General features: G+C 62.4%; 61 protein-coding genes (1 of these 61 cut by a window edge). 30 read left to right on the top strand and 31 right to left on the bottom strand.

Translation table 11 applies throughout. The features are described from left to right. Positions 1-259: 259 nt before the first annotated feature. Genes FBY10_RS28065 through FBY10_RS28055 form a run of 3 tightly spaced genes read right to left on the bottom strand, consistent with a single transcriptional unit; the run spans position 260 to position 1,842 of the window. Entirely contained in the window at positions 260-466 is a 207-nt protein-coding gene (locus tag FBY10_RS28065) for a cytochrome C oxidase subunit IV family protein (protein WP_306100955.1), read from the bottom strand. A 43-nt stretch (positions 467-509) separates the two neighbouring features. Further along, complete coding sequence (locus FBY10_RS28060; protein WP_131699946.1) at positions 510-1,082, bottom strand: cytochrome c oxidase subunit 3; 573 nt, start codon at positions 1,080-1,082, stop codon at positions 510-512. Beyond that, positions 1,066-1,842 (bottom strand): CbbQ/NirQ/NorQ/GpvN family protein, encoded by a 777-nt coding sequence (locus tag FBY10_RS28055; RefSeq protein WP_131699945.1) that lies wholly within the window; start codon positions 1,840-1,842, stop codon positions 1,066-1,068. The genes FBY10_RS28060 and FBY10_RS28055 overlap by 17 nt, the downstream gene beginning before the upstream one ends. Before the next feature lie 300 nt (positions 1,843-2,142). Between FBY10_RS28055 and FBY10_RS28050 the strand changes: the two genes are divergently transcribed. From FBY10_RS28050 to FBY10_RS28000, 11 genes are read left to right on the top strand one after another with little or no spacing between them, the layout of a single operon-like run. Next, positions 2,143-3,711: a cytochrome D1 domain-containing protein gene (locus FBY10_RS28050; protein WP_256663602.1), complete on the top strand. Its 1,569-nt coding sequence runs from the start codon at positions 2,143-2,145 to the stop codon at positions 3,709-3,711. 24 nt (positions 3,712-3,735) lie between these two features. Further along, entirely contained in the window at positions 3,736-4,050 is a 315-nt protein-coding gene (locus FBY10_RS28045) for a c-type cytochrome (RefSeq protein ID WP_145338483.1), read from the top strand. A 16-nt stretch (positions 4,051-4,066) separates the two neighbouring features. Further along, positions 4,067-4,384, top strand: a complete 318-nt coding sequence (locus FBY10_RS28040; RefSeq protein ID WP_175539109.1) for a cytochrome c — start codon at positions 4,067-4,069, stop codon at positions 4,382-4,384. Continuing rightward, positions 4,381-5,550: a cytochrome D1 domain-containing protein gene (locus FBY10_RS28035; RefSeq protein WP_145338482.1), complete on the top strand. Its 1,170-nt coding sequence runs from the start codon at positions 4,381-4,383 to the stop codon at positions 5,548-5,550. The genes FBY10_RS28040 and FBY10_RS28035 overlap by 4 nt, the downstream gene beginning before the upstream one ends. A 1-nt stretch (position 5,551) precedes the next feature. Then, the gene (locus tag FBY10_RS28030; RefSeq protein ID WP_145338481.1) at positions 5,552-6,010 is read left to right on the top strand and encodes an Lrp/AsnC family transcriptional regulator; all 459 of its coding nucleotides are present in this window, start codon (positions 5,552-5,554) and stop codon (positions 6,008-6,010) included. Beyond that, positions 6,007-6,522, top strand: a complete 516-nt coding sequence (locus tag FBY10_RS28025; RefSeq protein ID WP_145338480.1) for an Lrp/AsnC family transcriptional regulator — start codon at positions 6,007-6,009, stop codon at positions 6,520-6,522. The genes FBY10_RS28030 and FBY10_RS28025 overlap by 4 nt, the downstream gene beginning before the upstream one ends. Continuing rightward, positions 6,515-6,958, top strand: a complete 444-nt coding sequence (locus tag FBY10_RS28020) for an Lrp/AsnC family transcriptional regulator (protein WP_131699939.1) — start codon at positions 6,515-6,517, stop codon at positions 6,956-6,958. The genes FBY10_RS28025 and FBY10_RS28020 overlap by 8 nt, the downstream gene beginning before the upstream one ends. After that, positions 6,933-7,442 carry an Lrp/AsnC family transcriptional regulator gene (locus FBY10_RS28015; protein ID WP_131699938.1) on the top strand — a complete coding sequence of 170 codons (510 nt, stop codon included), beginning with the start codon at positions 6,933-6,935 and terminating at the stop codon, positions 7,440-7,442. Before FBY10_RS28020 ends, FBY10_RS28015 begins: the two co-directional genes overlap by 26 nt. Positions 7,443-7,445: 3 nt before the next feature. Next, positions 7,446-8,627, top strand: coding sequence for a heme d1 biosynthesis radical SAM protein NirJ (nirJ, locus tag FBY10_RS28010; protein ID WP_145338479.1), 1,182 nt, complete (start codon positions 7,446-7,448; stop codon positions 8,625-8,627). A gap of 44 nt (positions 8,628-8,671) precedes the next feature. Then, positions 8,672-9,511, top strand: a complete 840-nt coding sequence (gene cobA / locus FBY10_RS28005; protein WP_145338478.1) for a uroporphyrinogen-III C-methyltransferase — start codon at positions 8,672-8,674, stop codon at positions 9,509-9,511. Continuing rightward, a complete protein-coding gene (locus tag FBY10_RS28000; RefSeq protein WP_145338477.1) occupies positions 9,508-10,962 on the top strand; it encodes a cytochrome D1 domain-containing protein in 1,455 nt (484 codons plus the stop codon). The genes cobA and FBY10_RS28000 overlap by 4 nt, the downstream gene beginning before the upstream one ends. Before the next feature lie 335 nt (positions 10,963-11,297). Here FBY10_RS28000 and hemN read toward each other — a convergent pair whose 3' ends face one another. The 6 genes from hemN to FBY10_RS27970 form a co-directional block, all read right to left on the bottom strand. Beyond that, positions 11,298-12,683, bottom strand: coding sequence for an oxygen-independent coproporphyrinogen III oxidase (hemN, locus tag FBY10_RS27995; protein WP_145338476.1), 1,386 nt, complete (start codon positions 12,681-12,683; stop codon positions 11,298-11,300). Beyond that, positions 12,670-13,989 (bottom strand): coproporphyrinogen III oxidase, encoded by a 1,320-nt coding sequence (locus FBY10_RS27990; protein ID WP_131699933.1) that lies wholly within the window; start codon positions 13,987-13,989, stop codon positions 12,670-12,672. Before FBY10_RS27990 ends, hemN begins: the two co-directional genes overlap by 14 nt. Before the next feature lie 77 nt (positions 13,990-14,066). Beyond that, on the bottom strand, positions 14,067-14,510 hold the full coding sequence (locus FBY10_RS27985; protein WP_131699932.1) for a hypothetical protein: 444 nt from the start codon (positions 14,508-14,510) through the stop codon (positions 14,067-14,069). A gap of 95 nt (positions 14,511-14,605) precedes the next feature. Beyond that, positions 14,606-15,922, bottom strand: coding sequence for an OprD family outer membrane porin (locus FBY10_RS27980; protein ID WP_145338475.1), 1,317 nt, complete (start codon positions 15,920-15,922; stop codon positions 14,606-14,608). A gap of 181 nt (positions 15,923-16,103) precedes the next feature. Beyond that, positions 16,104-16,649 (bottom strand): putative natural product biosynthesis protein, encoded by a 546-nt coding sequence (locus FBY10_RS27975; protein ID WP_145338474.1) that lies wholly within the window; start codon positions 16,647-16,649, stop codon positions 16,104-16,106. Between the two features lie 62 nt (positions 16,650-16,711). After that, positions 16,712-17,095 (bottom strand): DUF2946 domain-containing protein, encoded by a 384-nt coding sequence (locus FBY10_RS27970; protein ID WP_145338473.1) that lies wholly within the window; start codon positions 17,093-17,095, stop codon positions 16,712-16,714. Between the two features lie 181 nt (positions 17,096-17,276). Here FBY10_RS27970 and FBY10_RS27965 point away from each other — a divergent pair, with 181 nt between their 5' ends. Further along, complete coding sequence (locus FBY10_RS27965; RefSeq protein ID WP_131699929.1) at positions 17,277-17,882, top strand: SCO family protein; 606 nt, start codon at positions 17,277-17,279, stop codon at positions 17,880-17,882. After that, positions 17,882-18,349 (top strand): copper chaperone PCu(A)C, encoded by a 468-nt coding sequence (locus FBY10_RS27960; protein WP_131699928.1) that lies wholly within the window; start codon positions 17,882-17,884, stop codon positions 18,347-18,349. Before FBY10_RS27965 ends, FBY10_RS27960 begins: the two co-directional genes overlap by 1 nt. Positions 18,350-18,354: 5 nt before the next feature. Here the strand turns inward: FBY10_RS27960 and FBY10_RS27955 are convergent, their stop codons facing one another. The 4 genes from FBY10_RS27955 to FBY10_RS27940 form a co-directional block, all read right to left on the bottom strand. Continuing rightward, positions 18,355-19,299: a FecR domain-containing protein gene (locus tag FBY10_RS27955; protein ID WP_145338472.1), complete on the bottom strand. Its 945-nt coding sequence runs from the start codon at positions 19,297-19,299 to the stop codon at positions 18,355-18,357. Continuing rightward, complete coding sequence (locus FBY10_RS27950; protein ID WP_256663601.1) at positions 19,268-21,157, bottom strand: filamentous hemagglutinin N-terminal domain-containing protein; 1,890 nt, start codon at positions 21,155-21,157, stop codon at positions 19,268-19,270. The genes FBY10_RS27955 and FBY10_RS27950 overlap by 32 nt, the downstream gene beginning before the upstream one ends. Before the next feature lie 7 nt (positions 21,158-21,164). Beyond that, entirely contained in the window at positions 21,165-22,748 is a 1,584-nt protein-coding gene (locus FBY10_RS27945) for a ShlB/FhaC/HecB family hemolysin secretion/activation protein (RefSeq protein WP_145338471.1), read from the bottom strand. Between the two features lie 141 nt (positions 22,749-22,889). After that, positions 22,890-23,219, bottom strand: a complete 330-nt coding sequence (locus FBY10_RS27940) for a DHCW motif cupin fold protein (RefSeq protein ID WP_131699925.1) — start codon at positions 23,217-23,219, stop codon at positions 22,890-22,892. Between the two features lie 140 nt (positions 23,220-23,359). On the opposite strand from FBY10_RS27940, the gene FBY10_RS27935 reads away from it, so the two are divergent. Together FBY10_RS27935 and FBY10_RS27930 are read left to right on the top strand one after the other, a co-directional pair. Beyond that, complete coding sequence (locus FBY10_RS27935) at positions 23,360-23,845, top strand: HIT family protein (protein ID WP_145338470.1); 486 nt, start codon at positions 23,360-23,362, stop codon at positions 23,843-23,845. A 157-nt stretch (positions 23,846-24,002) separates the two neighbouring features. Beyond that, on the top strand, positions 24,003-24,824 hold the full coding sequence (locus FBY10_RS27930) for a hypothetical protein (protein ID WP_145338469.1): 822 nt from the start codon (positions 24,003-24,005) through the stop codon (positions 24,822-24,824). On the opposite strand, the gene FBY10_RS27925 is transcribed toward FBY10_RS27930, so the two are convergent. Both FBY10_RS27925 and FBY10_RS27920 read right to left on the bottom strand, forming a co-directional pair. After that, positions 24,781-25,257 (bottom strand): DUF488 family protein, encoded by a 477-nt coding sequence (locus FBY10_RS27925; protein WP_145338468.1) that lies wholly within the window; start codon positions 25,255-25,257, stop codon positions 24,781-24,783. The two genes, FBY10_RS27930 and FBY10_RS27925, sit on opposite strands and share 44 nt — an antisense overlap. Before the next feature lie 150 nt (positions 25,258-25,407). After that, entirely contained in the window at positions 25,408-25,875 is a 468-nt protein-coding gene (locus tag FBY10_RS27920) for a GNAT family N-acetyltransferase (protein ID WP_145338467.1), read from the bottom strand. Positions 25,876-26,277: 402 nt separating this feature from the next. Between FBY10_RS27920 and FBY10_RS27915 the strand changes: the two genes are divergently transcribed. The 3 genes from FBY10_RS27915 (at position 26,278) to FBY10_RS27905 (ending at position 27,795) form a co-directional block, all read left to right on the top strand. After that, positions 26,278-26,571, top strand: a complete 294-nt coding sequence (locus FBY10_RS27915) for a fructose-bisphosphate aldolase (RefSeq protein WP_145338466.1) — start codon at positions 26,278-26,280, stop codon at positions 26,569-26,571. A gap of 288 nt (positions 26,572-26,859) precedes the next feature. Further along, complete coding sequence (locus FBY10_RS27910) at positions 26,860-27,351, top strand: GNAT family N-acetyltransferase (protein WP_131699919.1); 492 nt, start codon at positions 26,860-26,862, stop codon at positions 27,349-27,351. A gap of 18 nt (positions 27,352-27,369) precedes the next feature. Then, positions 27,370-27,795, top strand: a complete 426-nt coding sequence (locus tag FBY10_RS27905) for a GNAT family N-acetyltransferase (RefSeq protein WP_145338465.1) — start codon at positions 27,370-27,372, stop codon at positions 27,793-27,795. A 59-nt stretch (positions 27,796-27,854) separates the two neighbouring features. Here the strand turns inward: FBY10_RS27905 and FBY10_RS27900 are convergent, their stop codons facing one another. Then, entirely contained in the window at positions 27,855-29,060 is a 1,206-nt protein-coding gene (locus FBY10_RS27900; protein ID WP_131699917.1) for a YgcG family protein, read from the bottom strand. Between the two features lie 128 nt (positions 29,061-29,188). Here FBY10_RS27900 and FBY10_RS27895 point away from each other — a divergent pair, with 128 nt between their 5' ends. Continuing rightward, positions 29,189-30,004 carry an alpha/beta fold hydrolase gene (locus tag FBY10_RS27895; RefSeq protein WP_145338464.1) on the top strand — a complete coding sequence of 272 codons (816 nt, stop codon included), beginning with the start codon at positions 29,189-29,191 and terminating at the stop codon, positions 30,002-30,004. Next, on the top strand, positions 29,994-31,136 hold the full coding sequence (locus tag FBY10_RS27890; RefSeq protein ID WP_145338463.1) for a PAS domain-containing sensor histidine kinase: 1,143 nt from the start codon (positions 29,994-29,996) through the stop codon (positions 31,134-31,136). Before FBY10_RS27895 ends, FBY10_RS27890 begins: the two co-directional genes overlap by 11 nt. Here the strand turns inward: FBY10_RS27890 and dapF are convergent. After that, the gene (dapF, locus tag FBY10_RS27885) at positions 31,124-31,927 is read right to left on the bottom strand and encodes a diaminopimelate epimerase (RefSeq protein ID WP_145338462.1); all 804 of its coding nucleotides are present in this window, start codon (positions 31,925-31,927) and stop codon (positions 31,124-31,126) included. The two genes, FBY10_RS27890 and dapF, sit on opposite strands and share 13 nt — an antisense overlap. A 74-nt stretch (positions 31,928-32,001) precedes the next feature. On the opposite strand from dapF, the gene FBY10_RS27880 reads away from it, so the two are divergent. Then, on the top strand, positions 32,002-32,505 hold the full coding sequence (locus FBY10_RS27880; protein WP_145338461.1) for an AAA family ATPase: 504 nt from the start codon (positions 32,002-32,004) through the stop codon (positions 32,503-32,505). On the opposite strand, the gene FBY10_RS27875 is transcribed toward FBY10_RS27880, so the two are convergent. Then, a complete protein-coding gene (locus tag FBY10_RS27875) occupies positions 32,502-34,103 on the bottom strand; it encodes a murein L,D-transpeptidase (RefSeq protein ID WP_145338460.1) in 1,602 nt (533 codons plus the stop codon). The two genes, FBY10_RS27880 and FBY10_RS27875, sit on opposite strands and share 4 nt — an antisense overlap. A 40-nt stretch (positions 34,104-34,143) precedes the next feature. On the opposite strand from FBY10_RS27875, the gene FBY10_RS27870 reads away from it, so the two are divergent. Together FBY10_RS27870 and FBY10_RS27865 are read left to right on the top strand one after the other, a co-directional pair. Continuing rightward, positions 34,144-34,857, top strand: coding sequence for a murein L,D-transpeptidase catalytic domain family protein (locus FBY10_RS27870; protein ID WP_131699911.1), 714 nt, complete (start codon positions 34,144-34,146; stop codon positions 34,855-34,857). A 30-nt stretch (positions 34,858-34,887) separates the two neighbouring features. Continuing rightward, positions 34,888-35,634 (top strand): creatininase family protein, encoded by a 747-nt coding sequence (locus tag FBY10_RS27865; RefSeq protein WP_131699910.1) that lies wholly within the window; start codon positions 34,888-34,890, stop codon positions 35,632-35,634. Between the two features lie 111 nt (positions 35,635-35,745). Here FBY10_RS27865 and FBY10_RS27860 read toward each other — a convergent pair whose 3' ends face one another. Next, positions 35,746-36,078: a hypothetical protein gene (locus tag FBY10_RS27860; protein WP_145338459.1), complete on the bottom strand. Its 333-nt coding sequence runs from the start codon at positions 36,076-36,078 to the stop codon at positions 35,746-35,748. Positions 36,079-36,112: 34 nt separating this feature from the next. Further along, positions 36,113-36,757 (bottom strand): ATPase, encoded by a 645-nt coding sequence (locus tag FBY10_RS27855; RefSeq protein WP_145338458.1) that lies wholly within the window; start codon positions 36,755-36,757, stop codon positions 36,113-36,115. A 130-nt stretch (positions 36,758-36,887) separates the two neighbouring features. Between FBY10_RS27855 and FBY10_RS27850 the strand changes: the two genes are divergently transcribed. After that, positions 36,888-37,160: a hypothetical protein gene (locus tag FBY10_RS27850; protein ID WP_131699907.1), complete on the top strand. Its 273-nt coding sequence runs from the start codon at positions 36,888-36,890 to the stop codon at positions 37,158-37,160. Here the strand turns inward: FBY10_RS27850 and yfcF are convergent. After that, positions 37,135-37,767: a glutathione transferase gene (gene yfcF, locus FBY10_RS27845; protein WP_131699906.1), complete on the bottom strand. Its 633-nt coding sequence runs from the start codon at positions 37,765-37,767 to the stop codon at positions 37,135-37,137. The two genes, FBY10_RS27850 and yfcF, sit on opposite strands and share 26 nt — an antisense overlap. Positions 37,768-37,863: 96 nt before the next feature. Continuing rightward, positions 37,864-38,400 carry a DUF924 family protein gene (locus FBY10_RS27840; protein WP_145338457.1) on the bottom strand — a complete coding sequence of 179 codons (537 nt, stop codon included), beginning with the start codon at positions 38,398-38,400 and terminating at the stop codon, positions 37,864-37,866. Between the two features lie 137 nt (positions 38,401-38,537). On the opposite strand from FBY10_RS27840, the gene FBY10_RS27835 reads away from it, so the two are divergent. Further along, complete coding sequence (locus FBY10_RS27835) at positions 38,538-39,692, top strand: DUF1624 domain-containing protein (protein WP_145338456.1); 1,155 nt, start codon at positions 38,538-38,540, stop codon at positions 39,690-39,692. A 71-nt stretch (positions 39,693-39,763) separates the two neighbouring features. Here FBY10_RS27835 and metE read toward each other — a convergent pair whose 3' ends face one another. Beyond that, positions 39,764-42,052 carry a 5-methyltetrahydropteroyltriglutamate--homocysteine S-methyltransferase gene (gene metE, locus FBY10_RS27830; protein ID WP_145338455.1) on the bottom strand — a complete coding sequence of 763 codons (2,289 nt, stop codon included), beginning with the start codon at positions 42,050-42,052 and terminating at the stop codon, positions 39,764-39,766. A gap of 342 nt (positions 42,053-42,394) precedes the next feature. Between metE and FBY10_RS27825 the strand changes: the two genes are divergently transcribed. Continuing rightward, on the top strand, positions 42,395-42,898 hold the full coding sequence (locus FBY10_RS27825; RefSeq protein WP_145338454.1) for a GNAT family N-acetyltransferase: 504 nt from the start codon (positions 42,395-42,397) through the stop codon (positions 42,896-42,898). Between the two features lie 82 nt (positions 42,899-42,980). Here the strand turns inward: FBY10_RS27825 and FBY10_RS27820 are convergent, their stop codons facing one another. From FBY10_RS27820 to FBY10_RS27790, 7 genes are all read right to left on the bottom strand, one after another. After that, positions 42,981-44,300, bottom strand: coding sequence for an OprD family porin (locus FBY10_RS27820; RefSeq protein ID WP_131699898.1), 1,320 nt, complete (start codon positions 44,298-44,300; stop codon positions 42,981-42,983). Positions 44,301-44,450: 150 nt separating this feature from the next. After that, positions 44,451-45,284 (bottom strand): phosphodiesterase, encoded by an 834-nt coding sequence (locus FBY10_RS27815; RefSeq protein WP_145338453.1) that lies wholly within the window; start codon positions 45,282-45,284, stop codon positions 44,451-44,453. A gap of 10 nt (positions 45,285-45,294) precedes the next feature. Next, positions 45,295-46,326 carry an ABC transporter ATP-binding protein gene (locus FBY10_RS27810; RefSeq protein ID WP_145338452.1) on the bottom strand — a complete coding sequence of 344 codons (1,032 nt, stop codon included), beginning with the start codon at positions 46,324-46,326 and terminating at the stop codon, positions 45,295-45,297. After that, entirely contained in the window at positions 46,323-47,117 is a 795-nt protein-coding gene (locus FBY10_RS27805; RefSeq protein ID WP_065924597.1) for an ABC transporter permease, read from the bottom strand. Before FBY10_RS27805 ends, FBY10_RS27810 begins: the two co-directional genes overlap by 4 nt. Further along, positions 47,114-47,932, bottom strand: a complete 819-nt coding sequence (locus FBY10_RS27800) for an iron ABC transporter permease (protein ID WP_131699896.1) — start codon at positions 47,930-47,932, stop codon at positions 47,114-47,116. Before FBY10_RS27800 ends, FBY10_RS27805 begins: the two co-directional genes overlap by 4 nt. Further along, positions 47,933-48,937 carry an ABC transporter substrate-binding protein gene (locus FBY10_RS27795; RefSeq protein ID WP_131699895.1) on the bottom strand — a complete coding sequence of 335 codons (1,005 nt, stop codon included), beginning with the start codon at positions 48,935-48,937 and terminating at the stop codon, positions 47,933-47,935. Continuing rightward, positions 48,921-49,940, bottom strand: a complete 1,020-nt coding sequence (locus FBY10_RS27790) for a LacI family DNA-binding transcriptional regulator (protein WP_131699894.1) — start codon at positions 49,938-49,940, stop codon at positions 48,921-48,923. The genes FBY10_RS27795 and FBY10_RS27790 overlap by 17 nt, the downstream gene beginning before the upstream one ends. 355 nt (positions 49,941-50,295) lie before the next feature. On the opposite strand from FBY10_RS27790, the gene FBY10_RS27785 reads away from it, so the two are divergent. From FBY10_RS27785 to FBY10_RS27770, 4 genes are all read left to right on the top strand, one after another. After that, positions 50,296-51,393 carry a carboxynorspermidine decarboxylase gene (locus FBY10_RS27785; protein ID WP_145338451.1) on the top strand — a complete coding sequence of 366 codons (1,098 nt, stop codon included), beginning with the start codon at positions 50,296-50,298 and terminating at the stop codon, positions 51,391-51,393. Between the two features lie 28 nt (positions 51,394-51,421). Next, complete coding sequence (locus FBY10_RS27780; RefSeq protein ID WP_032889518.1) at positions 51,422-52,666, top strand: saccharopine dehydrogenase family protein; 1,245 nt, start codon at positions 51,422-51,424, stop codon at positions 52,664-52,666. 326 nt (positions 52,667-52,992) lie between these two features. Next, a complete protein-coding gene (gene mddA, locus FBY10_RS27775) occupies positions 52,993-53,814 on the top strand; it encodes a methanethiol S-methyltransferase (RefSeq protein ID WP_306100944.1) in 822 nt (273 codons plus the stop codon). Positions 53,815-54,177: 363 nt separating this feature from the next. Then, the gene (locus FBY10_RS27770) at positions 54,178-54,417 is read left to right on the top strand and encodes a DUF6124 family protein (protein ID WP_145338450.1); all 240 of its coding nucleotides are present in this window, start codon (positions 54,178-54,180) and stop codon (positions 54,415-54,417) included. Between the two features lie 37 nt (positions 54,418-54,454). Here FBY10_RS27770 and glsB read toward each other — a convergent pair whose 3' ends face one another. Then, positions 54,455-55,025, bottom strand: partial view of a glutaminase B gene (gene glsB, locus FBY10_RS27765; protein ID WP_145338449.1) — the 3' portion only. Its footprint extends 338 nt past the window's final position; 571 of the gene's 909 nt are visible here — the last part of the coding sequence; the start codon falls outside the window, past its right edge — the gene reads right to left on this strand; the stop codon is at positions 54,455-54,457.

Here is a 55,025-nt window from a genome sequence, read left to right as displayed (position 1 = left end):
GCTTGGACGAGGTATGACCCGCGTCCAGGCCTCAAATGTGTAAACGATGTCCCCGGTTTCAGATGTAAACGATGTCTACGGTTCTACACCCCGATGAGGGAGTGTCAGTTGATGGATTTGGTACTGACCCACTGCAATCGGGGGCAAGCCCCCTCCCACATTTACCGAGTACACCAGACCCAACTCCGGTCGGTTCTAAGGCCGCCGCGGCTTGGCTTTTGATCTGGAGTGAGGGCATACCGAGCCTCGTAAGCAGCCGCTACGCAAATAACGGATATGTACTCAGTAAAGCGACCACAACCACCCCCCACCCCAGCATCAAAAATCTCCACAACCATGGCCCACGCCGCAACGCCATAAACCCATCCACAATCACCCACCCCTTGACCACCGCCAGCAACAACACCCCCCACCACAACCCGGATGCCCCCGTCAGCACAGTGCCAACGCTCAGCACCACCAACATCAGCCAACACAGGATCAGCGTCTGGGAACCCGTCATACACACCTCAGCGAATCACATAGACCAGCGGAAACAGCACCACCCACACCAGATCCACCATGTGCCAATACAGCACCCCGGATTCCAACCCGCTCAAGCCCGGCACCCGGTAAGCCCGCTGCCAACAGCGCAACGCCAGCCACCCCAGAATCACCATCCCCAGCAGCACATGCAGGAAATGAAACCCCGTGAGTATCCAGTACAAGGTGAAAAACGTGCTGTGCTCCAGGCCCAGTCCGGCAGCGCCCATGTGGGCGTACTCGGTGAGTTTGATCGCCACATACACCAGCGCCACCAACAATGCCCCCATCAACAAGCAAGCGCCCCGACGCGAATGCCCCAAACGCACCTGCTGCACAGCCAACGCTGCCAACAAGCCTGCGGTCAGCAGGCTCAAGGTCATCGCCAACCCCTTCGAGGTATCCAGCTGTGCGCGCCCGGCGGCAAACAGCTCGGGCTTGAGCACCTGGGTCACGGCAAATGCCAGGATCAGGATCGCAAACACCGACAGTTCAGCGAGGATGAAGAACCACATTGCCAGGTCGCCTGGCAGGCGGCGCGGTTCAGGCAAAGTGCACATCCACCACGTCCATCAGCGCGGCGACGGTCTGCGGGTCGTCGCTCAAGGGTTCGGCCAGACAAGCCAGGCAGGCTTCGCGCGGGCTCATGCCGGCGCCGATCAAACGGGCGGTGAAGATCAGCAGTCGCGTCGAAGCCACCTCCTCTAGGTCATGCTGATCAAGCCGACGCAACGCCTGGCCCAGGCGCACGATCTGGGCGGCCAGCGCTGAATCCACACCGGCCTCACGGGCAACGATCCGCTCCTCGTCGGCCACCGGCGGGTAACCAAAACGCATCGCTACAAAGCGCTGGCGCGTGCTGGGTTTCATGCCCTTGAGCAGGTTCTGGTAGCCGGGGTTGTACGACACCACCAGCATGAACGACGTTGGCGCCTTGAGCACTTCGCCGGTGCGTTCCAGGAACAGTTCGCGGCGTTCATCGGCAATCGGGTGCAGCACCACGGCGGTGTCCTGGCGCGCTTCGACGACTTCGTCGAGGTAGCAGATCCCGCCTTCGCGCACGGCGCGGGTCAGTGGGCCGTCCTGCCACCAGGTGCCGTCGGTGCCGATCAGGTGGCGGCCGAGCAAGTCGGCGGCGCTGAGGTCGTCGTGGCAGGCCACGGTGTACAGCGGCAGGTTCAGGCGGTGCGCCATGTGTTGCACGAAGCGCGTCTTGCCACAGCCCGTGGGGCCTTTGATCAGCACCGGCAGGTGGTGGCGCCAGGCGTGTTCGAACAGCTGCTGTTCGTTGTCCTGCGGTTGGTAGAAGGGCTCGGTCATTACGCGTACTCGCAACGGGTTCGGCCCCCACGCTAAGGGTCCCTGCGACAACCTGGCAAGCAAGCGCAACGGCAAACTTGATCGCCGTCAAGCGAGCATTGCGTCGCTGCAACATAGTCTTGCCTGGCACTAAGAACCTGCGCTCTACCCAGCCTTCGCCGGGCATCGCAAAGGTCTTGCCTGAGGAGATATGGAATGCTGACTCGCAACAGAAAACCCTGGGTCCTGAGTCTTGCCAGCCTGAGCTGCGCCCTGGCCCTCGCATTGCCCATCAACGCCCATGGCGACGCGCCGGCCGGGATGGTGAAAAGCCCCGGCGCGCCGGACATCAGCCAGGCTGAGTTCGACGCCTCCAAGCAGATTTACTTCGAACGCTGCGCTGGCTGCCACGGTGTGTTGCGCAAAGGCGCCACCGGCAAGCCGCTGACACCGGACATCACCCAGGCCCGTGGCCAAGCTTATCTGGAAGCGCTGATCACCTACGGCTCCCCGGCCGGCATGCCCAACTGGGGCACGTCCAACGCGCTGACCAAGGCGCAGATCACCAGCATGGCCACCTTCATCCAGCAAACCGCGCCCACCCCGCCGGAATGGGGCATGGCCGAAACCCTCAAGACCTGGAAAGTGCTGGTCAAGCCCGAAGACCGGCCGAAAAAACAACTGAACACGCTCAACCTGCAAAACCTGTTCTCGGTCACCCTGCGCGACGACGGCAAGATCGCCCTGGTGGACGGCGACACCAAGCAGATCATCAAGCTGATCGACACCGGTTACGCCGTGCATATCTCGCGTATCTCCGCCTCGGGCCGCTACCTGCTGGTGATCGGCCGCGATGCCAAGATCGACATGATCGACCTGTGGCCCCTGGAGCCGACCAAAGTCGCCGAGATCAAGGTGGGCATCGAGGCCCGCTCGGTGGAGACTTCGAAGTTCAAGGGCTATGAAGACAAGTACGCGATTGCCGGTTCCTACTGGCCGCCGCAGTTCACCATCATGGATGGCGAAACCCTGGAACCCAGGCAGATTGTGTCCACGCGGGGCATGACCGTCGATAAGCAGGAATACCACCCCGAACCCCGCGTGGCGGCAATCATCGCCTCCCACGAGTGGCCGGAGTTCATCGTCAATATCAAGGAAACCGGCAAGGTGATGCTGGTCAATTACCAGGACATCAAGAACCTCACCATCACCACCATCGACGCCGCGCCGTTCCTGCATGACGGCGGCTGGGACAGCACCCACCGCTACTTCATGACTGCCGCGAACAACTCCAACAAGGTCGCGGTGATCGACTCCAAGGAGCGCAAGCTCACCGCGTTGGTAGAGGTCGGCAAGACCCCGCACCCTGGCCGTGGCGCCAACTTCAATCACCCAAAATATGGGCCGGTATGGGCCACCAGCCACCTGGGCGACGGCGGTATTTCGGTGATCGGCACCGACCCGGTCAAGCACCCGCAATACGCCTGGAAACAGGTGGAATCCCTCAAGGGCCAGGGCGGCGGTTCGCTGTTTATCAAGACCCACCCCAACTCCCATCACCTGTACGTCGACACCACCCTCAACCCCGACGCCAAGCTCAGCCAGTCGGTGGCGGTGTTCGACATCAACCAGCTGGACAAGGGCTACACCGTGCTGCCGATTGCCGAGTATTCGGGCATCAAGCAAGGCGCGCTGCGGGTGGTGCAACCGGAATACAACAAGGCCGGTGACGAGGTGTGGTTCTCGGTGTGGAACGGCCAGACCGAAGAGTCGGCGCTGGTGGTGATCGATGACAAGACCTTGAAGCTCAAGCAAGTGATCCGCGACAAGCGCCTGATCACGCCGACTGGGAAATTCAACGTCTACAACACCCAACACGACATTTATTGAGCCCCATCAACACGAGGTCACCGAATGAAAAATATTCTCCTCGCACTGCTGGCTTCCGCCGCTGCGCTCAGCCTGCAACCGGTGTTGGCACAAGACGGTCCTGGGTTGTTCAACAGCAAACCCTGTGTGGGCTGCCACATGATTGACGGCAAACTGGTGGGGCCGGCCTTGAAGGACGTCGCGGCCAAGAATGCCGGTGTGAAGGACGCCGCCACCACCCTGGCCGGCCATATCAAGAACGGTACCCAGGGCAACTGGGGGCCGGTCCCGATGCCGCCGAACCAGGTCACCGATGATGAAGCCAAGGTGTTGGCCGATTGGGTCCTGACCTTGAAATAAGCGCAAGGAGCACGCCATGCAAGCATCGATGATCGGTACGGCCATGGCGCTGCTCCTGCTGATTCCCGCGCGGGCAGCGGCCACCCCGGACGCTGCCCGTCTTGAACACCTGTTGACCCAGGATTGCGGGGCCTGTCATGGCCTGCACCTCACCGGCGGCCTGGGCCCGGCGCTCACACCGCAAGCCCTCGCCGACCACAGCCGCGACAGCCTGATCGCCACCGTGACCTACGGCCGCCCTGCCCGCGCCATGCCGGGTTGGGGCCCGCTGCTCAGTGCCGGCGATATTGCCTGGCTGGTCGACCGCCTTTTGCAAGGAAGCCCCCCACCATGATGCGACCCACCTTGTTATCCCTGTGCCTGTTGCTGGGCGCCTGCGCCCAACCCGCGTTGCGCGGCAGCGGCGACCTGGGCCTGGTGATCGAACGCGCCAGCGGCAGCGTGCAGATTATCGAGAGCACCGGCATGACCGAACTGGCCCGTATCGAGGGGCTGGGCGACCTGTCCCACGCCTCGGCGGTGTTTTCCCGCGACCAGCGCTATGCCTATGTGTTTGCCCGCGATGGCGGGCTGACCAAGATCGACCTGCTGCGCCAACGCATCGAGCGGCGCATCGTCCAGGGCGGCAACAGCATCGGCGGCGCCATCAGCCAGGATGGGCGCTTGATCGCCGTGTCCAATTACGTGCCGGGCGGGGTCAAGGTGTTCGATGCCGAGAGCCTGACCCTCATCGCCGACATCCCCGCGACCGCAATGGCCGATGGCAAACGCTCGCGGGTGGTCGGCCTGGTGGATGCGCCTGGGCAGCGCTTCGTGTTCAGCCTGTTCGACACCGGCGAGATCTGGAGCGCCGACTTCAGCCACGGCAACCCGCCGCGCATCACCCGCTTCAAGGACGTCGGCGAGCAACCCTACGACGCGCTGATCACCGCCGACGGCCGCTACTACATGGCCGGGCTGTTCGGTGAAGACGGCATGGCCCAGCTCGACCTGTGGCACCCGGAGCGCGGCGTGGTGCGCGTGCTCAAGGACTATGGGCGCGGCCAGGCCAAGCTGCCCGTGTACAAGATGCCCCACCTGGAAGGCTGGGCCGTCGCCGACGACCAGGCGTTCGTGCCGGCGGTGGGACGCCACCAGGTGCTGGTGATGGACGCACGCACCTGGCGGCAGACGGCGGCGATCCCGGTAGCCGGGCAGCCGATTTTCGTCACTGCACGCCCCGACGGGCGCCAGCTGTGGGTCAACTTCGCCTACCCGGACAACGACCGGGTGCAGGTGCTCGACACCGAAACCCATCAGGTGGTCGCCGACCTGCGCCCCGGCCCCGGTGTGTTGCACATGGAATTCACCGGGCGCGGCGAGCAACTGTGGCTGTCGGTGCGCGACGGCGAACAGTTGCAAGTGTGGGACCCGTACCACCTGACCCTAATGAAAACCTTGCCGGCCCAGAGTCCCAGCGGGATTTTCTTCAGCCTGCGCGCGCAAAAGATGGGGTATTGAAATGGATCTTGATTCGCTCAGCCAGCAATTGATTGAACGCTTCCAGCACGGCATGCCGCTGTGCGCCGAGCCCTACCGCGAAATGGCCCAGGTGCTGGGTTGCAGCACGGCCGAGGTAATGGCCTGCCTGCAACGCCTGGAACTGGCCGGCGCGTTGTCGCGCATCGGCCCGGTGTTCGAACACACCCGCGCCGGCGCCAGCACCCTGGCCGCCCTGGCGGTGCCGATCGAGCGCCTGGAACAGGTGGCCGCGCGGGTCAGCCAGTACCCGGAGGTTAATCACAACTATGCCCGCGAGCATCATTACAACCTGTGGTTCGTGCTCACCGGGCCTCACCGCCAGCACCTGCAGCAGGTCCTCGACGAGCTGGAGAAAGACACCGGCCTCACTCCGCTGGACCTGCCGATGCTCACCGCCTATCGCATCGACCTTGGATTTCCCCTCGGAGAGCGGCCGTGATCGCGCCACTGAACCACGAGCAGATGCTCGATCTGCGCCAGTGCCTGGAGCGCGGTTTGCCCATCGTCGTGCGGCCCTACGACGAGCTCGCCGAGCAGATCGGCGCCCACCACGATCAGGTGCTGCAACAGATGCAGCAATGGCACGACCAGGGTCTGTTCCGCCGCGTGGGCCTGGTGCTCAATCACCGCGCCCTGGGCTATGTGGCCAACGCCATGCTGGTGCTGGATGTGCCGGACGCGCTGGTTGATGAGGTCGGTGCGCGCCTGGGCCGCGCGCCCGGCGTGAACCTGTGTTACCAGCGCCCGCGGCGCCTGCCGCAGTGGCGCTACAACCTGTTCTGCATGGTCCACGGCCGTGAGCGCGCGGTGGTCGAGGCGCAGATCCAGGCGTTGCTGGAACAGCATCTGCTCAGCGACCTGCCCCACCAGCTGCTGTTCAGCACCCGCGCCTTCAAGCAATGCGGCGGGCGTTTCGCGCCGCCACCGTCGCAGGTATGGGCCCATGGATGAGCTGGATCGACAATTGATCAACCGCCTGCAACACGGCCTGCCGCTGGTGCGCCAGCCCTGGCAACAGGTGGCCGAGGAACTGCACAGCCATCCGAGTGAACTGCTCGACCGCTTGTATGCCCTGCTCGAAGACGGCGTGCTTACGCGCTTCGGCCCGATGTTCGACATCGAGCGTCTCGGCGGCGCCTTCACCCTGGCCGCGCTGGCTGTACCGGAGGCGCAGTTTGACGCGGTCGCCGAGCAGCTCAATGCCCTGCCCCAGGTGGCCCACAACTACCGCCGCGAACACCGCTGGAACATGTGGTTCGTGCTGGCCTGCGCCACCGCGCAGGAGCTGGCCGATACCCTGTCGCGCATCGAGGCCCTGACCGGGTTGGCGGTGCTCAATCTGCCGAAGGAGCACACCTACCATGTCGGTCTGTATTTCCCGGTCTGACAACACCCTGGCCCTGCACTTGGTCGCCCTCACCCAAAGCGGCCTGCCGCTGGTGGAGGACCCTTGGGCCTGGCTCGCCGAGCAGTTGGGCATCAGCGTCGAATCGACCCTCGACCTGCTCAAGCGCCTGCAGGCCGAAGGCGCGATCCGGCGTATCGCCGCCGTACCCAACCACTACCGCCTGGGCTATCGGCATAACGGCATGACCGTGTGGGACGTGGCCGATGTGCACATGCCGCGCCTGGGAGAACTGCTCGGTGCCCAGCCGTTTGTCAGCCATTGCTACCGTCGCCCACGGCGCCCGGACTGGCCCTACAACCTGTTCGCCATGGTGCACGGCCGCAGCCGCGAAGAAATCGACAGCTACCGCGAGCACCTGCGTTTCCTGCTGGGGGATGCCTGCCGCGCCGACGAGATGCTGGTGAGCAGCCGCATCCTGAAAAAGACCGGCCTGCGCCTGACGCCGGCGCACTCAAAGGAATAGCCCATGCTGCGAATCAGTCAGTACCTGCGCACCCTCGCCGGTCAATGCCCGCCGCCGCGCACCTCGCCCCCTGGCAGTGAGCGGCCGCCGGTGGTGATCTGGAACCTGCTGCGGCGCTGCAACCTCACCTGCAAACACTGCTACGCCACCAGTGCCGACAGCGTGTTTCGCGATGAACTCGACACCCCGGCAGCGCTGCGGGTGATCGACGATTTGCACGACGCTGGGGTTCGCGTGTTGATCCTCTCCGGGGGCGAGCCGCTGCTGCGCGAAGACCTCTTCGAGCTCAGCGCCTATGCCCGCGATAAAGGTTTTTTCGTCGCACTGTCGACTAACGGCACGCTGATCGATGAGCACAACATCCAACAGATCGCCGACGCGCGCTTCGACTACGTGGGTATCAGCATCGACGGCCTGGAAGCGACCCACGATGCCTTTCGCCAACTGCACGGCAGTTTCCAGCGCTCCATGCACGCCATCCGCCTGTGCCGCGAGGCCGGGATTCGCGTGGGCCTGCGCACCACCCTGACCCAGGACAACCATGGGCAGTTACCGCAACTGCTGACGCTGATGCGCACCTTTGACGTGCAGAAGTTCTACCTGTCGCACCTCAACTACAGCGGGCGCGGCAAGCGCAGCCGCCAACTGGATGCGCACCGGCAGATGAGCCGCGAAGCCATGGCACTGATTTTCCAGCAGGCCTGGCGCGATATTCAAAACGGCGTGGACAGCGACTTCGTCAGCGGCAACAACGACGCCGACGCCGTGCTGTTGCTGCAATGGGTGCACCAGCACCTGCCCGAACATTACCCGCAGCTTGAGCACCTGCTGCATGCCTGGGGCGGCAATGCCTCGGGCAGCGGCATCGCCAACATCGACAACACCGGCGAGGTGCACCCGGACACCTATTGGTGGCAGCAGTCGGTGGGCAATGTGCGCAACACCACCTTCCGCCAGCTCTGGCTGGAGCAGCCCGACCCGTTGCTGCTGCGCCTGCGCGAACACCCGCGCCGCCTCGGCGGGCGGTGCGCCGAGTGCCGCTGGCTGCCGATCTGCAATGGCAATACGCGCACCCGCGCCTGGGCCGATGGCGACCTCTGGGGCCCGGACCCCGGTTGCTACTTCAGCGACGCCGAGATCGCCTGCCAGCCGCCCACCCTGAACCCTTGCTCGACCACCCGGTGACACAACCGGGGGCCGCCTACCTGATGATGAACCAAGGACGTCGCATGCACATTTCAACTGCCCACTCTTCCACTGGCCTGCCGGCCAGTTTGCACAGTCCCTTGCACCCCGGCGAAGTCGCGTTGGTGGGCGCCGGCCCCGGTGACCCGCGCCTGTTAACCCTGCGCGCCTGGAGCCTGCTGATGCAGGCCGACGCGGTGGTGTTCGACCGGCTGATCAGCGCCGAATTGCTCGCGCTGATCCCACTGACCTGCGCCCGCCATTACGTGGGCAAGGCCAGCGGCTGTCATAGCCTGCCCCAGGATGAACTCAACGAACTGCTCGCCGAGCTGGCCGACGAGGGCCAACGGGTGGTGCGCCTCAAGGGCGGCGACCCGTTTATCTTCGGGCGCGGCGCCGAGGAACTGGAGTACCTGCTCGCGCGCGGTATCCCGTGCCAGGTGGTGCCGGGCATCACCGCGGCCTCCGGCTGCAGCGCCTATGCCGGTATCCCGCTGACCCATCGCGACCTAGTCAATTCGTGCCGTTTCGTCACCGGCCACCTGCAGCGCGACGGCGCCTTGAAACTGCCATGGGCCAGCCTGGCCGAGCCGAGCCAGACGCTGGTGTTCTACATGGGCCTGTCGAACCTGGCGCTGATCGCCGAACATCTGGTGGCGGCCGGCTTGCCCGGGGATACACCGGCCGCCCTGATCAGCAATGGTGCGCGCGCCGACCAGCACGTCGCCCGCGGCACCCTGCGCCAGTTGCCCACAATGGCCGCCGACTGCGAACCCGGCGTGCCGACGCTGACGGTGATCGGCCACGTCGTCAGCCTGTTCGCCGGCGCCGCCCTGCACTTCCCGGCCAGCCTGGCACCGGCCCGTGAAGCAGTGGCGGTATGAAACGCCTGCTGCTGGTGCCGCTGCTCTGGGCGACGGCCGCGCACGGTACGCCAGCGCAGGATTACCGCCAGTATTGCGAAAGCTGCCATGGGCTTAATCGCATCGGAGCCACCGGCCCGGCGCTGCTCCCGGAAAGCCTGGGGCGGATCAAGCCGGAAGAAGTGCGCAAGGTCATCGAACACGGCCGGCCCGCCAGCCAGATGGCCGCGTTCGCACCGCAACTGAGTGCCGCGCAGATGGATGGGCTGGCTGAGTTTCTGCAACAGCCGCCGGATTCACCGGCGACGTGGAGCGAGCATGACATCCGCAACAGCCACAGCGTGCTGGCGGACCTGCGCCAATTGCCGAGCACGCCACAGCATCACGCCGACCCGCTCAACCTGTTTGTGGTGGTGGAATCCGGCGACCATCACATGGATATTCTCGACGGCGACACCTTTGCCGTGCTGGACCGTTTCCCCACTCACTTCGCGGTGCACGGCGGGCCAAAATTCTCCCCGGACGGACGCTTTGTGTACTTCGCCTCGCGGGACGGCTGGATCAGCCAATACGACCTGCACAACCTCAAGCTGATCGCCGAGATCCGCGTAGGCCTCAACACCCGCAACCTGGCGGTGAGCAAGGATGGCCGCTGGGTGCTGGCGGGCAATTACCTGCCGGGCAACCTGGTGCTGCTGGATGCGCGCGACCTGTCGCTGGTCAAGACCCTGGACACCGGCTCACGGGTCAGTGCGGTGTACACCGCGCCACCGCGCAACAGCTATATCGTCGCGCTCAAGGATGTGAACGAGGTCTGGGAATTGTCCTATGCAGACGCCCGCCCCAGTTTCGAGCCCCGGCGTATACAGGCCCAGGACGTGCTCGACGACTTCTCGTTCTCGCCCGATTACCGGCAACTGATCGCCACCTCACGCAAGGCCGGCGGCGGCCAGGTGATCGACCTGGACAGCGGCCGCGTGGTCACCGACATCCCGCTCTCCGGCATGCCGCACCTGGGCTCGGGGACGTACTGGCAACGCAACGGGCAATGGGTGTTTGCCACGCCGAATATCAGCAAGGGGCAAATCTCGGTGATCGACCTCAAGACCTGGAGCCTGATCAAACAGATCCCCACCCTCGGGCCGGGCTTTTTCATGCGCAGCCATGTGAACTCGCGCTATGTGTGGAGCGACGTGTTTTTTGGGCCGGACAATGATGCGATTCACCTGATCGACAAGCAGACCCTTGAGATCGCCCACACTCTGAGGCCGGTGCCGGGCAAGACGGCGGCCCATGTGGAATTCACCCGGGACGGGCGGTATGTGTTGCTGAGCATCTGGGCCACGGAGGGGGCGTTGATTGTGTATGACAGCCAGACGCTCGAAGAGGTGAAGCGCATTCCCATGAATAAGCCGTCGGGCAAGTACAACGTGGGCAATAAGGTTGAGTTTGCGGAAGGGACGTCGCATTGAACACTGGTGACAGGCTGGAAGCAGCCAGCTCGTAGAGCGCATGGGCACCGCTGATCCCCTGTGGGAGATGTCGAGCTTTAGCGAGGCTTCGATGGCGGTGGCACAGTTGATAGAGGTGCTGGCTGACATAACGCTATCGGGAGCAAGCCCCCTCCCACATTTGAGCTCGGTTGGCAGGTGGGAAGTTGCCCGGCTGTAGATCTCGTGGGCACCGCTGGTCACCTGTGGGAGATGTCGAGCTTTAGCGAGGCTTCGATGGCGGCGGTACAGTTGATAGAGATATTGGCTGACATACCGCTATCGGGGGCAAGCCCCTCCCACATTTAGCCTGTGTATCAGACGGTGCGGGAGAAATGGCCTTTGTGTGCGCCGCCCAGGTAAGCGTCGAAGGCCATGGCCACGCTGCGTACCATCAGTTGACCTTTGGGCAGCAGTTGCAGCGCGTCGTCCTGGACCAGCAACAGCCCGTCCGCCACTTGCTCGTCCAACTGCGTCAACGCTTGGGCAAAATAGTCGTTGAAACGAATGCCGTGGGCCGCTTCGACCTGGGCGACATCGACGCGGCCGTCGCACATCAGGCCATTGATCACCTCGCGACGCAGTACGTCGTCGGGGTTGAGCCGGTAACCGCGTTGCACCGGCAGCATGCCCGCATCGATGCGCGCATAGTACTGGGACAGCTCCTTGACGCTCTGGCTGTAGCTGTCGCCGACCTTGCCGATGGCCGACACGCCCAGGCCAATCAGGTCGCAATCGGCATGGGTGGAGTAACCCTGAAAGTTGCGTTGCAGGCTGCCATTGACGCGGGCCAGTGCCAGTTCATCGTCGGGCAGGGCGAAATGGTCCATGCCGATGTAGACATACCCGGCCTCGGTAAGACGGCGGATGGTCAGTTCCAGCAGTTCCAGCTTGCGTGCCGGGGGTGGCATGTCTTCGGGGCGGATCATGCGCTGGGCGCGGATCTGGCTTGGCAGGTGCGCGTAGCTGTAGGCGGCCACGCGGTCGGGGCGCAGGGCAATCAGCTTGCTCAGGGTCACGTCGAAGCTGGCCACGGTTTGCAGGGGCAGGCCGTAGATCAGGTCGACACTCACCGATTTGAAGCGGGCCTCGCGGGCCGCCGCCACCAGTTGCAGGATCTGCGCTTCGCTTTGCACGCGATTCACGGCGGCCTGGACGTCGGGGTCGAAGTCCTGCACGCCGAAGCTCAGCCGATTAAAGCCCAGCCGGCGCAGGGTGTTGATGCGTTCGACGCTGATGGTGCGCGGGTCGACCTCGATGGAGAACTCATGGGCGTCGCTGTCATCCAGGCTGAAGTTGTCCGCCAGGCAGGCCATCAGTTCGGCCAGTTGCGCATCGTCAAGATACGTCGGTGTGCCGCCGCCCAGGTGCAATTGGGTCAGGCGTCGCGAGCGCTCGAACAGCGCGCCCTGCATCTGGATCTCGCGCTTGAGGTATGCCACATACTCGACGGCGCGATGGGTCTTGCGGGTGATGATCTTGTGGCAGCCGCAGTAGTAGCAAAGGCTCTGGCAGAACGGAATGTGGATGTACACCGACAACGCCTTGGGCGCGGCGAGTTGGTGACTGGCGCGCACGGCCTGGTGATAGTCGTCCAGGGCAAACGCGCTGTTGAACTGCGGCGCGGTCGGGTATGAGGTGTAGCGCGGCCCCGGGCGGTCGTATTTGTGCACCAGGGCACGGTCGAATTCAAACGCCGTCATGGTCGATCACCTCGTCGTTGGCGCTGACGGGCGTGGCGAGCGCCGCCCGTTCGAACAATGCGCAGATGGCATCCACCTGGGGCAGGCCCGCGGGCAGCAGCCAGATAAACGTAGGCGACAACTCGAGCAGCCCGTCGCGGTGCAAGGCCTCCAGCAGCGGCCAGAGGTTGGCGAAATAACGCCTGAATACCAGGCCGTAACGCCGCTCCACCGCCTGGATATTCAGTTCCAGGTCACAGGCCAGGCGTTCGGCGACATGCAGGCGCACCGGGTCGGCCGCCTCGCGAAACCAGCCTCGGCACGTGGCCGGTTGACCACTGGCCAACTGCTCACGGTAGTGCGGCAGGACCGCCGTGTTCTGCGCGCACAATGTGTCGATCTGGCTGATGGCGCCCAGGCCAAAGCCGATGTGGTCGCAATAACCGTGCAGGGTAAAGCCTTCGCAGTTACGGCTGAGGCGACCGCGCTCCTGGGCCTGTTTGAGGTCATCATCGGCGCGGGCGAACTGCCCCAGGCCGATGTAGTGATACCCCGCGGCGGCCAGGTGTTCAAAGCCGCTGCGGCGCATCGCGCTCTTATCCGCAGCGCTGCAAAACGCCTGGGGTTGCCGGCCCTGGTAGCGCACCGGTGGCTGGGCGTAATCGAACAGTTGCAGGCGGTCGGGCTCCAGGGCAATCAGGCTGGCCAGTTTCAGCTCGAAACTGGCCGGCGTCTGCCAGGCATGGCCGTAGCCGAGGTCGATGTTCACCGAGCGAAAGCCGAAGGTACGCGCCGCATCCACCAGCGACTCGATGGGCGCCGGGTCCTGGTACCGCGCCTGGCACAGCGGGTCATCGCGGCGGGCGTCCGGCACGCCGATGCTGGCGTGGTTGAACCCCTGTTCGCGCAGCAGGCCCAGGGTCGCCCAGTCCATGTGCCAGGGGTCGAGGTCGATACGGTAGTCGCCACGGTCGTGGTCGAAAAAGTTGAAGCGGCTGTGCAGGTGTTCCAGCAACGTGCGCACCTGCTCGATCGTCGGTGTGGTGCCGCGCAGGTGAAAGTGTTCGACCGGTTGGCGCGGGCCGAGCTGGCAGCCGATCAACTGGATTTCCTGGGCGAGACTGTGCAAGTAGTCGGAGCCGCAGTCAGGCGTCGGCCAATGCAGGTTCAACGCCAAGGGCCGCTGACGCTGGCGGCTGTCGCGCAGAGCACGCAGCAGGTCGAGGGAACCGACGCCGGCATGGAAGCGGCGCGTGTCCGTCTGGCAGGCCAGGTCCAACACGCCCTGATCCTGACGAAAGCGGGTGGGATGAAGATGGGTGCGCATGACGGACTCCGGAGCGGGCGGCGGTGGTCCATTATCCGGTGCGACCGTGCCGGGCACCTTGATGTGCATCAAGGTCGTTACCAGCTCAGGTAAAACATGCCCTTGGCCAGCAGCACAATGGCGACCATGTGCGCGAACAGGCTCAGGTGAATGAAACGGCTGTAGCGAGCGCTGACCTTGCCCCAGCGCATCCGCGCCATGGTGACCAGAAAGTGCAGCAGCACACTGCCGGCCAGGATCAACTTGAGGCCCAGCAACGTGCCGAACGAGGACGCCAACGGTGCCGACAACGCCGGCAGGTAACGCAGCCAGACCATGCCGAGCCCGGCGCCGAACAGCACCAGTAACACCCACGGCATCAGCACCCGGGCCCGCCGGGCGACGCCCTGCTCCACCAGCACCATCACCCGAATCGGCAAGTGCTGGTGCAGGTGCCCCAGGATCAGTACTTCGAAGAACACCGTGCCGATAAAAATCAACGCGGCGAACAGATGGGCCAATAACAACAGGAGGTAGAGCATGGGAGCCTCGCAGAGGGACCGGCCGGCGGGAGTCCAGTGTGCGGGCTGGCGCACGGGGCGGCCTTGATGCCGATCAAGCGTTGCTCCTGCCTGGCTTACAGCAACGGCAGGCTGTAGCTGACGATCAGCCGCGTCTCATCCTTGTCGGCGGTGTCATTGCCGCGCAGCACGGCGCTGCGCCAAGTCAGGCCCAGGCCCTTGAACGTGCCCGTGGGGATCACGTAGTCGACACGCAAATCGCGCTCCCACTCGCTGTTGTCGCGGCGCGCCGCACGGATGTTGCTGCCGTGGATATAGGTCACGCTCGACTTCAGGCCCGGAATGCCCAGGCCGGTAAAGTCATAGGTGTAGTTACCCACCGTGGCCTGTTCGCCGGCGTTGACGAACTTCAGCGACTGGGCATTGGTGATCAGGTACAGCGAACGACCCTGGCCCTGGTTGATGTGGGGGAAGTCACTTTCGCCGGTGGTTTTCTGATACCCCAGGCCCACGGAATGCCCGTACACGCCATAGGTCAACATCGCGCTCCACAGGCGGTTGTCGACCTTGCCCGAGTTGACGCCGGGCGCGTAATACCCGGAACTCACATAGCCTTCACCGCGCCCGGCGGCGCTGCCGTTCTTGCCGTCGGCGGTGCTGTAGAAGTAACGCAGATCGGTCTTGAGCTGCCCCACCGGCAACTGCCAGTTGTGCACCAGGCCGACAAAATGTTGTTGGTAGAAATTCTCCAGGGTCGCGTAGTAGTACTGCACTTGCAGTTGCTTGCTGACGGCGTAATCCACCCCGCCGTAGTAGAACTGATTGCTGAACGTGCCCTTGGCCGGGTCGTTGGCACCGGCGATCGACATGCCCTGGCCGTTGCTGGAGTTACGGTCGAGCACCTGCTCCATTTTGCCGGCGATCAGGTTGAAGTCCTTGAGGTCCTTGGAGTCGACCTGATAGCCACGGAACGTCTGCGGCAACAAGCGGCCGTCTTCGGACATCAGCACCGGCATCTTCGGCACCAAGGTGCCGACCTTGAGCTGGGTTTGTGAGATGCGCACCTTGCCGGTGGCGCCGGTCTTGCTGAAGTCATTGGCAGCCTTGCCATCGGACAACGGGAAGACGCTGCCGGGGGTGTTGTCTTCACCGGCCTTGCCGGCGCGCCCAGAGGCGTCCAGGCGCAGGCCATACAGCGCTTGCAGGTCCAGGCCGAAGCCCACCAGGCCATCGGTGAAACCGGACTGGTAGTTGAACATGAAGGCCTGGCCCCACTCCTTGTCCGACGGCGCCCTGGTGTTACGGGTGTCCTGGTTGTAATAGAAATTGCGCAGGTCGAGGGTGGCTTTGCTGTCATCGATAAAACCCGATGCAGCCGCCTGCTGCGCGGCGCCGAGGGAGACGGCGAGCGCCAGGCACGTGGTGTGTTTCATGAAGGCTCCGTGAAGTGATTGAGGCGACCCCGTTACAGCCCAACCCTGTTGTTTGTCGGTCGGGTGGTGCTGCATTCAACGGGTGCGCGCACGGTATAGCCTTGGGCCTTGGGGAAACAGCCGCTGAAACCGTCAATCACTTTTGCGGTTTACGTAACAATCCCGATCCACTGTGCAGCGCTCAAGGCACCGGCAACCAGCCCTGGAATACCCCTGAGGAGGCGAGCGGACACCAGGCAAAATCCCATTCCGTGGCAGGGAGTGCCTGTTGTTCGGCGGCGAGAATGCGCGTGCTCTTCCAATCGAACACCGTCAAGCCTTGCCAGGCCAGGACCACCCCCTGGGCCTGGCTGTCATCCGTACTGATCCAACGCGCCGCCGCGGCGGCCATGAAGGTTTCGATGGGTTCTTCATCAATCCGCCCGCGATACGGCGACGCCAGCAGCCAACGGCACACGTTCAGGTGCCAGGTCCAGTCCTGGGCCGGCTGGTTGCGATAGGCCCAGGTCATGAAGCTGCGAAACAGGTTCAGGCCTTCGGGCGGGTCGAGCTTGAGCAGCGTCGGACAGATATCGAACACGGTGTGCCAATACGGCAACAGACGTGCATCCAGGTGCACAAAACAGCGGGCATTGCTGGGGTAGTCCGGCCGCGCCGGTTCCACGCGCGGGCGACGGGACGCCTGGCTGACCAGGCGGCTGGCGCCTGCAGGCAAGTGATGGTTCATAAAGCGCACTCACAGTCGTGACGATAGAACGCCCCCTGGTCACAGGAGGCCCAAGGCACACGTCAGAATGCGGGAGAGGCGCGGGGGTTGGCCGAGGGCCAGGAATAACGCGGCGGCGCCTTGTTGCGCCGCTCATGGGCCGGGCGTGGGGTTTGCCCCAGGCCCAGCAACCAGGCCAGGCCGATCAGGAACACCAGCGCGACGGTCACCGCGTTGCACACCGGGCAGGCAAAGTAGTTCGAGATGTTACTGGAAGACGGCGCGCCCAGCCCTTTGTCGGAAAGTGGCGCCTGTTTGCCGTCCACCGCGCAGAACGCGCCACCGATCCCATTGAGCTGTTGGCCCATCATCTGGCCATGGCCCAAACCGCACACGAACAGGTTCATCAGCACGCAGAAGTACAGGGTCCAGACGATCAGGGAACGGTCGGGGTGGCTCAATTTCATGGCGGCGACTCTACCACCAGCGCCGCAAAAGGATGAAATTCGGTGTGCCCCTGTGGCAGAACGTCGCAGATTACGCGGGCTGGCCAGGGTTGGTAGACTTGGCGCCCTCCTCGTTTACTCCTATTCAAAGCCTGCCGAGTTGATTTCGCGCAATGCGGGCGTTTCACAGGATGCACCGTTGATGAGTACGTTATTCACCCGCCGCAAGGTCCTGACCGGCATGGGCCTGTTGGGTCTGGGCCTGCTGGCCGGTTGTGACAACAGCCCCAGATTGAACTTCAAGTACGGCAAGGACTTGAGCGACAAGATCATGGGCCGCACCTTCAAGCTCAAGAACACCGAGGGCGACACCGTCACCCTCAGTTCCTACCGTGGCCTGATGCCGGTGGTGTTCTTCGGTTTCACCCAGTGCCCGGCCGTGTGCCCGACCACGCTGGCCCGCGCCGCCCAGGCCAAGAAGCTGATGGGCCGTGACGGCGAGATCATGCAGGTGATCTTTATCACCCTGGACCCGGAACGCGACACGCCGGAGATTCTCGACAAGTACGTCAAGGCCTTCGACCCCAGCTTTGAAGCGCTGTACGGCACCCCGGAAGAAATCGCCGTGGCCGCCAAGGAGTTCGGGATCTTTTATGAAAAGATCCCCGCCGGCGACACCTACACCCTGTCCCACACGGCCACCAGTTTTGTCTTCGACACTCGTGGCAACCTGCGCCTGGGTTTGCAGGCATCCCTTACCGCTAAAGAGTGCGCAGAAGACCTGCTCACCGTCATGGAGGTCTGCTAATGACTGCCGTTCAATACCTCAAGCGCTTCACCTTTGGCCTGGCCCTGCTGGGCCTCGCCGCCCACGCCAGTGCCCAGGTGCAAGTGACCGACGCCTGGGTGCGCGCCTCGGTGCCGGGCCAACCGTCCAGCGGCGCGTTCATGACCGTGACCGCCGACAGCGACAGCAAGCTGCTCAGCGTGGCCTCACCGGTGGCCAAGGACGTCCAGATCCATGAGATGAGCATGAAGGACGACGTGATGCGCATGGGCCCGGTGGACTCGGTGGCCCTGCCGGCGGGCAAGGCGGTCAAGCTTGACCCGGACGGTTACCACGTGATGCTGATGGGCCTGACCGGTCAGATCAAGGAAGGCGACCAGGTGCCGCTGACCCTGACGGTGCAGGACGCCAAGGGCGAGAAGCAGACCGTTGAGGTCCAGGCCAAGGCGCGTGGGCTGGACGGCATGGACCATAGCAAGATGCATTGATGGGCTCAGCGCACCTCGCAATCAACGGTACCCGCTCGGCTGGCGCTGGCCGGAGAGCCCGGCGGCCCAAAAGATTGGTTGAATACGGTCGGTGGGACGAACGAAATGCCGGGGTTCTTCGGCACCGCCACAGGAGGTGTGGTGAAGCTCGGCGTGAATCCGAACTGGCCGGCTTTGACATCCAGCGTGCCGCCCCTGTTAGTTAAGTAGATCTGCCCGTCGAGAACCTGCACGTATAAACCTGGCACCTGCATTGGCAGCGAGGGCAGACTGGACGGAGCGGGCACAAACGTCACCGCAAGCGAAGCCCTGCCTTGCGCCGCCCATGACTCCGCCGAAGCCAGGACATTGGCCAGGCGATAGACATAGCGCGCCGAAACCGCAGCGACAAAGGCCGTGTAAGAGGTATCAGCCTGCCCGGCCGATGACGCCAACCCTGCCGCCAGGCTGTTCAGCCGGGACGAAGCACGCGTAGCCAAGACTGCCGCCGGCTGGTAAAACACCACCACGCTGGCCGATTGCAGGCCGATCCGGCCGCCGGGCGTGATCAACGTCGAGCGATCCTGGCTGCGCTTGCCCAGCAACCCGCCATCGGAGCGCAACCCGCCCTGTTTCAGGGTGAACACTGCGGCATCAGCGCCAGGCGTATTCACGTCGTAGGCAAACGCGTCCACGCTGAGCACGGTCCCCGGTTGCAAGGTCAACAGGCTGTCGTCGCCCAGGCGCACTTGCGCGTAGCCCTTACCCTGGGTCGACAAGGTATCGCCGACTTCCACCAGCGACTGCTCGCCCAGCACGCGCATGCTGCCGTCGAGTTTCTTGACGAACAACGGCCCGCTCAGATGAATCACGGTACCGGCCACGGGGGCGGCCTGAACCCAGGTCGCTGCACTCAGCAGTGTCAGCAACAGCAATGCGTTAATTGCAGTACTGCTTTTTAACAGGTTCATGTGTAGTGCCCTGGTCAGTGGAGAGTTCTATCTTGTCTTCCTGCGTTTTAGCCGGTGTTGAAATGCCCGGCTTTTTTCCACCGGAAATACCGGAGGAGGTAGTGTCCATGACTGAGGAGAACGACACGTTCACGGTCTTAATTAACTGATTCATTGCTGTTTGCACCGGCTTGTTCGGCTCACTCGCCGTCGGCGGCGACAGCACCTGGCACAACGCTGAGTTCGGCGCCAACGTACACATATCTGAGCGGGGCGGCACTGCGACAGGCACCGGATTCTCGACCGGCGGCCGGTCGACGTCAGTGATCGTCAAGCGACCGCCAGCAGTTGGCTGCCCCTCGGTAAACACCCTCCCTCTGCCGCTGGCCGTACCCGCACCGTCATGGTTGGCGGCCAGGGTGATATCGCCGCTGAACTGGATCAGCGAATTGACATGGATGTCATTGCCCGCCTGGGCCGTAAGGCCGACACCGGTGTTGGTGTTGTTGACGCCCGTGTAGAACGTGATGTCGTGGGTGGCTTGCAACAACACATTGGAGGTCGCGTTGGACAGCAGGTCGGCATCGATTTCACTGTCTGTTCCCGGCGCATTGGCGAAAGCCGACACATCCCCCAGGGACGCCGAAGGGCCGGACAGGAACGAGGTGACCCGGATATTCGCCGGGTCCAACTGCCAGAAGCCCGCTGTGCCGTTGGCCGCGCGCGTGTCGACCCGTGCACCCGCCACATCGAGGAAATGCCCGGACGTCTCGACCAGGCCGCCCTTGCCCGAGGCCGCCCCGCCGCGGGCCGACAGCGTGCCGTAGACGCGCGCGGTGTCAGTGCCCCACACGATGATCTTGCCGCCGTCGCCACTGGCCAGGGCGTCGGCGGAAATTCGCGCCTCCTGGCTCACGTAACTTTGTTTGGCATTCAGGACGGCCGGGTTCTTGCCCTGGTAGTCACCGCCAATCAGCACCCGGCCACCGCCGCGTTGGCCGCTGGCATCAATGCGCGCATTGCCCATTACGCCGACCTGCTCGCCCAGCACCTGGATGTCGCCGCCGCAATCAACGCCCGTGGCGGTGGTGCTGCTACCGGCTTCGAGCAAGGTGGTGCGGCTGGACTTGAGCATCACCTTGCCGTTGGCGCCGACCACGGCACTGTTGGCGTTCAGCGTGCCGCGCTGGTTGACCAGCGCGCCGTAGATACCAATGTTGCCGCCCTGGGCGATCACGGTGCCCAGGTTCAGCGCCTGGTCCTGTTCCGCCGACACCACCACGTGCATGCCCGGATTAGTGGAGTCCACCAACTGCACCGAGTGCCCCGCCGCCAGCACGGTTTCGCCCTGGGGCGTGGTGATGATGCCGGTGTTGTTCACGTCCGGCGCGATCAGGTACACCTGGCCCCCCGACGGCGTGGTAATCGCGCCCTGGTTGCTGACCTGGCCAGCCGGCCCGTCAGCGGAGAAACGTCGGTTGCCCGAGAGGAAGTCCGCGTTGGAAATCGCCAGGCTCGAAGCCACCAGGCCGCCGACATTGATCTGCGCACCGGCACCAAACACGATGCCGTTGGGGTTGATCAGGAACACCCGCCCGTTGGACTGCAAGGTGCCGAGGATCACGCTGGGGTCCTGGCCGGTGATGCGGTTGAGCACGCTGCTGTTGCTGCTCTGTTGCAGAAAACGCACCAGCTCGCCCTGGGCGATGGAAAAGCTCGACCAGTTGATGATTGCATTGGGGCTGTTGGTGACGCTCAGGGTGTTGCCATCCTGGGTGAATGTCACCTGGCCGTTGACGATCACCGGGTTGACCGGGGCCGCCGCCGCGCTGGTTGCCATCACCAGAGAGAGCGCCATCAAGGTAGGTTTGAATGTCATGGCACCCTCAAAAGGCCAGGCTGAGACGGACATGCAGGCGATCATCGCCGCGCTGGGTTTCACTGGCTTCGACGTGCAAGGCATGGCCGTAATCCATTTGCAGATTGAGGTTGCGCCGGTAGATCAGGCGCACGCCCAAGCCGGTGCTGCTCAGGCTGATGTGCTCGAACTCGCCGGGCAGTGCGTTGTTACGGGTCAGATAACCGGCGTCATAGAACGCCAGGGCACGGCACTGCCAGCTGCCGCCCAGGCACAGCGGCGGCGTGTAGGCTTCGAGGTTGCCGACCACACCCGAGTCGTTGCTCACCTCGCGTTCACGGAAGCCGCGCACCGACGCCGCCCCGCCGGCGCCAAACTGCTCGCCGGGCACCAGGGCATCCTTGGTGTACTGGCCGTTCAACGCCGCGCGCAACTGCCAGGCGGCCGGCAGGATCTGCGTGATGCTCGTCGCGAACCGCAACGCTGTGTAGTCATCCCGCGCATGGGCGCGCGCCAGGTCGAAATCGCGCTGCTGCCCCTTGGACCCGCCTGGAATGTTGTGCAACAGCGACAGGCCGATGTTCGCGTCGCCATCCACCCGCACCCAGGTGCCCTGATACCCCAGGCTGATGGGGTGCACGGTAATGTCGTTGCCCAGTTGCACATCGAACAGTTCCAGGCTGCTTTTATAGGCCTTGTAGTCGACGCCATAGACCAGCTTGGATTGGTAATTGCCCACCGTCGCCAGGTTGTGGTTGTAGCGCGTGCCGAAGATCGTGCCACGGCCGCTCACGGCCAGGTCGAAGATGCCGGCCGTCACGGTGCCGCTGTCGACGTCCGAGTAGCTGGTGAACAAGTCCAGGGAGTCGCCCAGCGCATACAGCGGCAGGTGGTAGCCCAGGCCGTAGACACTGACCCGCTCGGGCTTCTCCACCGTGGTGGTGTATTGCAGGCTCATCACCTGGTCGCGGCCGAACATATTGGCGTTTTGCAGCACGGCGCCGATGTAGGTCCGCCCGGTTTCCTTCGAGCCGCTGTTATCCAAGTTGAGGGCCGCGTTCCACGGTGACTCATCGCTCACCTGCAGTTCGGCGTCCACCGTATCGCTGGCGGCGCTGCTCTTGAGCTTCATCACGGTCTGCTTGGCCGGGTTCTCGTTGGCCAACTTGAGGCTCTTGGACACCGCCGCCAGGTCAGGCGAGGTGCCTTCCTGCAGCGCCGGCAGCGACTGGCGCACGTTGGCGGTGCTGAAATGCCGGTTACCGGCGACTGTCACCTGGCCAATCCGTACCTGCACCACATCCAGTATCACCACGCCGCCATTCAATTCCTGCTCGGGCAAGTCGACGCGCACTAGGGGATAGCCGAGCCGATGGAAGGTGTCTTCGAGCGCCTCCTGGGCCTTGGCCACGTCGCTGAAGTCGCGTTGGGCCCCCTCGAACGGCGCCACCGTTTGCGCCAGCGCACTGGCCGGCAGCAGCGTATTGCCGCGCACTTCAAAGCGGGTGATGTCAAAGCGTGGCGACAGCGGCTCACTATCAGCGGCCACTGCGAAGGAGGTGCACACCGCCAATGAGGCGGGCACCAGCAAGAGCATGAAACGGTCGATCATGGGTTGGCCCTTAGGCAGCGTACGATTTAAACGACTTACGCTGCGTTAGGCGCCAGCAGGGGCAGGCCCCGGCGCAGAGTGTAGCCATTAGATTGCCACTGCGATAGAGAAAGTCCCCATGTTTTCGAAGGGTTTGCAGGTTTAATCCACAATAAACAGCTTGGCCCCCGTGGCAGTGGATGAACGATGCCCCTCCATGTCATTGCCCACCTGGTAACTCATCCCGGCCGTCAGCGTGAACTGGCGGCCGTCTTCCAACTCTGTGTGCAACTCGCCTTCCAGGCACAGCAGCACATGCCCGCGCGTGCACCAGTGATCGGCCAGGTAACCGGGGCTGTAATCGACCCTGCGCACGCGGGTGGTGCCGAAGTGGCGGGTGCGCCATGAGGCACTGCCGGTAACGCCGGGGTGAAGCTCGGGTTCGACGGTGGACCAGTCGGTGATGCCAAACGGGACAGCGGTGAGTTCCATGGTTTGCTCGGTCGTCAGTTAACGTGGCCTGAGGCTATCCACCCGACAACCTGCGCGATAGACACAGATCCCGTGGTTTTGTGGGATACAGGCGAGCGTGCTTGTTATCCTGCCCACCCTGCTCCCAAGGACGCGTGCTGATGCAGATCGACCCCGCCTACATCCTGTTTGAGACCGAGCACTGGCTGCTCAACCATCACCTGGCTTCGAAGCTGCCGGGTTACCTGATGCTGGGCGCCAAGGCGCCGATTGATTCCCTCGCCGATATGCCGGAGGCAGCGTTAGCCGAATTGGGTGGACTGCTGGCAAAAACCCAGCGCGCCATGGAAGCGCAACTCAAGCCCAAGTGGTTGTATATCAGCCGCTATGGGCATATGCCGGGGTTCCCGCTGCACTTTCATTTCATCCCGGTGTATGACTGGGTGGAGGATGCATTCTGGCGGGATGAGCGTTATCGGCGGTTGCAGGATTTGGGTTCGCAGGACCTGGCAAAAACGCTCACCGATGGCGCGGAACTGACGCTGTTTGTGTGGCGGGAGTTGGGTGAAAGCCTGATGCCGCCGGTGATCAAAGGGCTGTCGGTTGAGCAGGTGATCGGGAGCTTGCGCGCGCATTTGCGTCACTGATGGAGATCCCCGGCGGGAGCTGACTTATCGGCACGGGTGGCGGTGTAGCATCAGGAATCGAAGTGCTTTGTCATGTGTGCATGCGCCGTTACAAGTCTGTCTGGCAGCTTTCCGATGCCTGGATACAGTTCAGAAAAGACTTCTGGATATGGCCCCCATGAAACGCAAAGTTCGAATCTTGATCCTGTGCAAAACCTACCCTTCCCCGAGCGCAAAATATGCCGAAACATCCTGCGTTGCGGGGATGGATGAGGACGGCAATCTCATACGGTTGTATCCCGTACCGTTTCGCTTGGTGACCAGTGATCAGCAGTTTGCCAAGTGGCAATGGATCGAAGCCTCTATAGAACGCAGCCCGGCGGACCGCAGACCAGAAAGCCATAAGATCGGCGTGGACAGTATTTGTGTGGGCAGGACCCTGCCCGCAGGCGATTGGTACGAAAGACGAGTATTGCTGGACAGACTGATGGTTTATGAAAATTTTGACGCACTGGAAAAGGCCAGGATTGAGCATAACGTCCCGCTAGGCCTGATCAGGCCGGCACGCATCGCAGCATTACGCATCCAGAAATCAGCCTCTACAGAATGGACCCCAGAGGAAATTGACAAGCTGCAATCGATGCAACGCCAACCCAGCCTGTTTGAAGAGCAGGAACACGCCAGCATCAAGCGCCTGGAGAAAGTGCCCTTCGACTTTCATTACGTTTATGAGTGTTTGGTCGACGGTGAACTGAAAACCCATATCCACAAAATTGTCGACTGGGAAGCCAGTCAACTCTTCAGAAACGTGTATCGCAAACACGGCGCAAAAGGTTGGGAGGCCCCCTTTCGGCACAAGCTGGAAACCGATCTACCCGACAAAGACCTCATGCTGTTGATGGGCACGATCCATCGTTTTCCCAAACAGTGGCTGATCGTAAGCTTGATCTATCCGCCTAAGCGACAGAACGAAGACGATCAACAAATAGCGTTGTTTTGACCGACAGATGCTGAGCTTCCAGCGACGGCTCCACTTCCTGCGCGGCTTCGGCAATCAAACTGCGATGGCAAAAACTTGCGTCCGCCTCATAGCAGACCATGCAGACCCGCTGTTCAGCCGCACTGCAAAGCAGCTCGCTCAACACCGTGCCTTGGGTGCGGATATAAGCCCTGAACTCACGCGCATAGGTGGCCCAATTACCGTCTTCCTTGAATTGCCTGCGTATGGGCTTCGGGCAGCCGAGCGGCCGGATGTGCTCATAGGCGATCCCCTCCGCAGCCAGGCATTGGGCAAAGGCATTTTTGGAGAAGCCTTTTTTTCGCGACAGCGGGTATTCACGCACATCCAGCACCTTGTCGATCCCAGCCTGCTTGAGTCGCGCGATGAATGCGTCGATAGACAGTCCTTCGTAGCCTGCAGTGTAGAGGTTCATGCGGAGTCTCCTGGGGCCTCCCGGCGCGATCAAAAGGTAAAAAAGCGCCGGGACTATAACATCGCCGGTTATTGACCAGACTTTGAGGGTGACGGGCGGAGCAGATTATTGCGTAACAAGCAAATAGCGCTTTTTGGCCAGTACACCGTTTCAACCAATCTGCTTTTTCATCGGAATGCACGCCAACTGCAACCCCGACGGCGAGTGGTAAATCGCCTGCTCATCCCCCACGTAGCCACACGCGCGATAAAAACTCGCGGCATTCAACGTCGCGTCCAGCACCACCTCTTCAATCGCCAGTTCCCGTGCGACCTGCTCAAGGTGATCCAGCATCGCCTTGCCATGCCCGCGTCCGGTGAATGCGGGCAACACGAACAGCGCGCCGACTTCGTGGTTGGCCGGGTCAAGCATGCCGGTAGCGATCGGCTCACCGTTCAGCCAGCCCAGGTAGAACGGTTTTTCCATCAGCGCGCTGTAGCCGTCCTCGGCCTTGCCACGGGTCCAGAGCGCCATGTGTTCGGCGGTGTAGGCGCCGATGCATTGGCTGCGGATGGCTGCGCGGCGGATGTCAAAAGCGGCGTTGGCGTCGGTGGGGGTAGCGCGTTTTATTTCCAGCATGGGGTCCTTCCTTCATGGGTTTTCATTGCCCGCCGGGGTGAATGAATAACGGAGGTGAGGGAGCTTGCTCCCGCTTTGGCAGTTTAATCTTATCAATCCCTTAGGCCGATGCAGTCGTTCTGCCAGTCGGTTGCACCTCGGCTGGCGGCACTTTATAGTTCGCCCCGTCGCCGGCTTTGGTCAGCGACAGGGTTTCGCAGCCCTCACAATTATTACCAGTACCGTCAAACCCGACGCAGCCGATTCACGGCTGCCTCTCGTTTTATGGCGGTTGTGCGTGGGAGACCTTCGGGTCTGCCGGGTTCTGGTAATAATCCCCGGTCTGCGAACCCGCGCACAGCTGCCACCCCCTTTGTTTCGCAGCAAAACGGTGGCAATTATTCTTTCTTGAGGATTATTACCATGACAACTCAACACCCGCCCCGCCGCTTCACCCCCATGTCCCAAACCGCAACCGACTACCCCGTGCTGCTGATCGACAGCGACGCCCCACTCAGCGAGCTGCATGCCTGCGCCAGTGAGCGTCTCAACGCCGCCCTCGCCTATCTGCACCTGATGGCCTGTTCCAACGTGTCCGACTATGCCGCGCACGACATCAACACCGTCGCCAATACCGCCCGGATCATGGTCCAGGATGTGGCGGATGTGTTTACGGTGATCGAGCGGCGAGGGTTTGATTCGCCTGCGGTGAGTTGATGTGACTTGAGCGGTGAGGAAGCCCGCTTTGGCGGGTTCCACACTGCCTCTTGACCTCGATGGCCCTGACCAACATGCATCGGAAACAGTACCCACCACCAAGCCTGGCGCGGACAAAACTGTGGGAGGGGGCTTGCCCCCGATAGCGGTGGGTCAGTTATAAATGGGTTGACTGACACGCCGCCATCGGGGGCAAGCCCCCTCCCACAATTTCGATCTGTGTTCTGCGCAGAGTCCCAGCGAGGCCGTTATGATGTGGCCTTTCGCTCAACGCCCCAGGAAACGCCCATGCCCGCCCTCACCTTACGCAACGCCCTCCCCGCCGACGCTGCCCGTTGCTACGCGATTGAAATCACCGCCTACGAGGGCGACGAAGCCGCGACCCTGGAAAAGATCGCCACCCGCATTGCGCTATACCCGCAAGGCTTTTTGATCCTGGAGGCCGAGGGCGAGGTGGTGGGTTTTATCAACGGCGGCTGCGCCCATGAAGTGGTGATGTCGGACGAGGCGTTCAAGGAACTGGTGGGGCATTCGGCCGAGGCGCCGAATGTGGTGATCATGTCGGTGGTGGTCGACCCGGCGCATCAGGGCAAGGGGTATTCCAAGGTGTTGATGACCGAGTTCGTGCAGCGCATGCGCGCGATGGACAAGCGCACGATTCACCTGATGTGCAAGGAACAGCATGTGCCGTTGTACACCCGCATGGGCTACACCTATGTGCGCCCTTCACCCTCGGATCATGGCGGCATGGCGTGGCATGAGATGGTGATGACGCTTTAACCAACGGAGGGTTTCGCGATGACCGCAGCGCTTATAGAAATCAGCGACCAACCCAACCCCGACGCCGAGCGCATTCTCGGCAACGGCCTCGCGGCGTTCAACGAAGGTATTGCCGGCTACAACGACCGCCTGCCACTGACGGTATTGATCAAAGACCCCAACACCCGGCAGATCGTCGGCGGCATCACCGGTAAAACCACCTTGGGCATGGCCTTTCTCGACCTGTTCCATCTGCCCGAAACCCTGCGCGGCACGGGCCTCGGCAGCCGGTTGCTGCACGCCTTTGAGCACGAAGCTCGGCGGCGCGGCTGCGCGAACGCGGTGCTCTACACCCTCAGTTTTCAGGCCCCGGGGTTTTATGAAAAGCATGGATGGGTGCGGTTCGGGGAGGTCCCTTGTGAACCGGCAGGCAGCAGTCGCGTGTTTCTGTCCAAGCGGCTGTAACGTTCCGGGCTTTGCCAGACAGCCGTTTGCAGCCTGGCGTCACGCAGAACAAGCTCCGATTACCAACTCCCCGACGCCCCGCCACCGCCACTGGAACCACCGCCCCCCGAGGAACTGCTGCTGGAGCTGGAGCCACTGGAACCCGAACCGGAGCCACCGCCCGAACCGGACCCCGAGCCGGAACTGGCAATGCTCTGCACAAACACGATAAACGCCACAAAGGAGGCCACTGGAATCGCCACGATCCAGCCCTGATACCCGTGCCCCAACAGTGTCCCCGCAGCGACGTAGATGGCCATGACTGCCAGCGCACGCAGGAGGAAAAAGCGCGGGCTCTTTTTCCAGGATGCCCTGATGACGAAGAACAACCCGAGGTACAAGCCCAGCACCAACGCCGCGCCAAACGGCCACACCAGCCAATGGATATAACTGACCTCCACGAACCGGTTGGCGATCACCACCCCGACGATATAGGCCAACAGCCCTATCACGCAGTAGAACGCCGTGCGCGCCAGCCACAAGGCGCCGAAGGTGGCGCCGCCGATCAGAAGGGTCAAGGGCAGTACCAGCAGGTACATCGGCCATTCCCGGCCGCCGGCGAATGCCACCAGCGCCACGGTAACGGCTGCCGTGGCGATCAGCGCCCCCCGCCAGCCCAGCTTGCGCGCCGCGACCAGCACGCCGCCGACGGCACCGCACACAAACGCCAGCAACACCGCAAGCGCCTCAAGACTGCCGCCGTGCCCGGCCACTTGCGGCAAGTCACCGCCATCCACCAGGACAACCAGGTCGTTCACGCCCTGCTCGACACCGCCGGCATAGTCGCCCTGGCGAAACGCCGGGGTGATGTGCTCTTCGATAATCCGATGGGCCAGCAGGTCGGTCACCGTGCCCTCAAGGCCATACCCCACCTCGATGCGTACCTTGCGGTCGTCCTTGGCCACGACCAGCAGGATGCCGTCGTTGATGTCCTTGCGCCCCAGTTTCCAGGCGCGGAACAGTTGGTTGGCGTAGTCCTCGATGCTCGCGCCACCGGTGGTGGGCACAAGCAACACGCCAACCTGAGCGCCTTTGCGCTGTTCGAGGGCGGCGAGTTGGTCTTTCAGGCGGGTGGTGGTGTCGGCGTCAAGGGTGTTGGTGAGGTCGATCACCCGCTGGTCGAGGGCCACGCCGATGGGCGACGTGTCGGCCTGGGCGGTGATAAACAGGCCGGTGGACATCAATACCAGCAGACTCAAGACGGATTGCCGCAACCACCGCATCATGTTTGTTACCTGAAGTTTCTTCCTGAAGGCGCCGACTTTACCCTATCAACGCTATAAGGCGTGACCCAAAGCCATCGACTATCTAAACTGCAGCACACCTAGCAATACGCCATAATTTCGAGATCCCCATGGGCCTACTCCAGCGCAACAACGTCAACGTGATGGGTGACGGGCACTCAACCCTGGTGTTTTCCCATGGTTTTGGCTGCAACCAGGCCATGTGGAACTACCTCGCGCCGCAGTTCAAAGAGCGTTTTCGCGTGGTGCTGTATGACCTGACGGGCGCCGGCCTCTCCGACCTCAACGCCTTTGACAAGGCCAAGTACAGCACGCTGGACGGCTATGCCCGCGACTTGAACGAGATCATCGACGCCTTTGCCGAGGGCCCGGTGATCCTGGTGGGGCACTCGGTCAGTGCGATGATCGGCACCCTCGCCGACCGCCTGGCCCCCGGCCGTGTCGCCGCCCACGTGATGATCGGCCCCTCGCCTCGCTATATCGATGCCGACGGCTACGTGGGCGGTTTCAAGCGCGCCGACATCGACGACCTGCTCGACACCCTCGACAGCAACTACCTCGGCTGGTCCAGCGCCATGGCCCCGGTGATCATGGGCGCCCCCGGCCAACCGGCGCTGAGCGACGAGTTGACCGAGAGTTTCTGCCGCACCGAGCCGGACATCGCCAAGCAGTTCGCGCGAGTGACCTTTATGTCGGACAACCGCCAGGACGTGATCGGCCTGCCCACCCCGGTGCTGATCCTGCAATCGAGTGACGACCTGATCGCCCCGGTGGCCGTGGGTGAATACCTGCACAGCGTGCTGCCCAACAGCACCTATTGCCTGGTGGACAACGTCGGCCATTGCCCGCACATGAGCGCGCCGCAGGCCTGCGCGGCGGCCATGGATGCCTTCCTGGTGCCGTGGATGGCAGCGCGTGCCGGCTGATCTGTTCGACAGCGCCGCCTGCGCCCTGGCCGTCACCACGGAAGATGGCACGATCCAGCAGGCCAACGCGCGCTTCAGCGACTGGTTGGGGTTCAGCCTCGCCGAGCTGCAAGGCAGGCGCTTCCAGGACCTGCTGAGCATGGGCGGGAAGATCTTCCACCAGACCCACCTGGCGCCGATGCTGCGCATGCACGGCAGCGTCACCGAGGTAAAGCTGGACCTGCTGCACCGCGATGGGCACAAGCTGACCGTGCTGCTCAACGGCAACAAACGTGAACAGGCGGGCGTCGTGGTGTACGACCTGGCGCTGTTCGGCACCACCGACCGCGACAAATACGAGCGCGAGTTGCTCAACGCACGCAACCTGGCCGAAGCGCTGTTGCAGGAAAAAACCGCCACCGAAGTCGCGCTGCAACAAGCCCAGGCCGAACTGAACGAGGCCTACGCCATCGCCCAGCGTCGCGCCCTGTTTGCCGAGCAGATGGTGGCGATTGTCAGCCATGATCTGAAAAACCCGCTCACGGCGATTCGCATGGCCTCGGACTTTCTCAGCCGTGGCGAACGTACGCCCAAGGAGCGCCAACTGCTGGGGCATATCGGCCAGTCCTCCGAGCGCGCGCAACGCATGATCGCCGACCTGCTGGACTTTACCCAGGCACGGGTCGGCCAGGGCATCACCATCAAGGCGGCGCCGCTGGACCTGCATGAGGTGATCCATCGCGCGGTGGACGAACTGCGTGTGGCGTTCCCCAAGGCAACGCTGGTGCATCAAGCACAAGGCAGTGGCGACGCCTGCCTGGATGCCGATCGCGTGCAGCAGATCATCGGCAACCTGGTGGCCAACAGCGTGGCCTATGGTGACCCGCAACGGCCGATCACCATCACCTCGCGCCTGGCTGACAGCGCTTGCGAAGTGGCGGTGCACAACCACGGCACGGCGATTCCGGCAGGTTTGCTGGCCGGGCTGTTCGAGCCAATGACCCGTGGCACCGACCAAGGAAGCGACGTGCGCAGCGTGGGCCTGGGCCTGTATATCGTGCGGGAGTTGGCCAAGGTGCATGGCGGCGATGTGGCGGTGAGTTCCTGTGCCACTGCCGGCACCACCTTTACGGTGACGTTTCAGAGCAGGTAGGCACTGCCCTGCATGATCGGCTCCACGCTGCCCGTCAACACCACACCGCCCTGCCCGTCCCAGCGCACAGTGACCGTACCGCCGTCGCACTCCACCTGCACCGTGGCATCCAGCAAGCCACGGCGGATGCCATTGACCACCGCGCCGCAACAACACGAACCGGAACCCAGCGGCACGCCGCCGCCACGCTCCCAGATGCGCAGGCGGATATGCCCACGGTCGAGCACCTGCACGAAATGCACATTGGTCCTGGCCGGGAACAGCGGGTGAATTTCCAGCGCCGGGCCCACGGCGGCCGGGTCGATGGCGTCGATGTCGGCCACAAAAAACGTGCAATGGGGGTTGCCCATGCTACACGCCGCCGGGTTGCCCGCCAGCGGTAACGTACACGTATCCATGGCCTCGGCCAGCGGCACGGCCGACCAGTCCAGCGACGGCGCGCCCATGTCCACCGACACCCGCCGCCCCGCCTCGCGCACACAGGTCAGCAGGCCACGGTCAGTGCGCAGCACAACCGAATCGCTGCGGGTTTCATGCATCAAGCGGTCGGCCACTCCACGCGTGGCGCTGCCACAGGTTTGCAGCGGCGTGCCGTTGGGGTTCCAGAACTTGATGCGCGCGGCGGCGTCTTCGCAGTCGAGCACCACGGCCAGTTGATTGAAGCCAATGCCGGTGTGGCGATTGCCCAGGCGGCGGGCGACCTCGGGGGTGACAGGGTCGTCCAGGCCACGGCGGTCGATGATGATGAAGTCGTCGCCATGGGCGTGCATCTTTGTGAACGGCAAGGTCATGGACTGTCCTGGGGTCGACCGGTGGGGGAACTGGAGGATACCCTGAACCGACCCAACCTTATCGAGAGTCAAGCATGCTTATCGTCTTCAGCGGCCTGCCCGGCACCGGCAAAACCACGATTGCCCGCGAGTTGGCGCGCCAGACCGGTGCGGTTTACCTGCGCATCGATGTGATCGAGCAGGCGATTCGCGACGCGGGCGTATTGACGGGTGATGTCGGTGCCAGCGGTTACGGCGTGGCGAATGCGCTGGCGCTGAGTAACTTGCAGTTGGGCCATAGGGTCGTCGCCGATTGCGTGAACCCGGTGCAGGAAAGTCGGGCAGCCTGGACAGCAATGGCCGCGAAGGCAGAGGTGGCGCTGATCAATATTCAGGTGGTGTGCACAGACTCGCAGGAACACCAGCGCCGGGTGGAAAGCCGTACGGGCGACATTCCTGGGTTGACGCCGCCGACTTGGCAGTCGGTGTCGGCGCACGAGTACGAGCGCTGGGACCCACCCGTGTTGACCCTGGACACGGCCTCCGTGACAGCCACCGAGGCCGTCGCGTTAATCGTCGCCCACACGGCAATGCCCTAGAGGACACTCCCCATCGCCTTCATCAACACCAGGTCGCGCCCATAAATATCCGGCGCGTACACAAGGTCACCCTGGGCGTCGACCTGCACCGTCCAGTAACCCAACAGCACCGGCACCGGGGTGGCCAGCCTGAATTCATGGGTCACGCCGGTGGCCAGCAGTTCATCGGTGCGCGCGCGTTCGGCCGGGCTGACCAGCAGGTCGCGCAGCAGCAACGGTTGTTCAACCCTGACGCAACCGGAGCTGAACGCCCGTGGGCCTTTGGTGAACAGCGGTTGGCTCGGGGTGTCGTGCAGGTACACCGAGTACGGGTTGGGGAAGCGCATCACGATCTTGCCCAGCGGGTTGCGCGGGCCGGCTTCCTGGCGCAGCAGGATATTGCCGGGGCGCGCCCAGTCGATATTTTCCGGCGCCAGCGGGTTGCCTTCGGCGTCGAGCACTTGCAGGTTTTGCTGGCGCAGGTATTCGGGGTTGAGCCGGATGGCCGGGAGTTTGTCCTCACGCATGATGGTGGGCGGGATGGTCCAGGTGGGGTTGAGGGTCAGCCGGGTGATGCGAGACTTGAGCAGCGGCGTCTGGCGTTCGGCGCGACCTACTTGCAGGCGGGTTTGCCACACCGGGATGCCGCTCTGGTACACGCTCAGTTGCGCGGCGGCGACGTTGACCAGCACGCCTTCGGGCTCCAGGTCCTGGGCAAGCCAGCGGAAACGCTCGAGGTTGATGCGCAGTTGTTCACGGCGCATAGCCGGGCTGATATTGAGTTCGGCCACCGTGCCGGCACCGATCACACCGTCCGATTGCAAGGAGTGGCTGAGCTGGAAGGCTTTCACCGCCGTGACTAGTTCCGGACCGTATTGTTTGCCCGCGCCCTTGGGTTCGACAGGCAGGTAGCCACCGCTGTGGAGCCGACGGGCCAGTTCCGGGACGCGCGGGTCTTCCATGCCGGGACGCAATAACGGGCCGCTGCCGACCGGGTCCCAATGGGGCAAGGGTTGAGGACGCACCATGGAATAGGCGTTGCGCAGGCTGCGGTAAAGATCGGCGCTGGGGCGTGCCTGGTCGAAGGCTTGCACCATGTCCTGCAGGCCGACGGCAGCGAGGGCCAGCACTTCGGTGTTGGGGTCACGGGTGGGCGGCTGCGAATGCCACAGCGGTTCGAAGCGCGATTGCTGCAGGCGTCCGTAGTGCAGATCGTGCAGGGCTTGCAGGTAGTGCTGGCTGCTGCCGATGTCGCTGCACAACACGTTGGCCGTGGCATCCGCCGCAGGCAGACTATAGTGGGTGGGGTCCAGGCCGTCGTCGGCGAGCATCAGCAACTGAGTCTGGAGCGCTTGGCGGCGCGTCTCATCCGCCCACAACGGTGCATCGCCTTGTTGCTGATAGAACGCTTGCAGGCGCGCAAGGGCCGGCGCATCGATCTGCGATGCCAGGCCGGGACAGACACTGGGCAACTGCGCCAGGGCTTGTTGCACCGGAGCCAGGTCAAGCGGCGCGGGGGTCGTAACGGGCAACGGCTGCACCGGCAGCGCATCGGCTGTCGCGACCAATGGTGCAACGAGCAAGCAAATGCTCAAGTAACATGCGTGTTTTTTGAACAATGACTTTGCTCCAATCCACAGCGGGGGAGATGTACTGTAGATGCTGACTTTTATGTGTCGCCTCGGTTTGGCCACCGTGGGCCTGGCTTTACTGAGCAATTCTGCGCTCGCCGCCAATGGCAACCCTCCTTCCTTGTATAGCAGCCTGGCGCGGTCGGCTCCAGAACTCAATCCCGCTGTACTGAAAAGCGCCCTGAACGCCGTGCAATGCGCGGTCAATAATGGCGAAGAACGCTCCGAGCGCCTGGCCGTGATTGACTACTCCCAGCCTTCGACCGCCCGTCGGCTGTGGATCTTCGACCTGCGCAAGAAAACCCTGGTGCTGCGCGACCTGGTGGCCCACGGTGCCAAATCCGGGGAAAACTTCGCCACCCAGTTCTCCAACCTCGAAGGCAGCCACCAATCCAGCCTGGGCCTGTTCCGCACCCAGGAAAGCTACTTGGGCACCCATGGCTATTCGCTGCGCATGGACGGCCTGGAACCGGGATTCAACGACCAGGCCCGCGACCGCGCCATCGTGATTCACGCCGCCGACTACGTTAGCCCCTTGTGGAGCAAGCGCGAAGGCCGCATCGGCCGCAGCCAGGGTTGCCCGGCCGTGCGTCCACAGGTGGCGCGCCAGGTGGTGGACAAGCTCAAGGACGGGCAGTTCATGTTTTCGTGGTACCCCGACCAACGCTGGTTGAAGTCCTCGACGTACCTCAATTGCAAACCCCAACAGGTGGCGAGTAGTCGTACAATCCGTGGCGGTTAGCCTGTCCCCACAGATAAAAGAGAGCTTCGCATGCTTCTACATCAATCGACCTGGATCGAGATCGGGCAGTTCCTGGAACGCAGCCGCACGGTGGTGATCCCCATCGGCTCCAACGAACAACACGGCCCCACCGGCCTGCTGGGCACCGACTGGATGTGCCCGGAAATCATCGCCCATGAGGCGCAAAAGCACGCCGACATCCTCATCGGCCCGACCTTCAATATCGGCATGGCCCAGCACCACCTGGGCTTCCCCGGCACCATTTCCCTGCGCCCTTCCACCTTTATCGCTGCGATTGGCGACTGGGTGCGCTCGCTGGCCGGGCATGGTTTCGACAAGATCCTGTTTCTGAACGGTCACGGTGGCAATATCGCCACGATTGAAGCGGCGTTTTCCGAGCTGTACGCCGAGGCGAGCTTCGGCCGTCGCCCTGCCGGGTTTGCGTTGAAGCTGGTGAACTGGTGGGACTTGGAAGGCGTCACTGACCTGGCGCACCGCCAATTCCCGGTGGGCCATGGCAGCCATGCGACGCCTTCGGAGATCGCAGTGACGCAGTGGGCGTACCCGGACGCGATCAAGTCGGCCGACTACTCCCCGCAAATCGCCAACACCGGGCCGATCCGCGAAGCCCTGGACTTCCGCGCACGCTTCCCCGACGGGCGCATGGGCTCGGACCCGGCGCTGGCAACGGTGGAGAAAGGTGGGGAGTTGGTGGCATTGGCAGCTCAAGGGCTGGTCAAAACCGTCAACAACTTCAGCAACGAAGCCAGACCTTAGGCCTTATGCAGATCCAAATGTGGGAGGGGGCTTGCTCCCGATCGCGGTGGAACAGCCAGTTTATCTGTAGCTGACCCACCGCGATCGGGAGCAAGCCCCCTCCCACATTGGTTATCTGCAGTCCTGCGCAACCTGTTCAAGCCGCGACGGCGTGATGGTCGACGCCAGCGGTTTGCGCTCATACAAAAACACTTTGCCGCCGTCCCCGGCCTTATAAACTTCCAGCACGTCATCGGCAGCAATTTTGCTGGTCAACACCACCCTGGCGTGGCGCGAGTTCTGCGTCACGGTCGAGGTGATCCCGTGTTTTTCCAGCTTGGGGAGCACGCATTGCACATAGGCTTCGGGGCTCTTGCTGGTTTGCAGGATCAGGGTCGGCTTGTTAGGAGCAGAAACACAACCGGCCAGCAACGAGGCAGCGACCGGTACGAAAAAAGAGCGCATGAAAAAATCCTGAGTCTAAAAATAAAGGTTCACATCAACCCGCGCGAACCAGCGCCTTGAGCGAGGCATCGAACTGCTTCAACGCATCGAGCTGCACATCCCGCTGCTGCTCGATCCGTGCGGCAATTTCCGGTGCGGCCTTGTCGTGCACCCACACCGAGGGCACCTGCCTGTGCACCGAGCCTTCGGCCTTGGCGATGTATTGCAGATCGGCGTCATAGAACCGCGCGATAAAGCGCGCCTCGACCTGATCGTTGCGCGGGGTCAGCAGTTGGTTATGGGTATCGAGCATCACCACCACGTCGGGGCGAGCCTGCACCAGGGCATCCAGGTTGTCGTAGACCGTCACCGACAAAAAGGTTCCCTGCAGCGAGTTCATCAACCAATCAATGGCCAGTTCCGGGTCGGAGCTGTTGACGAACGCCTCGCGGATACGTCCGTCAAGGGCATCCCTGGCGCCATTCAAGGCCATGTCGTGGTAGCGTTCAAGGTAGCTGAGGTTGTCGCGGGTGTTATCGCTTAACAACACGCCCACCGATTGCGCACGCTGCAGGGAGTCTACGCTACCGACGATAGGTAGCAAATGGCCTGTATGCAGTTCACCGGCGATGGCCGCATTATTCACCAGCACGGTGCCGAGCATCAGAATCATTAAACCAAGCTGAATAATCGTCCTCATCACGCATTTCCTTGAACAGCGTTTCGATGAAGCAATTTTGCGCTTTCCCTGCAAAAACAGAACTTGCAATGCGTGATGGTGACTATTATCTGAAGCGATAGTGTCGCGATAAAATTTATAAGGAGCCGCCATGAAGCCCCACCAGAAAACCTTCGACCGTATTCGCGAAGCTGTCTTGCCGGAGTTTCGCGAGCGAGTCGCCGATTACCTGGCCGACTATGAATACGTGCTGCAGAATCCGGGCGCCGACCCAGACCAGGCCTATGCCAGTGCCCAACAATTGCGCGGCTACCTGCGCGGCTTGAACACCACGCGAGTGCTGGGCATGGCCGATTGGGAAGACCTGGACCGGCGCGTCATGCAAATGACTGCAAACGCTACAGCGCAGGACGTCGCAGGTTGACCCATTCCTGCACAGACGGCCGGCACCACTGGCGTTCTGCATAGGCCACCAGCTCGGTGGGTACGCTGTCACCGTTGAGGATCAGGCGATTGAGCATCACCGCCAGGTCCACATCAGCAATGCACCACTCACCGAACAGGTACGAAGGGTTGCCCGCCAACAGCGCCTGTGCCGCACTGATCAAGCGTCGGGCTGCCCCTTGGGCGTCGGCTGACAACGGCGGCATTTTCTGCCCATAAAACACCACCAGGGTCGAACGCTCCTGGCGAATCGGCAGCAAGTCACTGCGCAGCCACGCCTGTACCTGTCGCGCCCTCGCCCGCTGTTTTGGATCGGCCGGGTACACGGCTGTCTCGGGGTAGGCCTGGTCCAGGTATTCGGTAATCGCGGAGGATTCCGACAAGGCAAAATCGCCTTCCACCAAGGTCGGCACCCGCTGGGTCACGGACAACCGGGCAAAATCGGCCGTCTGGTTTTGCGCGGCATCCAGGTCCAGGGTGACCAGGTCGAAGGCCAGGCCTTTTTCCCGCAGGGTAACGAACACCGACATCGCGTACGGGCTGGTGTAGAGCGAATCAACGTAGAGGCGTAACGGGGGCTGGTTCATGGCGGGGCTCCTTGGGTGAAGCCCTACGCTACGAGATGTGCGGCGGGAAAGACAATGCGCTGTTTTTATGGGGGCATTCCTGGACGGAATAGCGGGTTAACCGGCAAACCCGCCCTTGTCCAGAAAGGCGCGTTCTTCATCCGTGGTGACCCTGGCCAGCACCGCATTACGATGGGGGAAACGCCCGAAGCGCTCGATGATCTGCGCGTGTTCCTTGGCCCAGCGGTAAGTGTTGGCGTCCAGCTGCTGGTTGAGGATCAGGGAGCGTTGCTGGTCCCTTGGGTCTTCCGAGTGTTCGAACGGCAAATAACAGAACGCGCGCAATGCCGGCTCAACCTGCTGGTCGAGCCCGGCGTCCACCATGCGCTGGGCATACAGGCGTGCCAGCGGGTCGGTGGCGAACATGTGCGCCGTGCCGCGAAAGGCATTGCGTGGGTATTGGTCGAGCAGGACCAGCAAGGCCAAGGCGCCTTCGGCTGAATCCAGCCAGCTTTCCAGCTCGCGCCGGGCGGCTTGCAGGTGGGTGGCGTGGAAGGTCTCGCGGAAGGTGGCGTCGAAGGCATCGTCCTTGGCGAACCAGCGTTTGGGGCCGGCTTGCTGCCAGAAGTCGATGACGGCTTGGGGGGTGCTCATGCTGAGGGCCTACGGAAACGATTTCACTGACGGTATCAGAATCCACGATCTGCGTCGGACTTTAGAGAGTCGCGGCAAGGTGCCGGTTATTGTTATAAGATAACGCCAACTTTCCGCCCTGCCCTGTGATCCTGCCCATGACCGATGCCGTTCCCCTGCGCCAACGCCTGCTCTCCATCGACGCCCTTCGCGGCCTGGTGATCCTGTTCATGCTACTCGACCACGTGCGCGAAACCTTCCTGCTGCATCGGCAAGTCAGCGACCCGATGAGCATCGACAGCACCGAGCCCGCACTGTTCATAAGCCGCACCCTCGCCCACTTGTGCGCGCCGGTGTTTGTGTTGCTCACAGGCTTATCCGCGTTTTTATACGGCCAGAAATACCAGGGCCGGCGCGATGTGTCGGCGTTCCTGTTCAAGCGCGGATTGTTCCTGGTAGTGCTGGAATTCACCCTGGTCAACTTCGCCTGGACCTTCCAACTGCCGCCCAGCGTGATCTACCTCCAGGTGATCTGGGCGATTGGCATCAGCATGCTCGCCCTCGCCGCCCTGGTGTGGTTGCCGCGCCTGCTGTTGATCGGGCTGGCGCTGGTGATCATCGGCGGGCACAACCTGCTGGATGGGTTGCACTTCGATCCAGGCTCGGCGCTGCATATTCCGTGGACGATCCTGCATGAACGCAGTTGGATTGACGTGTCCGACACCCTGCGCCTGCGCACGACCTACCCGGTACTGCCGTGGATCGGCGTGATTGCCCTGGGTTACGGCCTGGGACCGTGGTTTGCCAATGCCACGCGGCCTGCCGTGCGCCAGCGCTATTTGCTGGTCGGCGGTGTGAGTGCGTTGGTGGGGTTTGTGCTGTTGCGTGCGCTCAATGGCTACGGCGAGAAGCCCTGGCAGGCGTATGACAGCGGCGTGCAGACGCTGATGAGCTTTTTCAACGTCACCAAGTACCCGCCTTCGCTGCTGTTCCTGGCGCTGACCCTGGGGATTGGGCTGTTGCTGTTGCTGGCGTTTGAACGCGTGGGACATCGACGCTGGATCGGCGTATTGGCGGTGTTTGGTGCGGCGCCGATGTTCTTTTATCTGCTGCATCTTTATGTGCTGAAAGTGCTGTATGTCGCGTGTGTTGCGCTGTTTGGCCTGAACCATGGCAACTACTTTGGCTTCGAGAGTATCAGTGCGGTGTGGCTGGTGGCGTTGGTGTTGCCCCTGGCGCTCTACCCGCCGGTGCGCTGGTTCGCCGGGCTCAAAGCGCGGCGGCGCGATATTACCTGGCTCAAATACCTCTGATCTGACATGGACTAAATATGGGAGGGGCGGTGCGACGATACGACTTGCCCCCTCCCACATTTTTTACGATATCAAGCCAACTCAGCGCGTAGCTGGCGAGCTGCAGTGACCATGTGAATCAACGCCGCCTCCGTCTCCGGCCACCCCCGCGTCTTCAACCCGCAATCCGGGTTCACCCACAAGCGCTCGGCGGGAATCCGCTGGGCGGCCTTGCGCAGCAGGTTGGCCATTTCCGAGGCATCCGGCACCCGTGGCGAGTGGATGTCGTAGACGCCCGGGCCGATGTCGTTGGGGTAGGCGAAGGCTTCGAACGCGTCCAGCAACTCCATGTCCGAGCGCGAGGTCTCGATGGTGATCACGTCGGCATCCATGGCGGCGATGGACTCGATCACATCGTTGAACTCGCTGTAGCACATGTGCGTGTGGATCTGGGTTTCATCGCGCACGCCCGAGGCGCACAGGCGGAACACTTCGGTGGCCCAGTCCAGGTACCCTTGCCACTGCGCCTGACGCAACGGCAGGCCTTCGCGGAACGCGGCTTCGTCGATTTGTACGATCTGGATGCCGGCGGCTTCCAGGTCGACCACTTCGTCGCGAATCGCCAGGGCCAGTTGGCGGGCCTGCACTTCGCGGCTCACGTCTTCACGCGGGAACGACCACATCAGCATGGTCACAGGGCCGGTCAGCATGCCCTTCATCACCTTGCGGGTCAGGCCCTGGGCGTAGCGGATCCACTCCACCGTCATCGCCTTCGGGCGGCTCAGGTCGCCGAAGATCACCGCCGGCTTCACGCAACGCGAACCGTAGCTCTGCACCCAGCCAAAGCGGGTGAACACGTAGCCGTCCAACTGCTCGGCGAAGTACTCGACCATGTCGTTGCGCTCGGCTTCACCGTGCACCAGCACGTCCAGGCCGAGGTTTTCCTGCACCTCGACGGCGTGACGAATCTCGCTGTGCATGGCTTCGACGTATTCGGCCTGGCTCAACTTGCCTTGCTTGTAGGACTGGCGCGCCAAGCGGATTGAGGCGGTCTGCGGGAACGAACCGATGGTGGTGGTCGGGAACAGCGGCAGCTTCAGGCCCGCACGTTGTTTCTCGATGCGCTGGGTAAACGGCGACTGGCGCTGGCTGTCCTTGCGGGTAATCGCCGCCACACGCGCTTGTACCGCAGGCTTGTGGATACGCGCAGAGGCAGCGCGGGCCGCCTGCACGGCGCGGCTTTCAGCCAGGGCGGCGAGGACGTTGGGCGCTTCGGGCTGGTTAACCGCTTGCGCCAGCACCGCCACTTCAGCGCATTTTTGCACGGCGAACGCCAGCCAGCTTTTCAGCTCGGCATCCAACTGGTCTTCACGGCCCAGGTCCACCGGGCTGTGCAGCAAGGAGCAGGACGGCGCCACCCACAGGCGATCGCCCAATTTCTCATGGGCGTGCTGCAAAGTGGCCAGGGCGTTTTCGAGGTCGCAACGCCACACGTTACGGCCGTTGACCACGCCCAGGGACAGCACCTTGTACGCCGGCAGGCGGTCAAGGATGGTCGGGTACTGCTCCGGCGCACGCACCAGGTCGATGTGCAGGCCATCCACCGGCAGGTTTGCGGCCAGGCCCAGGTTCTCTTCCAGGCCACCGAAGTAGGTCGCCACCAGCTTTTTCAGTGGGTCGCGCTGGATCAGGTTGTAGGCACGCTCAAAGGCGTTTTTCCAGTCCTGCGGCAGGTCGAGGACCAGGATCGGCTCGTCGATCTGCACCCATTCCACGCCGAGGTCGGCCAGGCGTTGGAAGATCTGGCCGTACAACGGCAGCAGGCGCTCAAGCAGGTCGAGCTTGTCGAAGTCAGCGCCCTTGGCCTTGCCCAGCCACAGGTAGGTCAGCGGGCCGATCACCACCGGCTTGACAGTGTGACCCAGGTCGAGGGCTTCCTGCACCTCTTCGAATAATTGCTCCCAACCCAGGTGGAATTGCTGGTCGGCACTGAATTCAGGCACCAGGTAGTGGTAGTTGGTATCGAACCACTTGGTCATTTCCTGGGCATGGGCACCGCCGCAGCAGCTGTCGCTGACGCCACGGGCCATGCCGAACAGGGTGTCGAGGGTGGCATGGCCATCGGTCGGACGAAAACGTTCGGGAATCACGCCGAACATCAGCGAGTGGGTCAGCACCTGGTCGTACCAGGCGAAATCACCGGCAGGCAGCAGCTCAATGCCCGCCTGCTTTTGCAGATCCCAGTGGGCCTTGCGCAGTTCACGGCCGACCGCACGCAGACCGGCTTCGTCAAGCTCGCCCTTCCAGAACGCTTCCTGCGCTTTTTTCAGTTCACGATCGCGTCCAATGCGCGGAAATCCGAGGGAATGAGCGACTGCCATGACTTACAACTCCAGTGTCGATAGATATGGCAGCCATTGTCGACATACACCCATAGTGAGACAAACTCATTTTATTCCTGACGATCACAAGTTCTACTCATGTTGGGAGCAATGAATAGATCAACCCATTGCTGTTCGCGCCCATCTACTGCGCTTACCATGCGCTTAAACAAATCTTCAAATGAGTACCCTTGATCAAAACCAGCCTCGCCACAGCTACAGTGCCAGCCACGCTATTTCGGATAGGTCCCTACAGGGATGTCATTACCCAAGGCAGTTGCCTCTGCAACGCAATCAGCTATGAGATCGCAACAACGCTCAAGGCCTACACAAAGAGTCCCTATGAAGCCCTCCAGCGAAGACCTTTCGATACGTAGACTGGAAGAACTCCCAGACGAGATCCACACGTTGGAAGCGCAGGCCATTGCCGAAGGGTTCAGGTTCCTGACGCGCCTGATCACAGAGTGGGAAGCAGGCGCCAATCGGTTCGAACAACCAGGCGAGTACCTTTTGGGCGTGTTTTGCCAGAAGCAACTGATTGCAGTCGGCGGCGTTTCCCGTGATCCCTACGCCGGCTCAACAGTGGGCCGACTGCGCCGGGTATACGTTACTCCCGAAATGCGAGGGCGAAACGTGGGTAAGGCTCTGGTGCAAGCATTGCTGGATTGCGCCGCAGTGAAATTCCAAGATGTGCGTTTATCTACCGATACACCCGAAGCCGCAGCATTTTATCTGCGCTGCGGTTTTCATCAGATCAGCGATGACACCGCGACGCACGCACTATCACTGAGCGCCCACTCGGCCCCCTGTAGGAGCGAGCTTGCTCGCGAAGGTCGTCAACGATAACGTGCGAATTCTGGAGGCACGCGGAGCCTTGACGTTTTTCGCGAGCAAGCTCGCTCCTACAGAGGTGAGGGGCTCAGCGGTACTACATCAACGGAATCGAATAACTCACAAACACCCGATTCTGGTCCTGGTCCCGCGCCACTTCACTGCGTGACACGCCGTTACGCCAGCCGAACCCGACGTTCTTGAATGTGCCGCTCTGCACCACGTAATCCAACGAGATGTCCCGCTCCCACTCGCTGGCATCGTTGCCGCTGGTGGTGAGGATGTGCTCGCCCTTGAGGTACATCACCGAGGCCTTAAGGCCCGGTACACCCAGCGACGCGAAGTCGTAGGCGTACTGGGCAAAGGCGGTGCGTTCGCCGGCCTGGATGAAGGTCTGCACGGTACGGTCGGTGTAGAGGTACAGGCTGGCACCGCCCTCCCCTTTGTTCACCAGGCCGCCCTGGTTGAGTTGGGCGAAGTTGCTGTCGTCCGAGACTTGCTGGTAGCCGGCGGTGATCGCGTGCGGGCCGAGGGAGTAGATGAACGCAGCGCTCCAGGTGTTGTTGTCGATTTCACCGTTGCCGTTCTTGGTATAGCCGCCCAGCTTGTAGCCCTCGGCACGGCCGGCAGCACTGCTGTTTTTGCCGTCGGAGCTGGTCTTGAAGTAGCGCAGGTCGGTTTTCAATGAGCCGTATTCGCCCAGCGGCAATACATGTATCAGCCCGGCGAAGTGTTGCTGGTAATAGTCTTCGAGGTTGGCGTAGTAGTACTGGACCATCAGGTCCTTGGTCAGTTGGTAGTCCGCACCGGCGTAGGTGAATTTATTGCTTTCCTGGGTACCGCCCGCCGCTGCCAGGCCACTGCGGTCGCTGGAGCCGCGACCGGTGGTGTGCTCAAGCTGGCCGCCGACCAGGGTCAGGTTGTCGATGTCCTTGCTGGTGACTTGCCCGCCTTCGAACGACTGCGGCAACAGGCGGCCGTCGTTGCTCACCAGGATCGGCAGGTTCGGGCGCAGGTAGCCGTAGCGCGCTTCGGTCTTGGCAAAGCGCGCCTTGGCGGTGGCACCGCCACGGGCCCAGTTGTCCGTGGCCTTGCCGTCTTCGGTGGGGATCATCGAGCTGCCGACATGGCGCGCGGCGCTGCTGTCGAGGGTCACGCCGAGCATACCGATGGCGTCCAGGCCAAAGCCGACGGTGCCGTCGGTGAAGCCCGACTGGTAGTTGAGGATAAAGGCCTGGCCCCACTCTTCGGTCTTCGACGGTGCCGCCGTGCCGTCGCGGTTGTCGTTATTGAAGTAGAAGTTACGCATGCTCAAGTTGGCTTTGCTGTCGCTCAAAAAGTCAGCAGACGCCAAGGGGCTCAGGGCAATGCCCAGGCCGCCGGTCAATACAGTTAATACATTCAACGTGGCTTTCATCAGGACGAACTCCGGCGCGGAATCCAAGTTCCGGGCGCAAAAAATGGGCAGCAGGATGCCGTCGGCCAAACGTGACGTTGGCCGGGGCGTTAACGGTTGTTCAGTTGCTTAGTTGTTAGCTAGTTGAGTGAAGTGAAACCTCCGTAAACCTCAGTCAATCAATCCATGAGCGTCATAAAACGGATACGGTCCAGGGTAATCCCCGAACACACCGTTGTGGCTGATCAAGCCGTGTTGCGCATCCCAGCGATGCAACAAATACCCCGCCGGTTCCAGGTTGAAATGCGCGGGCGCGGCGTCTTGCAGGTCCAGCACAATCTGATGGGAGGTGCCGGGGCACACACAACTCAAGCTGCCGCCAAAGCGTCGCTGCATCGGCCGGTGCAGGTGCCCGCACAGCAGGCGTTCCACTTGCGGGTGGCGCGCCACGACGCGCTCCAGTGCGGCGGCGTTGATAAAGGCTTCGCGGTCCATATGGCCGATGCCGCTGATAAACGGCGGATGGTGCAGGATCAGCAACGTGGGCGCGTCCGGCCGTCGTGCCAGTTGCGCGTCCAACCAGTGCAATTGGCTGTCCAGTAGCTGGCCGCCGTGCCCACCCGGGATAGTCGAGTCCAGGCCGATCAAACGCAGCGGATGCTCGTCCACCACCCAGTCCAACGGCCCCTCTGCCGACAACGGCAAATAGGCGTGATCACGGAATGCCTCGAGCAACGGAGCGCGTGTGTCGTGGTTGCCCGGCACCAGGTAGCACGGCATGTGCAGGCGCGCGAGTTCAGGGTGCAGCACGGCGTATTCATCGGCGCGACCGAAGTCCACCAGGTCACCGCTGACCACCACGATATCGGGCCGGGGTTGGCTGGCGTTCAAATGGTCGACGGCACGGCGCAGCGCGCCCAAGGTATCGACCACCCCATACGTCAGGCGCTGGCCGGCTTTAAGGTGCAGGTCGCTGATTTGCGCAACAAGAAACGGACGATTCACAAGCAAACTCTCACGCATTCAGGGTGAACAACATGTGCGGCGCAATCGCCAGGGCAATCGGCGCGCCGACGGCGTACAGGTGGTTGTCGCTGCTGTCCACCAGCAGCGGTTGCGGGCCGCCCACGTCCACCAGCAGGCGGCTTTGGGCGCCCTGGAAAAACTGCGCCAATAGATGGCCGTGCAAGTGCCCTTCGCTCTCCATCACCCGCAGGTGTTCGGGGCGGCAGTACACGGTGTTGGGCACGTCGGCGGCCTGCCACGGCAACTCGCCGCCGCAGACTTTCAGGCCATGGGCGGTTCGCGAGCTGACGGCAAAGGCATTGAGGTTGCCGACAAAACCGGCGACGAACGCATTGGCCGGTTTCTGGTAGATCTCCCGTGGGCTGGCCAGTTGCGCGACGCGGCCGTGCTCCATCACCAGGATACGATCGCCCAGGGCCATGGCTTCGCCCTGATCGTGGGTGACAAATACCGAGGTGATACCGAGGCCGCGCAGCAGTTCATTCAATTCGCTGCGCAAGCGTTCGCGCAATTGCGCATCGAGGGCCGCCAGCGGTTCATCCAGCAACAGCACTTTGGGGCGCGGCGCCAAGGCACGGGCCAAGGCCACGCGTTGACGCTGGCCACCGGACAATTCGTGGATGCTGCGCTTGCCGTGATTTTGCAGGCCCACCAGCTCCAGCAGTTCCTCGCAACGCTTGTTCCGCGCCAGCGGCGCCATGCCGCGAATCTTCAAGCCGTAGACGATATTGCCGGCCACATCGAGGTTGGGAAAGAGCGCGTAGTTCTGGAACACCATTCCCACGTCGCGGCGCTCGATGGGCAGGCGGGTGACGTCGTCGGTGCCGAAAAAAACCTGGCCCACATCCGGGCGTTCCAGGCCGGCAATCAGGCGCAAGGTGGTGGTCTTGCCGCAGCCGGACGGGCCGAGGATCGCCAGGGTTTCACCGCCTTCGACGGTCAGGTTCAGGTCATGCACAGCCACGGTGCCATCGGCGAACGACTTGCGACAGCCTTGCAGGCGGATAGTGATAGCGGTCATCGACGCTCTCCACGGGACAAACGAGCGCTGATGGCCTGCAACGCAATCAGCAGCGGCACGATCATCAGCAAAAAGATAAGGGTGTAGGCGCTGGCGATTTCCAGGCGCGCCGAGGCGTAGCTGTCGGCCAGGCCCACGGGCAATGTCTTGGTCATGGGTGTGTGGAGCATCCAGGTCAGGTTGAATTCGCCCAACGACAAGGTCACCACCATCAGCACGCCGGCCAGAATCCCCGCCCGGCAGTTGGGCACCACCACGCTGAAAAAGCGCTTGATCGGCCCGGCGCCCAGACTGGCCGCCGCCTCTTCCAGCACCGGCAGTTGCTGGCGTTGCATCACCGCCATCACCGGACGTACCAGGAACGGCAAGGTGAACAACACATGGCCCACCAGGATGAACAACCAGCTGCTGCGAAACGTGCCGAACTGGCCGTAGGTGAGCAGCAACGCCAGCGCACTGGCCAGTCCCGGCATCGCCACCGGCAACACCATCAGTTCTTCGAAGGCACGGCTGAAGCGGTTGTTCATGCGCACCAGCGCATAAGCCGCCGGCACGCCGATCACGCAGACACACACCGCGCACGCCAGCGCCAGTTGCAACGACAGCCATACGGTGGGCGAATAGGCCTGCCATACCTGGATCAGCCAGTCGAAGGTCAGGCCGCTGGACAGGCCGACGAAGAAATTGCGCGTCAACCCGGCCAGCAACGACATCAGCACCGGCACCAACATGAACGCGCACACCAGCAAGGTGAACAGCAGTTGCATCACAAACAGCGATGAGCGCTTCACAAGACAGTTCCCGCATTTTTCACCAGGCGTCGCGTGAGCAACAGCACCGCCCAGGTCAGCGCGCCGAGCACCACCGACAACGCGGCGGCGACGGCAAAGTTGGCGTAGTTGGTGAATACATTGTAGATCGCCACCGGCGTTACATTCAGGCGCGTGCCCAAGGTGAACGCGGTGCCGAAGGCGCCCATGGACGTGGCGAAGCAGATCGCGCCGCAGGACGCCAACGCCGGCGCCAGGCCCGGCACGATCACGTCGCAGACCACCCGCCAGTGCCCTGCTCCCAGCGAATGCGCGGCCTCTTCCAGGCTGCGGTCGAGGCTTTCGCACGCGGCCATCACCGTGAGGATCACCCGGGGAATCGAGAAGTACAGGTAGCCGACAAACAGCCCGGCCAGCGAGTAGGCAAAGATCCAGCGCTCACCGGCCAACTGCAGGCCCAGTGACGCCAGCAGCCCCTGGCGCCCGGCCAACAGGATCACCAGGAAGCCCACCACCACCCCGGGGAACGCCAGGGGAAACGTGAGCAAGGCCACCAACGCCGAACGCCCGAAAAACTGCTGGCGCGCAAGGAACACGCCGCTGATGCCGCCGATCAACAACGCGGTGAACGTCACGACGATGGCCAGCACGCAGGTCTGCGCCAGGCTGCCCAGATACTGCGCGCTACTGAGCACCTGCCAATAGCCGCTGCCGTGGCTGTCGCGGCTTTCGGCGCCGAGCACCATCAAGTGCGCCAGCGGCAACAGCCAGAATGCGAACAGCACCGCAAAGGCCGGGGCCAGCGCCCAGGCCGCCTGTTTTGCCGATGCAGCCACTTACTTGACCTCGTTCAGGTAACGGGCGGCGAAGGCTTCCTGCACAGCGGCCATTTTCTGATAGTCCACCACACCGGCGCGGGCGTAATCGCTGTCGGGCAGGAACTGCGCGGCAACGTCGGCCGGCATGGTCACCGGGCGTACCGGGCGCAAGTAAGCCTTGGCCCAGAGTGCCTGGCCTTGGTCCGACAGCACGAAGTCCAGCACCTTCTCGCCATTGGCGCGGTGCGGCGCGTTGGCCACCAGGCTCATCACATAAGGCACGCTGATGCTGCCTTCCTTGGGAATCACGAAGGCGACGTTGGCGTTGTCTTTGTAGCGGGCGCGGTAGGCGTTGAAATCGTAGTCCACCAGGATCGGCAACTCGCCGGACAGCACCCGCGCATAAGCGGTCTGCTTGGGCACGATAGGCGCGTTTTTCGCCAGTTTCTGGAAGTAGTCGATGGCCGGTGCAAAGTTGTCCAGGTCGCCGCCCATTGCGCGGTTGATCGCCACGGCAGAGACGTAACCGACGAAGGCGCTGGACGGGTCCAGGTAGCCGACCATGCCTTTGTATTCAGGCTTGAGCAGGTCGGCCCAGCTTTGCGGCACCGGCAGGCCACCCAATGCATCGACGTTGACCATGATGCCCAAGGTGCCGGAGTGGATCGCAAACCACTGGCCGGCGGGGTCTTTCAACCCGGCGGGGATCTGCTCCCAGCCCTTGGGTTTGTAGCCATCGACCACGCCGGCCTTTTGCGCCTGCAAGCCGAAGGTCACGCCGTAATACACCACGTCCGCGACCGGCGCGGCCTTTTCGGCCACCAGTTGCGCCAGGGACTGGCCGGAGTTCTTGTTGTCCAGCGGCACCTGCACACCCGTGTCGGCGGCGATGGCCTTGAGCTGGGTGCCCCAGTCGGCCCAGTCCGGCGGGCAGTTGTAGCAAATAGCCGTGTCAGCGGCCTGGGCCAGGCTGGCCACACCGCACAGCAGCACAGCTGCCAGGGTTTTACTGAATGCGCGCATCAAGGGACTCCTCAAACGGTTGGGTACTTTCGCCCGGCCGGATATGGCAAGGCAGGCAATGGGAAACCGGGTCATTCCCGGCAATCTGTGCCAGCAGTTGGTCGATCACCGTGCTGGCCAGCAGCGCGATGGGCTGCACCACGCTGCACAAGGTCGGGTGCATCTGGGTGCCGAGGGCGATGCCGTCAAAGCCCATCACCGACAGTTGCCCGGGTACATTCCAGGCATTGCGGCGCAGCTCGGCGATCAGGCTGATAGCCAGGAAATCGTTGGAACACACCAGCGCACTGGGGGCGTCGGGGCCGTTGAGGTACGGCTGGATGGCGGCGAAGTCGGCCTGGGTATGCGCGGGCATTTCGATCACCGCGCGGCTGTTGAGGCCGTGTGCCTTCATCGCATCGCAATAACCTGCGTAGCGCAGGCGTGCGCGGTCGGACTGCAAGGCGGGGCCGGCGACCATGCTGATGCGTCGATGACCGGCCTCCAGCAGGTAACGCGTGGCCAAGGCCATGCCCGCGCGGTTGTCCACCGACACGGCGCTGTAGTTGGGGTTGCTTGGTTGGTGATAGGCCAGCACGAACGGGGTTTTTTCGGTATTCAGGCTGCTGAGCACGCTGTTGCTTTCGGCATCGGTGACCGTCAGCACCAGGCCATCGACGCGCTGGCGCAGCAGTTCTTCCACCACAATGCACTCGCGCTCGCTGCTGTAGTCGGTGGTCGCCAGCACCAGGCTGTAGCCACGCAACCGCGCGGCACGCTCCATGGCCTGGAACTGCTCGGCGAACACCGGGTTGAGCAGGTTGGGCACTACCACGCCGATCAACTGGGTGGTTTGCAGGCGCAGTTGGCGCCCGAGCAGGTTGGGCCTAAATCCCAACTCACGGGCGGCGGCGAACACCTGCTCACGGGTCGCCGGGCGCACCTGGTCGGGGGAGGCAAAAGTGCGGGCGGCGGTCGCGCGGGATACGCCGGCCAGTCGCGCGACGTCTTTCAAATCAGTCATGGTCACTCGCTTGAGATCGATCTCATTGGCGAGGACAGTAACGGCGGAATGTGGCAGGAAGGTGGTGGGGAGATGACGGTTTGATGGCAGTGAAGCAAAGTCACATAGGCCAAGATGTGGGAGGGGGCTTGCTCCCGATAGCGGTGGATCAGCCCGCCAATAGGGTGCCTGACACACCGCTATCGGGAGCAAGCCCCCTCCCACACCGGGACAGTGCATATCCTTAGATAGTCATACTCCGGGGCTATGCTTGAAAAACCGGCGTGCAAAATCCGCCCACTAACCTTTCGATTCGATCCAAGTGCGGGCACAATGCGTGTCCTTTTTTGGCAGGCACCACCGCAGGCTCTCAAAAATGATCAAAACGCCGTACTACCTCATCGATAAACAGAAGCTTCTGGTCAACATGCAGAAGATTGCTTACGTGCGCGAGCAGTCCGGCGCCAAGGCCCTGCTGGCGCTCAAGTGCTTTGCCACCTGGTCGGTGTTCGACCTGATGCAGGAATACATGGACGGCACTACCTCGTCGTCGCTGTATGAGTTGAAGCTCGGTCGCCAGAAGTTCGAAGGCGAGGCGCACGCCTACAGCGTGGCCTGGGCCGACGATGAAATCGAAGAGATGCTCGATAACTGCGACAAGATCATCTTCAACTCCATCAGCCAGCTGCAGCGTTTTGCCGAACGCAGCGAAGGCAAGACCCGCGGCCTGCGCGTCAACCCGCAGGTGAGCAGCTCCGACTACCTGCTGGCCGATCCGGCGCGTCCGTTCAGCCGCCTGGGCGAATGGGACCCGGTGAAGATCGAAGGCGTGATCGAACAGATCTCCGGCTTCATGTTCCACAACAACTGCGAGAACGGCGACTTCAACCTGTTCGACCAGATGCTGAACACCATCGAAGAACGCTTCGGCGCGCTGCTGCACAAGGTCAACTGGGTCAGCCTCGGCGGCGGCATCCACTTCACCGGTGAAGGCTATGCCATCGACGCCTTCTGCCAGCGTCTCAAGGCGTTCTCGCAGAAGTACGACGTGCAGGTCTACCTGGAACCCGGCGAAGCGGCGATCACCAACAGCGCTTCCCTGGAAGTCACCGTGCTCGACACCCTCTACAACGGCAAACACCTCGCCGTCGTGGACAGCGCCATCGAAGCTCACCTGCTGGATCTGCTGATCTACCGCCTCAACGCCAAGCTGGCGCCGAGCGACGGTGAACACACCTACATGGTGTGCGGCAAATCCTGCCTGGCCGGGGACATCTTCGGCGAGTATCAATTTGATCGTCCGCTGGCCATCGGCGATCGGCTGTCGTTCATCGACACCGCGGGCTACACCATGGTCAAGAAAAATTGGTTCAACGGCCTGAAAATGCCGTCCATCGTAGTGAAACAACTCGACGGTACAGTCGAAGTGGTTCGTGAATTTGGTTACGACGACTACCTGTCCAGCCTTTCGTAAGCTGGCGGATATAGGAGAAATAAAGCAATTGAAAAAGAACGTTCTTATCATTGGTGCAGGAGGTGTCGCCAAGGTGGTGGCCCACAAGTGCGCGCAGCACAACGACGAACTCGGTCGTATTGCTATCGCGTCGCGCAACATCTCCAAATGCCAGGCCATCATCGACAGCGTCAAGGCCAAGGGTAGCCTCAAGGTTCCCGCCGACATCCAAGCCTTCGCGCTGAACGCCCTGGACGTGGAAGCGACCAAGGCCCTGATCCGCGAGACTGAATCGCAGATCGTCATCAACGTGGGTTCCGCATTCCTCAACATGTCGGTACTGCGTGCCTGCATCGACACGGGCGTTGCGTACCTCGACACCGCCATCCACGAAGAGCCGGGCAAGGTCTGCGAGACCCCGCCGTGGTACGGCAACTACGAATGGAACCACCTGGAAGAGTGCAAACAGAAGAACATCACCGCCATCCTTGGCGTGGGCTTCGACCCGGGTGTCGTCAACGCGTATGCCGCGCTGGCGCAGCAACAGCATTTCGACCGCATTGATTCGATCGACATCCTCGACGTCAATGCCGGCTCCCATGGCAAATACTTCGCCACCAATTTCGATCCGGAAATCAACTTCCGCGAATTCACCGGGCAGGTGTGGAGCTGGCAGAATAGCCAGTGGACCAGCAACACCATGTTCGAAGTCAAACGCACCGACGACCTGCCGGTCGTGGGTTCGCAGAACCTCTACCTCACCGGCCACGATGAAGTGCACTCGCTGTCGAAAAACCTCGACGTGCCCAACGTGCGTTTCTGGATGAGCTTCGGCGAACACTACATCAACGTGTTCACCGTGCTGAAAAACCTCGGCCTGCTCTCCGAGAAGCCGGTCACCACCGCCGAAGGCCTGGAAGTGGTGCCGTTGAAAGTGGTCAAGGCCGTGCTGCCCGACCCGTCTTCGCTCGCCCCGGGCTACACCGGCAAGACCTGCATCGGCGACCTGGTCAAAGGCACCAAGGACGGCCAGCCGCGCGAGATGTTCATCTACAACGTAGCGGATCACGAAGAAGCCTACGTAGAAACCGACAGCCAGGGCATCTCCTACACCGCAGGTGTTCCACCGGTAGCCGCCGCGCTGCTGGTAGCCCGTGGCGAGTGGGATGTGAAACACATGGCCAACGTCGAGGAACTGCCGGCTGAGCCGTTCCTCAAGGCGCTGGACGTGATGGGCTTGCCGACTCGGATCAAGGACGAGCACGGTGATCGAGCCTGGGATGCAATTGCCTGATAGGCGATAGCTGACCGAACAAAAAAATGCGCCCTCAGGGGCGCATTTTTTGTTTGGGCGGATACCTATCTCCAAGACACTGAAAATTCAATGTGGGAGGGGGCTTGCCCCCGATAAGCATGGGTATCTACACAACTCTCCAGACCCTGAAAAATCCCCCACAACTGCCCTATCTGCCGGGCGTTCAGCGTTGAACCAACGTTGTGTAGACACCTATGCCCCGATGAGGGCCTCTTACTGCCCTCAGCTGAATCCTACTGCGCGCCACGCGGAGAGCTGTCAATTATCCCAGCTTACCGCGCACGCAAAACCCGCTAGGCTTAGCCATGAAATGGCTGATCTGCGGGTTTGCTGCTCATTCACCCTGTGGGAAAGGCACGCTCATGCACCTCGACAATAACCGCACCGCCCGTGCCATCGGGCTGGTGTACAGCGCCTGCTGTTACGTGGTGTTCCTCATCACGTGCTTATATTTGATCGGCTTCGTCGGCAGCGTGGCGGTGCCCAAGAACATCAACGATGGCCCCCTCGTCGCGTGGCCAGTCGCCGTGCTGATCAACTGCGCGCTGATCCTGCTGTTCGGTGTCCAGCACACGGCCATGGCGCGCAAAGGCTTCAAGCAGTGGCTGGCGGCATTCATGCCTGCGCCGGTTGAACGTTCCACGTATGTACTGCTCAGCAGCCTGGTGCTTGGGTTGATCTTCTGGCTATGGCAACCCATCACGCTCACGGTGTGGGAGGTCGAAGCGACCTGGGCCGAGGCCCTGTTGATCGGCTTGTACTGGATGGGCTGGGGCATCGCGCTACTGTCGACCTTTCTGATCAATCACTTCGAGCTGTTCGGACTCAAGCAAGCCTTTGACCGTTGGCGCGACACTGCACAGAAAGCGCCCGTCTTCACAACACCACTGTTCTACACGATCGTGCGCCACCCGCTGTACCTGGGCTTCCTGATCGCCTTTTGGGCAACGCCGTACATGACGGCGGGGCACCTGCTATTTGCGACAGGAATGACGGTTTACCTCTTCATTGGCGCCGGCTTTGAAGAAAAGGATCTGGTGGCATTGTTTGGAGAGCGGTATCGGCGATACCAGCAGGAGGTGGGCATGATTTTGCCTTGGTCGAAGTCACGCAAAAAAGGACGCTGACTAGCCGTTTGTGGCGAGGGAGCTTGCTTCCTCGCCACAGGATGTAGCGTCTGGCCATGATAACCCTAGGACTTATCCCACGACTGTTTCAGGTTGTCGCTCGGAACTTCCCTGACTAACCTCTCCGCCGTCGCTGCCAATTCAGCGGCCGGATTTGACCGTCCGACTTCAAAGAGCAACTGCGCCAACACCGAGCTTAGGCGTTTTTTTACGTCTGATGTATCGTGTCGCGGCAGCTGTACGCGGGATACTTTCGGGTATGCCGGTTTTGTTCTTTGGGCCGGTCGGTCAACCCGCGTACAGCTGCCACCCTCTTCGATTGACCGCGAATCGTGGCAGCCCCATTTACAAAGGAGCTTCACCATGATTGAAGACAGCCCCAATCCCCCAGAAAAACTCTTCACCGTGCGCCCCAACCTGGGCACGGAAACCCTGCTGGTCAACGCGTCCCAGGATCTATCCTCCATTACCGACATCGCCACTCACCTGGCCTTTGAAGTCGACGGTACGCAACGCAATGTAGCGTTGGGCATCTGCCGAATGCTGGAAGGTGTGCAACTGTTGGTGGACAAAGCATTGGATGACGCCCATCCAGCGGCATGACACTCAGATGATCGTTCCCATGCGCGTGGGAACGATCTCAAAACACCGACCACCCAATCCGCTCACTCAACAACTCCAACGCCTTGATCCCCGCCAGCGAGTTGCCCGCCGCGTTCAACTCCGGCGACCACACGCACACCGTAAACTGCCCCGGCACCACCGCGACAATGCCGCCGCCCACACCGCTCTTGCCCGGCAAGCCCACGCGATAGGCAAAATTGCCCGCCTCGTCATACAGCCCGCTGGTGGCCATGATCGAGTTGACTTGCTTGGTCTGCCGCGCGGTAAGGATCTGTTCGCCGCTGTGGGCACTGGTGCCCTCGTTGGCCAGGAAGCTGAACGCCTTGGCCAGGTCCAGGCAGCTCATCTGCAGGGCGCAGTAGTTGAAGTAGCTGTGCAGCACCGCATCCACTTCGTTGTGGAAGTTGCCGAAGGACTTCATCAGGTAGGCCATGGCCGCATTGCGCGCGCCGTGCTGGGCTTCGGAGTCGGCGACGACGCTGTTGACCAGGATCTGCGGGTTGCCCGACAGGCGCCGCACGAAGTCGCGCATCGACAGGATCGGCACGGCAAAGCGTGATTGGTTGATGTCGCAGATCACCAGCGCG

The sequence above is a fragment of the Pseudomonas sp. SJZ103 genome (genome assembly GCF_007828335.1).
Lineage (GTDB): Bacteria > Pseudomonadota > Gammaproteobacteria > Pseudomonadales > Pseudomonadaceae > Aquipseudomonas.
Note: the sequence above shows the minus strand (reverse complement) of the source record. Positions and strands in the feature narration are given on the sequence as shown.

Coding starts and splice junctions, on each gene's coding strand:
- FBY10_RS28065 (WP_306100955.1), bottom strand. CDS start 466: ATGTTGGTGGTGCTGAGCGTTGGCACTGTGCTGACGGGGGCATCCGGG.
- FBY10_RS28060 (WP_131699946.1), bottom strand. CDS start 1,082: ATGTGCACTTTGCCTGAACCGCGCCGCCTGCCAGGCGACCTGGCAATG.
- FBY10_RS28055 (WP_131699945.1), bottom strand. CDS start 1,842: ATGACCGAGCCCTTCTACCAACCGCAGGACAACGAACAGCAGCTGTTC.
- FBY10_RS28050 (WP_256663602.1), top strand. CDS start 2,143: ATGGTGAAAAGCCCCGGCGCGCCGGACATCAGCCAGGCTGAGTTCGAC.
- FBY10_RS28045 (WP_145338483.1), top strand. CDS start 3,736: ATGAAAAATATTCTCCTCGCACTGCTGGCTTCCGCCGCTGCGCTCAGC.
- FBY10_RS28040 (WP_175539109.1), top strand. CDS start 4,067: ATGCAAGCATCGATGATCGGTACGGCCATGGCGCTGCTCCTGCTGATT.
- FBY10_RS28035 (WP_145338482.1), top strand. CDS start 4,381: ATGATGCGACCCACCTTGTTATCCCTGTGCCTGTTGCTGGGCGCCTGC.
- FBY10_RS28030 (WP_145338481.1), top strand. CDS start 5,552: ATGGATCTTGATTCGCTCAGCCAGCAATTGATTGAACGCTTCCAGCAC.
- FBY10_RS28020 (WP_131699939.1), top strand. CDS start 6,515: ATGGATGAGCTGGATCGACAATTGATCAACCGCCTGCAACACGGCCTG.
- FBY10_RS28015 (WP_131699938.1), top strand. CDS start 6,933: ATGTCGGTCTGTATTTCCCGGTCTGACAACACCCTGGCCCTGCACTTG.
- nirJ (WP_145338479.1), top strand. CDS start 7,446: ATGCTGCGAATCAGTCAGTACCTGCGCACCCTCGCCGGTCAATGCCCG.
- cobA (WP_145338478.1), top strand. CDS start 8,672: ATGCACATTTCAACTGCCCACTCTTCCACTGGCCTGCCGGCCAGTTTG.
- FBY10_RS28000 (WP_145338477.1), top strand. CDS start 9,508: ATGAAACGCCTGCTGCTGGTGCCGCTGCTCTGGGCGACGGCCGCGCAC.
- hemN (WP_145338476.1), bottom strand. CDS start 12,683: ATGACGGCGTTTGAATTCGACCGTGCCCTGGTGCACAAATACGACCGC.
- FBY10_RS27990 (WP_131699933.1), bottom strand. CDS start 13,989: ATGCGCACCCATCTTCATCCCACCCGCTTTCGTCAGGATCAGGGCGTG.
- FBY10_RS27985 (WP_131699932.1), bottom strand. CDS start 14,510: ATGCTCTACCTCCTGTTGTTATTGGCCCATCTGTTCGCCGCGTTGATT.
- FBY10_RS27980 (WP_145338475.1), bottom strand. CDS start 15,922: ATGAAACACACCACGTGCCTGGCGCTCGCCGTCTCCCTCGGCGCCGCG.
- FBY10_RS27975 (WP_145338474.1), bottom strand. CDS start 16,649: ATGAACCATCACTTGCCTGCAGGCGCCAGCCGCCTGGTCAGCCAGGCG.
- FBY10_RS27970 (WP_145338473.1), bottom strand. CDS start 17,095: ATGAAATTGAGCCACCCCGACCGTTCCCTGATCGTCTGGACCCTGTAC.
- FBY10_RS27965 (WP_131699929.1), top strand. CDS start 17,277: ATGAGTACGTTATTCACCCGCCGCAAGGTCCTGACCGGCATGGGCCTG.
- FBY10_RS27960 (WP_131699928.1), top strand. CDS start 17,882: ATGACTGCCGTTCAATACCTCAAGCGCTTCACCTTTGGCCTGGCCCTG.
- FBY10_RS27955 (WP_145338472.1), bottom strand. CDS start 19,299: ATGAACCTGTTAAAAAGCAGTACTGCAATTAACGCATTGCTGTTGCTG.
- FBY10_RS27950 (WP_256663601.1), bottom strand. CDS start 21,157: ATGACATTCAAACCTACCTTGATGGCGCTCTCTCTGGTGATGGCAACC.
- FBY10_RS27945 (WP_145338471.1), bottom strand. CDS start 22,748: ATGATCGACCGTTTCATGCTCTTGCTGGTGCCCGCCTCATTGGCGGTG.
- FBY10_RS27940 (WP_131699925.1), bottom strand. CDS start 23,219: ATGGAACTCACCGCTGTCCCGTTTGGCATCACCGACTGGTCCACCGTC.
- FBY10_RS27935 (WP_145338470.1), top strand. CDS start 23,360: ATGCAGATCGACCCCGCCTACATCCTGTTTGAGACCGAGCACTGGCTG.
- FBY10_RS27930 (WP_145338469.1), top strand. CDS start 24,003: ATGAAACGCAAAGTTCGAATCTTGATCCTGTGCAAAACCTACCCTTCC.
- FBY10_RS27925 (WP_145338468.1), bottom strand. CDS start 25,257: ATGAACCTCTACACTGCAGGCTACGAAGGACTGTCTATCGACGCATTC.
- FBY10_RS27920 (WP_145338467.1), bottom strand. CDS start 25,875: ATGCTGGAAATAAAACGCGCTACCCCCACCGACGCCAACGCCGCTTTT.
- FBY10_RS27915 (WP_145338466.1), top strand. CDS start 26,278: ATGACAACTCAACACCCGCCCCGCCGCTTCACCCCCATGTCCCAAACC.
- FBY10_RS27910 (WP_131699919.1), top strand. CDS start 26,860: ATGCCCGCCCTCACCTTACGCAACGCCCTCCCCGCCGACGCTGCCCGT.
- FBY10_RS27905 (WP_145338465.1), top strand. CDS start 27,370: ATGACCGCAGCGCTTATAGAAATCAGCGACCAACCCAACCCCGACGCC.
- FBY10_RS27900 (WP_131699917.1), bottom strand. CDS start 29,060: ATGATGCGGTGGTTGCGGCAATCCGTCTTGAGTCTGCTGGTATTGATG.
- FBY10_RS27895 (WP_145338464.1), top strand. CDS start 29,189: ATGGGCCTACTCCAGCGCAACAACGTCAACGTGATGGGTGACGGGCAC.
- dapF (WP_145338462.1), bottom strand. CDS start 31,927: ATGACCTTGCCGTTCACAAAGATGCACGCCCATGGCGACGACTTCATC.
- FBY10_RS27880 (WP_145338461.1), top strand. CDS start 32,002: ATGCTTATCGTCTTCAGCGGCCTGCCCGGCACCGGCAAAACCACGATT.
- FBY10_RS27870 (WP_131699911.1), top strand. CDS start 34,144: ATGCTGACTTTTATGTGTCGCCTCGGTTTGGCCACCGTGGGCCTGGCT.
- FBY10_RS27865 (WP_131699910.1), top strand. CDS start 34,888: ATGCTTCTACATCAATCGACCTGGATCGAGATCGGGCAGTTCCTGGAA.
- FBY10_RS27860 (WP_145338459.1), bottom strand. CDS start 36,078: ATGCGCTCTTTTTTCGTACCGGTCGCTGCCTCGTTGCTGGCCGGTTGT.
- FBY10_RS27855 (WP_145338458.1), bottom strand. CDS start 36,757: ATGAGGACGATTATTCAGCTTGGTTTAATGATTCTGATGCTCGGCACC.
- FBY10_RS27850 (WP_131699907.1), top strand. CDS start 36,888: ATGAAGCCCCACCAGAAAACCTTCGACCGTATTCGCGAAGCTGTCTTG.
- yfcF (WP_131699906.1), bottom strand. CDS start 37,767: ATGAACCAGCCCCCGTTACGCCTCTACGTTGATTCGCTCTACACCAGC.
- FBY10_RS27840 (WP_145338457.1), bottom strand. CDS start 38,400: ATGAGCACCCCCCAAGCCGTCATCGACTTCTGGCAGCAAGCCGGCCCC.
- FBY10_RS27835 (WP_145338456.1), top strand. CDS start 38,538: ATGACCGATGCCGTTCCCCTGCGCCAACGCCTGCTCTCCATCGACGCC.
- metE (WP_145338455.1), bottom strand. CDS start 42,052: ATGGCAGTCGCTCATTCCCTCGGATTTCCGCGCATTGGACGCGATCGT.
- FBY10_RS27825 (WP_145338454.1), top strand. CDS start 42,395: ATGAAGCCCTCCAGCGAAGACCTTTCGATACGTAGACTGGAAGAACTC.
- FBY10_RS27820 (WP_131699898.1), bottom strand. CDS start 44,300: ATGAAAGCCACGTTGAATGTATTAACTGTATTGACCGGCGGCCTGGGC.
- FBY10_RS27810 (WP_145338452.1), bottom strand. CDS start 46,326: ATGACCGCTATCACTATCCGCCTGCAAGGCTGTCGCAAGTCGTTCGCC.
- FBY10_RS27795 (WP_131699895.1), bottom strand. CDS start 48,937: ATGCGCGCATTCAGTAAAACCCTGGCAGCTGTGCTGCTGTGCGGTGTG.
- FBY10_RS27790 (WP_131699894.1), bottom strand. CDS start 49,940: ATGACTGATTTGAAAGACGTCGCGCGACTGGCCGGCGTATCCCGCGCG.
- FBY10_RS27785 (WP_145338451.1), top strand. CDS start 50,296: ATGATCAAAACGCCGTACTACCTCATCGATAAACAGAAGCTTCTGGTC.
- mddA (WP_306100944.1), top strand. CDS start 52,993: ATGAAATGGCTGATCTGCGGGTTTGCTGCTCATTCACCCTGTGGGAAA.
- FBY10_RS27770 (WP_145338450.1), top strand. CDS start 54,178: ATGATTGAAGACAGCCCCAATCCCCCAGAAAAACTCTTCACCGTGCGC.